The organism is Sphingobacterium sp. N143 (assembly GCF_030325625.1).
In the GTDB taxonomy this organism is placed as follows: Bacteria; Bacteroidota; Bacteroidia; order Sphingobacteriales; family Sphingobacteriaceae; genus Sphingobacterium.
Genome location: NZ_JACAIS010000006.1, coordinates 173,015 through 230,685, shown reverse-complemented (window position 1 = coordinate 230,685; position 57,671 = coordinate 173,015). Strand labels below are relative to the sequence as shown.

Genomic DNA, 57,671 nt, shown 5'->3' with positions numbered 1-57,671 from the left:
CGCAGGGAAGGATGATCTTCCAGGATCTTTTGGAGGGCCTGTGCATCGGCTTCGCTCAGTGTCCCGCTAAAGTGCTTGACTAAGAAGTCTACGAGTATAGATTGCTGATCCATCATGTTTTTCGATTGGCTGTATAATGGGAAGAGCCAAAAGAAATGTAAAAGGATGGAATGAAAAATTAAAAAATTTTTAAAATGCTGTTAGTCAGTAAGTAAAAATAATAAAAGTGCGAGTGCGCTAGCATCCAGACGTGCTCTGAGGAGCTGGATGGCTCTTTTTTTCTGGCTTTTGACGGTATTGATGGAAATGGTCAGGTTGTGGGCGATTTCATCGTTGGAGAGCTTATCGAAAATGGCCATATGTAAGACCTGTCTACAGCCCTGTGGTAGTTGGTGGATGGCTTTCATCAGCTGGTCGATGACTTCGGCTTGGATCATGGCATCCATGACGGTCTGTTCTTCGATCATGTCGGCATCGAGCTGATCGATGTACTTGTTCTTTATTTTTTCGTTCCGAATGTGTTTCAGGCAGTTGTTGCGGATGGCAATAAACAGGTAGCCTTTGCGTGCATGATCATCTTCCGGCAGGATATTGCGGCCCTCGCAAAGTCCAGCAAAAAAGCTCTGCACAACATCCTCGGCCAAAGCCTGGTCATGGAGGATATTGTTCGCAAAGAGGCAAAGCTGCTTGTAATATTGCTGAAAAAGCGATTCAATATTGTATGGTAAAGCGATCTGCAAGTTTTCCAACGGATTTATGATGTTTTAAGAAATCGACATAACAGGAGCTCGAGGAGCACGGTATAAATATAGGGAAATATGCTCGCCTTTTTTTTGCGAAGGGGTTGTGGCGGCCTTATTTTTTCGAAAACGTTTGCGCTTAAACTGCCGCACTGTACCATATCAATCCATCCCCATTCTGAGGTCTCATAAAATTTAGGTAAAAAAAATGGCAAAAAGCACCCTTTGTCCCCCAGACTAGGGTGCTTCTTTTTTTTTGCTGTCGGGCTTTAGCTGCGTATTTCGCGGCGCATAAAAATGGAATAGGCCCAGGCAAAGCAGACCATCATGGCTGCCGTGAGCCCACTGATCTGTGGCCACACCATCAAAAAGCTCTCCCGGAAGGAAAGTGGGGCCGGGATGGCTCCGACCATCTGCTCCATGGCGATCGGACCGAGGCTGCGGACCGAAGGCATCAGCAGCGTGGTGGTCGCATCGGTATAGAGCTGGCTCGGCGATAGGCGCATCAGATTTAAGATAAGCTCGTTATAGCTCAGGTATTCCTGCTCCGAAATATAATTGGGGTTGGGCAGGAAGGGCCTGATCAGCAGGTTGACCAGGATGGGGAAAAACACGGTGAAAAAAAGCCAGATCCCGATGGCGGTCAGCGCCGAGGTGGCGGGCTGCCGGAACCGGATGGACAGGAGCATCGACAGGCTCAGCCAAAAGGCCACATAGAGCACACTGATCAGGGTGAACCCCATGATCCGCAGGACCTCCTGGACTTCAATGCGTACGCCTGTGCCGAGCAGGCCACCTCCGATCATCAGCAGCACCAGGGCGACAAACAGTGTTGACACCACGATCAGTGGGGCCAGGAACTTGGCAAATAGCAGGTTGTCGCGGTACAAGGGTTGTGCCACCAGCCGCGTCAGCGTGCCCCCATTGTATTCGGCATTGATGGCGTCAAAGCCCAGGGCGATCCCCAGCAATGGTGCCAGAAAATTGAGGAAAACATGGAACGGGGGGATGCTGTTGTCTGTCGTCGTCAGCAGCTTGAGGTACAGAAAGGACTTGTCCGGATCCTTGATGTTGCTGACGGCATCTTTCAGTCCCGTGGACGATATGTAAAGTGATGCGCCATAGGTCAGTACGATCAGCAGGATCAGCACGATAAAGCGCCAGCTGCGGATATGAGTGGCGATTTCCTTGTTGATCAATACCTGGATCGGTACCGACGGACGGTTATTTGGTAATGATACCAGTGGATTTCTCATGGTCATTGATGGTGTTACGGTGCTCGAAATAGGTGTTATAGATGTAGTCCAGTGCATAGTCATTGCGCTGCACGGCGATGATATTGGCGCCCTGCTGGACCAGGAGGCGTACGGCCTCGGCCGTGGCATCCTGCTCGGTCTTGAGCTCGATGTGCTCTTCATGCACCGAAAGTTGACGGAGGCCCGGCAGTGCCTGTAGGGCTGCTTCAAACTGGCTGCTGCGGCCCTGGCTGTTCTCCAGGCTGATCTGGGTGGTGACGCCTTCTTTCTGCTGGAGGCCCTGGGCAAGGCTGTCAATGGAGCCTTGGGTGAGCAGCTTGCCGCCCACGAAAATCCCCACGCGGTCGCAGACGCGCTGCACCTGATGGAGGTGGTGCGAGGAGAGCAGTACGGTCAGGTTCTGCTCTTTGCTGAGCCGCTTGATGAGCTCCAGGAACTCGTCCACACCCTTGGGGTCTATGCCCAGGGTAGGTTCGTCCAGGATGGCGACTTCGGGTGTTTTGATCAGCACCTCGGCGAGGCCCAGGCGCTGTTTCATGCCCCGCGAAAAAGCACCGGTCTTTTTGCGCATGTCCTGCTCCAGTCCCACGGTATGCAGCATATCTTGGGCATGGCTGCGGGCCTGGGGTCTTGCCAGGCCATTTAATTCGGCGATGAATGTCAGGTTTTCCAGGGCCGTCATCTCGGGGTAGAAACCGACATTGTCGGGGAGGTAGCCTACCTTGCGCTTGACGGCGATGGGGTTGCGGGTGGCATCATGTCCGCAGACATACGCTGTGCCGGAGCTGGGTTCGGTGAGGCCCAGCATCATCAGGATGCTGGTGGTCTTGCCCGCACCATTGGGACCGAGCAGGCCGAAGATCTCACCCCGATAGATGGTCAGGTCCAGGGCGTCCACGGCTTTGGTGGGACCATAGCTTTTGCTGAGGCCGGTCAGTTGAATAATAGGATCCTTCATGTTGACTGTCTTTTTTGTGGGTTCAACTCGCTTACCTTCTTCCATATTTGCGGATGAGATAATACACCAGCCCGATGGCCAATAGGATGATCAGCATGCCGATCCAGCCCGAAAGCAGGGAGGTCTTCACGATCATACGGAACGAGACATCCGCTGTGCTGTTGGATGATTTTACATCAAATTTGGCGGCGTAGTCGCCAGCGATGGTCTTGTCGGGCACGCGCAGGTTGACTTTAACATCCATCGATTTGCCGGCTTCGAGCTGCTGTATATTGGCGGGGGTGAAGGTCGCTTCCCATCGGCTGGGGAGCTGTGAGCTAAACTCCAGGCTGTTGAGCGGGAGTGTTCCTGTGTTTTTGACTTTTAGGAGGATCTCTTTGCTGCTGCCGGATACCACCTCGTCGCTGAGCCGCCCGCTGGGGGTGCTGAACTCGAGGGCATAGGAGCCTTTCACCACGGCTTCCAGGTTGAGCGCCAGGTTGTCTGTGGGGGAGCTGGCTTTCAGCGGAATCTTATAGGTATCGGGTTTGGCGCTGATGGGACAGCTGATCTCGATGCCGATCTCCTGCACCTTGCCCGGCTGCATCTGAATGGAGGTCACCAGCGACCCGTCCACACGGTAGCTGATCTGCCAACCCGTGGGCAGCTGTGCGCTGAGGTTGTAGATCTGCGTCTGCGAAGTACCATTGGTCAGCGTGGTACTGTAACGGAAGGGTTCATTGCTCGGCGCTTCGATGTTGAGCAGCCGGGCTTCAAAGTTGGACTTGCTGGGGTTGAGGGCTTGCCCGGACAGGTAAAAACTGTTGGCCAGCACAAATACGGCAGTAATAAATGCCTTGAAAGATAACGGTCGTTGTGTGTTTGTAATTAGTACTGTTGTGAACATGATCCAATAACTAAAATTTATATTTAAATGAATATTTAGCTTTTAAAAAATGTTGGTTTCTGGCACGATTAGCCTTTTTTGAAGAAACCAGGTCCAAATTAAAAATCACTCCGATAAAAATCAAGCCTGTGGCAAAAAAACAATTGTAAAAAATGTGTTTAAATTACGGGGGGCGGGGAAACTATTTAATCAACATATGCGGCATTCCAGTAGATAGAATGCCCATATGTTGATAATGTGTATTTATTTGAATTGCTAAGTTGCCAGGATGCCCGCACTTCTTAGCTTTGTTTTTAAGTCCCGAAGCTCTACAAGTATTTCCTGTACTTCTGCTTGGCTGTATGTAGCGCTCGGTGGCACGGATGTGTCAGAAGAAGCTGCTGCTTGATTAAACGATCTGATAGCAGGATTAACAGTTAAAAAATCTGTCCCTGTAGGCAGACTCTCTATACCAGCTGCAGATTTAATAAATTTTACATCTTCGTCTGCAAGAGATCCGCTAATAAACAGATCGCTAAATGTTGCAGCTATATTACTGTCTTTCACAACCCCCTTTATAAATAACATATAAGTATATAGACCATTGCTGTCTAAAGGGGTTCTTACCCAATATATATTAGAGGTTATTAAAGTTTTATTAGTGGTGGGAGTGGAGCTTTCGAGTGTAGATATAACGTTAGCACTTTTAATCATAAAATGAAGTCTACATGTGTCGACATTCATCCTGTTATCAAACATTTTTACTTCTCCGGCTATCCGTTGGCCATCTCTTATTTTAAATTCTGCAATTTTATAGTATTGAGCCGGCACCATATTTTGGGTCCAGACTATGGTATCCTTATTAACAGAATAATAATCTTCTATTTTTAAATTAAAGGAGCCGTTGACCTCAGTTTTAGTAGGGGTAGCTGTCGTTATCAATCCGGTACTTTTATTTTGACCCTCTCCGAACAAAACATTTATCTTATTAGTCGTAGTATTGGATCCAAAGTTAAAGTCCTGTTTGAAAGCATTAACAGGTGCCCCTACAATTTTATTAGCTAATATGTTTAGATTTAATTTATTATAGAAGTTCAAAATTTGAGATTGGGTGCCTTGAAATATGATTGCATCAGTAATGGCATCTATTTCGTTATCTACGACATTTAAATTTACGACTTGTGGTGTTGTTACTCCACCTACTTGTCCTCCAAAATTAGAAGCTATTCTAATACCTCCAATACATTCTCTTATTGTATTGCTATATACAGATGCCACACCTCTAGGTAATCCATTGGTTAAGAAAATTCCATTTGAACATCTTAAAATCGTATTATTGTATATGATTAAACCTATTGGCCATCCTTGCGAAGTAATCCCTGTTCTAAAACCCTCTGGAGAAATAGAAGAAATATAATTATTGTCAACTCTTGTGTTCTCAGTTTTATCTGCGTAAGAAACATGGTCTACAACAATAGCAGCACGTTCTCCTACCGAGGGATCAAAATTATCGTGCCAGATATATAGATCTTCAAAATTTTGAATACACTTATTATTTGTAATACGGGTCCCTGTGCAGTTGCGATAATTGTGTATCATATGATGTGCAGCATTTAGCACATAATTATTTTCTATCAAAGCATTATCAGCAGAGTGCACACTAATAGAGTCTCTGTAAGTTTGCTCAACTCTACAGTTGACAACTTTTGGATTCTTAATTTTAGTGCTACTTCCCCAGGGACCTATTGAAATACCTGCCCAGCTGGCGCCTAAGATGGTAACACCATCAATCAAGATGTCGTCACCATTTACACCTATAACAGAATGCCCGTAATATTTTGAACTTCCTGAAGGATTTGTAGAAGGGATACAAGCGTGTATCTTATAACCATTTTCTAGGACAAAGTTATTGTCTATATTATCATCTATGGTCATATTATACAGTTTAATACCATGCCCCTTAAGCTGTAAAATTGGAATTCCTCCATTTCCTGTTCCAAGCATGCCAGAATTGTCTTTCTGTTTAAGGATAAAGCCATTACCTTGGATAACACAATTATCAGTATTGATTTCTAAAGTTGTAGAGACTTCCACCGTTACGCCTTTAGGAAGATTGATAGATATCGCCTTGCTGTTAAATAAATGCTGTAATTGTTCTTGATTGTTATTTGTCGCTACAACGCTGGATAACCCATAATATAAAGCATCGATTGCCTTACCTTCGAAACTAGTTTTAAGTATAATGGAGCCAGTTGTTATAGTATCACCTTTGTTGTCCAGTCCTGTATTGGTTAAATAATATTCAATAGATGCTGGGGTATCACCTGCTTCATAATAACCTAATAACTGGACGCCTTCGTAAGTTCCTTGCTTCAATGCTTCGATCTCACTTGCGAGCAGATGCTTCATATCTGCCATTGTTTTCTTGATTAAAAATTGATTTGCCATATTTTATTGATTTAAATTGTACATACTGCAAAAATATGGTCGTTGAAGAGGTTGTTTGCAGGAAAAAAATGGTATGTAAGCGGTATGCGGGAGATACCGAAAAGTATTTAGGATATGATGAAAGTACGCTAATATGCGCTTTGCTGATTGAGTAAATCCGGTAAGTCAACAAGGAGAAGACGGAACTGTAAGGCGTTTTTTTTGGAAACTATTTAGAAGTGAGGATTGTCCTTTTAGTATCCATATGGAAGGATAATTTAGTTAGAAGGTCAGGTCTCGATGGACCTGGCTTTTTTTCAGGTCATGACGACCTGCTGTTGATCCTTTGCATGGTATAGGTTGGATTAAAAATGGATTAATATGAGAAGGGAACAAATTGAAGAATGGATCGCTGAAGGATACAATGTACTGGACCATAAGAAACCCAAGGTGGTGCAGGGCGATGTCTGGGAGTACCTCAATACCTGTGATGGGCATGGTACGGATATTTTTGCGCTTTCTGAACTCGCCAGCTGGTCTGATCGGGAACTGACGGAACTCGACATGAAGGAATACATCGACCGGCATGGACAGCTCGGTGAAAAGATATTCCTCCGCAATGAGGCGATCCGCATCAAGGAGTTTGACAAATATGAAGCCTTCCTGCGGATTTTCTTTCCTGACAGCGTGGAGAAGGAAGTGGAGGAGGCCCGCTTCCTGGCCGACAGGGTGCGGCGCGTCAACAAAGAGGAAATGGAGCAATGGGTGGTGAGCAACCGGGTGAATGTGCTGCTGTCTGACTTGCACTGCTGCGACGAGAGGGCCATACTGACGGGCTTGGTGATCCCCTCCGAGGAGGTCGTCAGCTACACTGAGGATGGGCTCCAGGATGTCATGGACTGCCATGTGACGCCCATGGAATTCTTTAGCCACAGCGATGCGGTGTCCTACTGGATCGATCCCAAAGTGAAGGTCTAATGGATGCTGCCGGCCTGCCAGAAATGGGGATGATATGCCCCCCCCCCCCCCCGGATGCTATTCGGTAAAACGTAGCGCTTGATTTCCTATATTTTCGTTAATTTTAGTACCGCATAGGTAGGATAACATAATGGCTATGATAGGTATAAAGCGGTATATGACGGGCGAGGGGCATGCAGCACCCATGCGCGTGCTCAGGTATAAGACCCTGTACTGCACAGAGGGCAATGCCCGGGTTTTGGTCGATGAAAAGCTGTACCAGCTGTCGGAGCAGGAGCTCCTGACCATTACCTCGGGGCAATACCATCAGGTGCAGGCAGTAGCAGGCGAACTGCTTGCCCTGGATTTTACGCTGGATTATTTTTGTAAAAACGACCATGATATCGAACTTATCTTTCACAATGGCCTGTTCTGCCATTTTGGGATGACCGAGGTGATCACCATGGGCAACGTGGCTTACGTCAATCAGCTCTTCAGCCAGCTGGAACGGGAACTGGAGGAACGGCCATATCAATACTTGTTGTCTGCCCATGCCTTGATCGAGCTGCTGCTGGTCGAAATAAACCGGCATAAAATCGCCAGTGGTGCGGAGATCTGGAAACCCGATGCCCTGTTTCTGCGCTTTCTGGAAGCGGTGCGGGATAATTATCCCAATAGCCTGACAGTGGCTGATTTTGCCTTGCTGCTCGGGACCAGCGAATCCAAACTCAATGAACTGGCACGCCTGCATACCGACAAGACCGCACAGCATGTGATCTATAGCCTCACCATCTCTGAAGCCAAGCGCCTCCTGCACTACGAAAAACTGACCATTAAGGATATTGCCTACAGGCTGGGCTTTAATGACCCCTTTTACTTTTCCAATTTCTTCAAAAAACATACGGCTTTGTCCCCCAAAGCGTATAAAAAGATGATGCTGACCTAAATATTATATGTTTTTTCCCGGATTGTCTATTCTTTGGCCATCGGTTATTGCGGTTATTTGTGTAAACCAACTGAAACAATGATGAATACAAAAGTCGAAAACTATCTGGTGCGGACAGCGCAGGCTGAATGGAAGCCGCTCATCGAAAAGGGGATATCTTATACGGGTATTTTCGTGAAATCCTTGCGCTCTGATCCCGCAAGCGGCAGGTCGTCCAGCATCCTCCTGAAATTTGAGGCTGGCGCAAGTTACCCTTATCACAATCACCCTGCGGGGGAAGAGCTGTTTGTCCTGGAGGGGGCGGTGACGGTGGCCGACACCTTATTAAAGCCGGGTGATTACCTCTACACGCCGCCAGGTTTTAAGCATGCCGTGGCGAGCGATACGGGCTGCGTGATCTTGTTTGTCGTGCCCGAAGAGGTGGTGATCCTGTAAGAATACGGTATTTGCAGCCTGTCTGTCATACAGTAGGCTTACACAATAGACCTATGTGCGACAGCCAGGCTGTGTGCATGCTGCAAATCGACTACCGCGCCGATGACGATAATGGCTGGATGGCCAAGTCCATGCTCCTTACTTGCCCTGACGAGATCTTTGGCTTTGCACAATACCTGTTTTTGCTGGGGCAGACTCGCATGCTGTATAATAGCCGCCGGCGTTTCTCCTCTGCCATAGAGTACATAGGTGCGGGCTATCTCGTCGAGTTTGCGCATCCCCATGTAGATCACCACAGTAGACCGGCTCTGGACAGCCAGAGGTAGATCGGCCGATAGGCTCCCATCTTTTTTCATCCCGGTCAGTGCCCATACGCCTTCACTGATGCCACGATGTGTCAAAGGGATGTCGTTGATGCCCGCGCCTTGCATGCTGCTGATGCCCGGAATGTAAGAAACCGCAATATTTTTCCCCTGTACGGTAAGCCATTCTTCAAATCCGCGCCCAAAAAGATAGGGATCACCGCCTTTTAACCGGACCACCCGGTCGTAGCGGTCACAATAATGCAGGATAAGCTCGTTTATTTCTTCCTGGGGAACGTATTTTCCATAGGGATGTTTGCCGACATAGTGTTTTACACAGTTTTTATTTGCTATTTGGAGGATTTCTTCATTGATTAAGTTGTCATAAAGGATAACTTGTGCACTTTTTACTGCTTTATAAGCTTTCATGGTCAATAATTCTGGGTCGCCAGGGCCAGATCCTACAATAAATAACGATGTTTTGCTTAATTTTTTCATGTTATTATGGTTTTGTGTAAAATTTATATGTAAATCTATTAAAAAATCTGATATAAATCATGAATTATTGGATTTTAGTAGAGATTTTTTTGAAAAAATATTATAAAAATCATATTTATGTTGATTTTTTAATTTTTTATTCCATAAATTAGTGTTGTTAAAACAGTAAATTGATTTTTTATCAAAAAAAACAGCAATTATGGAAAGAAAAAAGGTTGTTATCGTCGGAAATGGTATGGTTGGTAATAAGATTTGCGAAAAATTAAAGCATAAATCTGATAATCTGGATATAATTGTGTTTGCAGAGGAACCAATCCGTGCCTATGACCGGGTGCATCTGACCGATTACTTCAAAGTTTCGTCCATGGCGGAGCTTTTCTTGTCAAAAGAGGAGTGGTATGCGGAAAATAACGTTAAAATTCATCTAAATGATCCGGTTGTTGATGTAAACCGATCAAAAAAAGAAGTGCATTCATTACAGGGGCTTATTGTTCCCTATGACTACCTGGTCTTTGCGACGGGTTCTGCTGCTTTTGTACCGCCCATTCCGGGAGTGGAGAAGGAGGGGGTGTTTCTCTATCGGACCATTGAAGACCTGGAGCTGATCAAAGCTTATGCGGCTAAAGTCAAAAAAGGTACCGTCATGGGGGGCGGACTGCTAGGGCTGGAGGCGGCCAAAGCGCTGGTAGACCTCGGCTTGGAAGAAACGGCAGTGATTGAATTTGCGCCCCGCCTGATGCCGCGTCAGATTGATGACAGCGCCAGCCTGCTCCTGCAAAACAAGCTGGCAGCATTGGGACTGAGCTGCTTATTGCAAAAATCAACAAGTCAATTGCTGGGAGAAGAACGCCTGACGGGAATCGCTTTTCAGGATGGTTCATCCATCGAAACGGATCTGCTGGTGATATCGGCGGGCATACGGCCGCGGGATGAACTGGCCAGGAAAATAGGGCTAGCCATCGGTGAGCGAGGCGGGATTGTGGTCAATCCGCAGATGCAGACCTCAGACCCTGCGGTATATGCCATCGGCGAATGTGCACTGGTCAATGATATGATCTATGGCCTGGTGGCGCCGGGCTATGAGATGGCTGAAATAGCAGCCGAACATATCCTGGGGGAAGAAAAGTCCTTTAAGGGATTTGACATGAGTACCAAATTGAAACTGATGGGGGTGGATGTGGCCAGTTTTGGGGATCCCTTTATCAGTGAACCCTATGCACGGACTATCTTGCTGGAGGACCGTAACAAAGGGATCTATAAAAGGTTGAACGTCAGTACCGACGGTACGCGCCTGCTTGGGGGGATACTGGTGGGGGAGGCCACAAGCTATAATATGCTCTTGCAGATGGTCAACAACAGCATGCCGCTGGCGGAGCATCCTGAGCTGCTCCTGATGAGCGAGCAGGGGGCGAGCAAATCGGCCTCCACAGGTTTGGAAGCCTTGCCTGATGGTGCCTTGATCTGTAGCTGTGAAGGGGTGACCAAAGCGCAGATCTGTGATGCGGTGATCAATGGGAACTGTGAAAATGCAGATGCGGTAAAGAAATGCACCAAAGCGGGATCGGGCTGCGGCGGCTGCGTGCCGATGGTGAAGGACCTGGTCAACTACACGATGAAACAGCAGGGAAAATATATCCGCAGTACCATCTGTGAGCATTTTGACCTGAGCCGGCAGGAACTCTATGACCTGATCAAGATCCATGAACTGAAGAGCTATGACCAGGTGCTGGATGCCCTGGGTCGTGGGCATGGATGTGAGGTCTGTAAGCCGCTGGTATCTTCTTTGCTGGCTAGCCTCTGGAATGAGATGATCCTGGGCAAAGGAAATGATGTGGCGCAGGATAGCAATGACCGTTACCTGGCCAATATACAGAAGGGTGGGACCTACTCGGTTGTTCCACGTATCCCTGGTGGGGAGATTACGCCGGACAAGTTGATTGTTATTGGCCAGGTGGCCAAGAAATATAAGCTGTATACAAAAATTACGGGCGGGCAGCGCATTGATTTGTTTGGTGCACATCTCAATGATCTCCCGCTTATCTGGGAGGAACTCATTGCTGCCGGATTTGAAAGTGGACATGCCTATGGCAAGGCCTTGCGGACGGTCAAAAGCTGTGTGGGCAGTACCTGGTGCCGGTTTGGCCTGCACGACAGTGTGTCCTTCGCCATAAAAATAGAGGAGCGTTATCGTGGGCTCCGGGCGCCACATAAGATAAAATCAGCGGTGAGCGGCTGTATACGTGAGTGTGCCGAGGCGCAGAGCAAGGACTTTGGTATCATCGCCACCGAAAAAGGCTGGAACCTCTATGTCTGTGGTAATGGTGGTAGCAAACCACAGCATGCCCTGCTGCTGGCGGCTGATATCGACAGTGAGACCTGTATCCGTTACATCGACCGTTTCTTGATGTTCTACATCCGTACAGCCGACCCTTTGACGCGTACCGCTACCTGGCTCAATAAGATGGAAGGCGGAATCGACTATTTGCGGAATGTTGTGGTCGAAGATAGCCTCGGTATGGGGGAAACCTGGGAGCAGGACATGCAGCTGCTTGTCGACAGCTATCGCTGTGAATGGAAAGTTGCCGTGGAAGATCCGGAAATCCGCAAACGCTTTGTCCATTTTGTGAATGCTCCAGAGGAGCGGGACGAATCGGTACGTTTTGATACCATGCGCGGCCAGAAGAAAGCCGCTGACTGGAACCTGAAAACGTATTAAAAGCCATGGGCAATAGCATGGACTGATGAAATCATTTACATAGAATCGCTAAACCTTTAAAATAAAAATCACATGAACACGCAAATTGACCTACAAATTGACCTGCAGTGGCTGAAGGCCTGCCAGATCGAGGATGCCATTGAAAATGGTGGTGTCTGTCTGAAGTTGAATAACGAACAGGTGGCCCTATTTTATTTCGCCCGCCGCAATGAGTGGTATGCCACCCAGAATGAATGCCCACATAAACGGCAGATGATTTTGAGCCGTGGGATGCTTGGCTCCTTGGGGGAGACCCCAAAAGTGGCTTGCCCGTTTCATAAAAAGACCTTCGCACTGGATACGGGCGAATGTCTTTCGGGTGATGAATGTGCGATCAAAACGTATCCGGTCAAGGTGGAGAATGGGACGGTGTATATTGGGATGACAGCTTAAGCCCGAGCCCTATAATTGAATAAAAACCTTTTAAAGCAAACAAACGATGGATTATATTAGCCCCAAAGAGGTGGCCGGTGTGATGATGAACACCGCTATCTATAAATCTTCGCTCCCGATCAAAGACCTGCTGATTCGGGGTGCCTTGTCAGGTGCCTTACTGGCGATCTCCGTTACGCTCGCACTATTGGCCACGGCGCAGACCGGGCTGGGGCTTGTCGGCGCATTTGTCTTTCCTGTGGGATTTGTGATCATTGTCATCCTGGGCCTGGAGCTCGTCACAGGAAGTTTCTCCCTGGTGCCCCTGGCTTGGCTGGAAGGAAAGATCAATTTTAAGGCAATGGCCAATAACCTGTTCTGGGTTTTCCTGGGTAACTTATTGGGCAGTGTCCTCTTTGCGCTCTTGTTTTGGGCTGCGAGCACGGAAACTGGACAGGCTAGCCAGCTTGGCAATATCGAGCATAGCCTGATCCTGATCAGTGAAAAGAAAACCCTGGGCTACGGCAATCATGGTGCTGCCGGGTTATTTTCAGCCTTTGTCAAAGCCATTCTCTGCAACTGGATGGTCTGCATGGGTGTGGTGATGTCCATGACATCCAAGTCTACCTTAGGTAAGATCCTGGCCGCGGGCATTCCCATTTTTATCTTCTTCGCCTTGGGCTATGAACATGCGGTGGTCAATATGTTTGTGATCCCTGCCGGGATGATGTTTGGTGCCAAGGTGACGATGTCGGACTGGTGGCTGTACAATCAGCTGATCGTGACAGCCGGTAATATTGTTGGGGGGCTGTTGTTTACGGGAATGGCCATTTATTATACTTATCACCGGAAAGAACAGGTGTCCACCTCTCAAAACTAGCTATTATGCAACGAATAGAAAATAGATGTATCCGGAAAAAGTGGGCCGGGGTAGTGTTGCTCCAGCTGCTTTTTTCGGTCGTTTTTTACCAGGCTTATGCGCAGGAAAAAACAGTGAAAGCAAGTTTGTTCGAAGGTGTCGTGGTGGCGGGCTATACCGACAAAGGTGCCTATGTCAACTGTACGGGGCCAGCGATTAAGTATAGTTTTGCCCCGAAGGGGAATATCCTGTTGGGCTTGCTGCCGAGCCTGAAAATGAAGGAAGATCAAGTGGAAGAGGGGAAGCCCAAGAATGCCTGGGTCACCCCGACACTGGGAGTTGGCCTGACTGCGGTGTTCAGGCACCTCGCCGTTCAGCTGCCTGCCTTCTACAGCCCGAAGACCAGTACCGCAGACGGGAAGTGGAAGCTTGGGGTCGGGCTGGGCTATAAATTTTAAAATGACGTATTTTTAGGGAAATATTTACGCCGGGGAGTACAAGATCATTTCAAATTGTTGGCTCCCCTTTTTTATACTTCTTGTTCAGAAGCTAATCTGTTTAGCTGCTGGAAATTTTTAATGAAAATTTTCTTTCCCTCCACCCTGATTGCTCCCATCTGTATAAGTTCGCCAAGCATGCGATAAAAGGTCTCATAGGTAGTGCCCACGTAGGACGCCAAGTCCTTCTTGCTTAGTGCAAGACCGATGTAACCATCACTAGCCCCTGCGCCAAAAATACGGTGGAGCAGTAGTAGACTCCAGGCTAATCTGTTTTTAACGGATAGTTGGACAAGATTGCACATCTTCTGCTCCGAAAGCTGTAACTCGTCAGCATAAAATAGCATGAGTTGATAGCTTAGCTCAGGGTTGATGCGTAGCGTTGACATAAAAAAGGGTAGATCAACAAAGCATAATTGTGTTGGTTCCAATGCGGTAGCTGAAATTGGATAGACAGCCTGTTCGGAAGAAACACCCCGATGACCGACAGTATCACCTTTTTTTGCGAATCGGACAATAATATCTTTGTCGCCAAGGTTACGATGCACCTTGACAAGTCCAGATTGTATAAAATAAATGCCACGGACAGCTTCTCCTTCAGTGATAAACTGCTGACCTTTTTTTACCTGAACCTGTTTTCGATGCAGATCGATCTGGCCAAGCCAATCCTTTAAAACATAGCGGCACATCAGGCAGGAGTGGTCACAGGTCATTGCTTTTTTTGATTTCATCAATATTTGTTCCAGGTGCAGAAGTGATTTTACCTGTCCAAAGGTATCACCTATTCACTTAAATTCCTATTTTGTCTCCATAAAAGCGGACGATAAGGCAATTTTAAATTTGCAGATTCGTATGGTATGTTGATTTAATATTTTGGAGATAATTTTCTAATGTCGATAATTTGTGCTCATAGCGGTCTATTTTTGATGCAACAATAACGTTAACTATACAAGCCTGGGGGGGACCAACGAATTTTTACTTATATTTGAGTTACGTTTGATCAATTATAATAACCTAGTGAAAGCGAGACAACTTATTCTTCTATGCATTTTTGCAATAGCTTACTGTACACCACTACATGCAAACAAAGTAGATTCTTTATTGCAGGTCTTGGACAAAACGATAGGGAATCGGACAGTTTATTTAGATGCCAAGATCCATCAGATTGATTCAATCAAAGGTCTATTAAAAGGCCTTTCAGGAGACAAAGAGCGCTATGAGATCCAAAACCGTTTAATTTTTGAATACCAGACTTTAAACTGCGATTCTTCCCTTGCTTATATTGGTCGCAATATCGCGATAGCCAATCGACTCAACGATAAGATGCTCATGACTGAAAGCCAGACCAAATTGGCTTTTGTCCTTTCGATCTCTGGATTGTTTACCCAGGCATCTGAGGTACTGGAGAAAATCGATTATGATGGTCTGCCAGATCACCTTAAGGTACTTTACCACTGGAGCAATATCCGTTATTATGAAAACTTAATCAAATACACGGACCACGATACTTACAATAGCACTTACGAAGCCGAAATTACTAAATCTAGAAGTAACCTCATGGAGTTGCTTGACCCGAATTCGGATATGTACCTCAAGGAGAAAGCATTTAAGCTCAAAGCAGATGGTAGGTTCAGCCAGTCCCGCGATATCCAGCTGCGGTTATTTAATAAGGAAAAGAACGATACGCATAGCTATGGGATGTCCGCAATGGGGCTTGCTATGATTACTAAAGAACTGGGCGAAATGCAGCTTGCGGAAGAATATCTTATTAGGGCAGCAATAGCAGATGTCCGTCTAGCGATTAAGGAAAACGAATCATTATTGACCTTGGCGATTTACCTGAATAAAAAAGGCGATGTAAATAGAGCATTTACTTATATTCAGGCTGCCTTGGATGATGCTAATTATTACAATTCCCGCTTCCGTAATACCGTGATCGCACGTACTCAACCTATTATCGAAACTACTTATCTTGCCAAGATCGGCCAACAACGTAAAAATCTACGTGTGTACGCAATCGTAGTCAGCATATTCGCCGTTATTTTAATCCTCACGCTCTATTTCTTATTCAAGCAGATGAAGATTGTATCCCGTGCCCGTAGGAAACTCAATATGACTAATGAGCAGCTGAAGCTCGTTAACCATAAATTGGACGAGGCCAATCTCGTCCGTGAACGGTATATCGGTTATTACCTCAACCAGTGTGCGGTGTATCTGGAGAAACTGGATGATTTTAGGAAAAATGTGTACCGTAAAGTCAAAAGTCGACAGTTGGATGACTTACAACAGCTGACTTCCTCTAATGAATCCCTGGAAAAATATGCGCAGGATCTTTATGGTGATTTTGACCGGACTTTTTTGGAGGTATATCCCAATTTTGTTGATGAATTTAATAACTTGCTCCGGCCGGATGAACGGTACCAGCTGAAAAAGGACAAACTCAATACCGAACTCCGTATTTTTGCCCTGATTCGCCTTGGGATTGCTGATGTCAATCAGATTGCTATCTTTCTGCGCTATTCGATGCAAACCATCTATAATTATAAGAGCAAGGTAAAGAGTAAGGCCATCGATGATGCCCAGCATTTTGAAGAAAAAGTACGAAAACTGGGTGGAGTATCCACAAATCAATTCTAAATCATTTACCAAAACAGCTTACTTGATGTTTTGTAACTTGTTGTCTGTTAGTTGATTGTTGTATTTTATTCGTTGTAATCGTTTACTAAGAGCCCTACTTGCACATGCAAGTAGGGCTCTTGCGTTATACTTTTGTTTTTAAGGAAATGCCGATAGAACCAATACCAATTTAATATATCTATTTTTAAGTTTTACCTATCGTCATCCTTGTACAACTTCAATCTTATGGGAAATTATTCTAGAAAAATCTTTTTTGCAGGATTTGTCGTTCTCCTGTCTTTGGGAACAGCTGTTCGGACTGTTGCACAACAAATTTCGCCTTTTAAGGATGGCGATCGCGTGGTCTTTTTGGGAAATAGTATTACAGATGGTGGGCATTACCACGCCTATATCTGGCTGTATTACCTCACACGTTTTCCCGAAATGAAATTGAAGGTATTCAACGCCGGAATCGGGGGTGATCGCGTGGTGGATATGCTCAGAAGATTAGATGGCGATGTGTTCAGCAAGCAACCTACGGTATTGATCACGACTTTTGGTATGAACGATTCAGGCTATTTTGAATATAACGGTGATCAGCCGGAGATTTTCGCTGATACTAAGGTAAAAGAGTCATACGATGGCTATAAAGAAATGGAAAAACGATACAAAGGGTTGGTCGATACCCGCCTGGTATTGCTGGGAAGTACTCCTTATGATGAAAATGTGGTGATCAAGGATAATAAGCCCTTTAAAAATAAAAATAAGGCTATGAAACGCATTGTTGATTTTCAGCGTGAATCGGCCAAAAGCAATGGCTGGGAATTCTATGATTTCAATCAGCCGATCAGCGCAATCAATGCGAATTTTCAACAAAAGGATCCGTCCTTCACCATATCGGGAAGCGACCGTGTACACCCGGATAATAATGGGCATATGGTCATGGCTTACTTATTCTTGAAAGCACAGGGATTTGCCGGTCAAGGGGTAGCTACAGTGGGCATTGACGCCTCGAATCAACGTGTGACAGAAGCAAAGAACTGTACGGTTGAAAATGTCAAAAAAGCTGGAAATAACCTCAGCTTTGATTATCTCGCGGCGGCATTGCCTTATCCTATGGATACAGTCGCTAGAGGCTGGGGGGCTAAATATAGTCAGCACGATGCCGTTAATATCGTCCCTTTTATGGATGAAATGAATCAGGAAATATTGCAGGTAAAGGGACTTAAAGGAACGTACACCTTATGGATTGACGATCAGGAAATCGGTGTATGGTCTGCTGCGGATCTCGACAAAGGAATCAATCTGGCGAATCAGACACGGACACCACAATATCAGCAGGCATTGAAAGTGATGTTCCTCAATGAAGAACGCTGGGAGATTGAACGTCGCTTCCGTGATCTGGCCTGGGTGCAGTATAATTTTTTTCTCCCAAAAGGATTGTTGAATGCCGACAATCGAAAGGCAATCGAGGTCATGGACCAACATGTGGCCACAGATGGTTGGTTGCGCGCAAAAAGAGATCTCTATGCCAAAGCGATGTATCCTGAAGTACGTGCGGCCTGGCAAAGCCAAATTGATGATCTACAGCAGCGGATGAATGAAGTAAATCAACCTGTTAAACGGTCTGTTCGTCTTGTGCAGCTGAAAAAATAATGGCATGACCGGGTTGAAAAAAATAGCAGTTATTTTGTTCCTTGCGTTGGTGTCAGCAGCTGGACTAAAGGGGCAGCAGCAAGCTTATTTTGTCGATGGTTACCATGGTGGGGTTTACGGTCATTATCCGCTCTGGGTAACAACATTTATGCTCGACCATCTGGAAGCATCGCCAAGCTGGCGAATTGGACTTGAGATCGAACCGGAGACCTGGGATACGGTCATGGTCAAGGATCCTGCTGGCTATGCACGCATGAAGGAATGGGCGAAGGATCCGCGTCTGGATTTTACAAATCCAACTTATGCGCAACCTTATCTGTATAATATCTCTGGTGAAAGTATCATTCGCCAATTTACTTATGGCATGGCTAAATATCATTCGCATTTTCCGGGTATTAATTTTACAACCTATGCTGCGGAAGAGCCTTGTTTTACAAGCAGTCTACCTCAGATCCTCAGGCAATTCGGATTTCAGTATGCGGTACTTAAAACTCCAAATACCTGCTGGGGAGGCTACATCAGGGCACATGGTGGTCAATTTCTGAACTGGGAAGGACCTGATGGTACGGCAATCCTTACGGTACCCCGTTATGCAAATGAGGCTTTTGAAAAAAACTCCACCTGGCAGACTACGGCCTGGATCAATACTGCGGACTATTGGAAGAGCTGTTATGATGCTGGAATTACGAATCCAGTCGGTATGTGCTACCAGGATGCTGGATGGAAAAATGGTCCGTGGATGGGAACCGGCGAACAAGTAAAAAATAATGTGCGTTACACTACCTGGACGGAATATTTTCGGTCGGTCCCAGCTGGACTAACCGTGCCTAGTTGGAAAATGGGGCAAGAGGATATTTTGGTCAACTTAATGTGGGGTAGCCAGGTGTTGCAGCGCATCGCACAACAGGTGCGCCAGGCTGAAAATCACATACTGCAAGCTGAAAAGATCGGAGCCATGGCTTTTATGGATCATGCTTTTGTACCAGATGGTAAGCGCCTTGACGAAGCCTGGCGAACGTTGATGATGGCTCAGCACCATGATTCCTGGATTGTGCCTTACAATAAGTTGCATCAGGAGCAGACTTGGGCGCAGGCGATCGAGGACTGGACCAACAATACCTTGAACATTGCGGATCAATTGATCCAGCAGGCAAATGCTTCTTATGCCACTTCCACGCGGAGTACTAATTCGCAATTGGGCTATATCCGGGTTTATAATACGCTAGCCCGGCACCGAAAGGAATGGGTACAGGTGCGCTTACCTGCAGATGTGGATGATGTCACCGTGTGGACTGGAAAGCAGCAGGTACTGCCCGCTCATTGCTACCAAACGGATCTCGGTAAGGTCCTGGAATTTGAAGCAGAGGTGAATGGCTTTGGCTATGCTACGTATCAGCTTAAGCCGGCTCAACCTTTTAAGCCGGGGCAATCTAAATCGGGTGAACGACGAAAAATCGTCCGCTTTGATACCGAAGGCAACTGTATTCTCGAAAATGAATTGTACAAGATTGTGCTGGACAAAAAGCAGGGTGGAACAATCAGGAGTCTGATTGCCAAATATGCAAAGCATAAGGAATTCGCTGCACAAGATGGGGGGTATCGGATGGGAGAAATCACAGGGCATTTTTATGAAGAGGGGAAATTTTATTCTTCAAAGGATAGCCCCGTAACGTTCACTGTCGTACAGGATGATGGGTTGAAAACAACGGTTAAAATAACCGGGAATATCAATGGGCATCCTTTTGTTCAGTTACTGTCGCTAGTAGCAGGACAGCAACGCATCGATATAGATCTGTCCATCGACTGGAAAGGTAATGTTGGGATCGGTGAATATAAGCAACAACAGAAATGGACAGACAATAGACGTGCTTTTACGGACGATCGCTATAAGTTGAAAGTCATGTTTCCCTCAACTATAAAGCATGGGGGAATAGCCAAAAATGCTCCTTTTGACGTCACTGAAAGCGGCTTAGAGGATACCTTTTTTGGCCAGTGGGACCAGATTAAGAACAACATTGTGTTGAACTGGGTAGACCTCTTTGACGAAAATAGCCAATATGGTCTCGCGGTAATGACCGACCATACAGGGTCATACGTCCATGGTAAGGAATTCCCTTTGAGTCTGACGGCACAATACTCGGGTTTGGGATTGTGGGGGATGGATTATAAGATCACTGGACCTTTACACATGCGCTATGCATTGATACCACATGAAAAGAATTGGAATATAGCGCGTATCGCAGACCGAAGCAATGCCTGGAACGAACCATTGCTGGCGTACTATTATCCCAATGTGGAATTCAGAGATCGTCAGCTGATCACACTCTCGGATGATCAGCTGGAGATATCGGCCTTGCAGCTGGACCATGGACAACTTAGCTTACGCCTCTTTAATACGAGCAATAAACAGGCCGCATCAACTGTCGCCATAAACTTTCCTGCGACTTCGCTACAGGAAGTCCTGCTGAATGGTGAGCAAAAGGGGAGTATTCCCTTTAGAAAGATGGCAGAGAATAGGAAAGCTTTCGTGGCACAACTGCCAAAGTTCGGAATCAGGACCATTCAGATCAATAAATAGAACCTAAAAAACGATAAATTAATATGAATAAATTATATGGACTGCTATCTTGTTTTGTTATCGCACTAACACTGTCGTCGACATCTTGTGCTAGTCGCCGGTATCATTCTGTTTCTAGTCCAGCAGACTATGTCAATCCATTTATTGGTGCCAGTACAAGTGTGGGCGCGGCAGGAACGTATCATGGTCTGGGAAAAACTTTTCCGGGGGCAACGACACCTTATGGCATGGTGCAGGTGAGTCCAAATACGATTACAGGTGGTGATAACAGCCCGGGGTATAGTTACGAGCATCGCAGTATTGAAGGTTTTGCTTTCACGCAGATGAGCGGAGTAGGTTGGTACGGCGATCTCGGAAATTTCCTGGTGATGCCTACCATCGGTAAGTTGCATACCATTGCGGGTAAGGAGGATGGTACCTTGACCGGTTATCGATCTCCCTACAACAAGTCCAGTGAGATCGCCCAGGCTGGATATTATGCGGTTGATCTTGAACGGTATCATATTCGCGTGGAGGCTACCGCTGCCCCACATAGCGGTATGCTGCGTTTTACCTTTCCGCAAAGTAAGGAATCCCGTATCCAGATTGACTTGGCGCGTCGTGTCGGTGGCACAGCAATACAGCAATATGTCCGAAAAGTAGATGACTATAGTATACAGGGATGGATGCGCTGTACGCCGGAGGGCGGTGGCTGGGGCGATGGCGATGGTAAGGCGGATTACACGGTTTACTTTTATGCACGCTTCGATAAACCCCTAAAAAAACACGGCATCTGGTCAGCAGAAATCCCTGACGACTGGAAGCGTAAGCGTGATGATGTACAGTCCATCCCTTACCAAAGTCGGGTGGCAGGAGCGAAAGTATGGCCCGGAAAAAACGAAATGGAAGGCAAACACCTTGGGGTATTCTCCGAATTTGAAACCAGTCAGGACGAGCAGGTTAATCTACAGGTCGGCATTTCTTTCGTCGATATGCAGGGCGCCGAAAATAATTTTAAAAAGGAAATCGCAGGCAAAAATTTCGATCGTGTCCGTCAGGAGGCTAAAGAAATGTGGAATACTCAGCTATCGAAAATTGCGCTTAAAGGCGGTACCGAAGACCAGAAAACGATCTTTTATACGTCATTGTACCATACCATGATTGATCCGCGCGTCTTTACGGATGTCGATAGGCGCTATACGGGCGGAGACAACAGAATCCATCGTAGTGAGGGCTTTACCAAACGCACCATTTTTAGTGGCTGGGATGTCTTCCGGTCACAATTTCCGTTGCAGACTTTGATCAACCCCAGCTTGGTAAATGATGAGCTCAATTCATTGATCAGTCTGGCTGACGAATCTGGAAAGGGATATTTTGAACGTTGGGAATTGTTAAATGCGTATTCGGGCTGCATGATCGGCAATCCTGCGCTATCGGTATTGGCGGATGCCTATGTGAAAGGAATACGCAATTACGATTTATCCAAAGCATTAACCTACGCGATCAATACCTCCAAAAGGTTTGGCAATGATTCGTTAGGCTACACTCCGGGGGCATTGAGCATTTCGAATACGCTGGAATATGCGTACACCGACTGGTGCATTGCGCAGCTGGCAAAAGGATTGAACAAGAGGGATACGGAACAAGTGTATTTGGCCAAAAGCCAAGCTTACCGAAAGATATTTGATCTGGAAAAAGGCTGGTTCAGACCACGGAAAAGTGACGGATCATGGGAGGAATGGCCCGAGAATGCACGTACTAAAGAGTGGTATGGTACGATTGAAAGTAACCCATACCAGCAGGGCTGGTTTGTGCCACATGATATTCCGGGCATGATCGAGTTGATGGGTGGGAAAGAAAAGACCTTAGCGGACCTAACGGATTTTTTCGAGAAGACGCCTGAGAATATGCTCTGGAACGATTATTATAATCATGCCAATGAGCCTGTGCATTTAGTCCCGTTTTTATTCAACCACTTGGAGGCGCCTTACCTTACCCAAAAATGGACCCGTTACATCTGCGACAACGCGTATAGTAATACCGTAGAGGGAATTGTGGGAAATGAGGATGTAGGACAGATGTCGGCCTGGTATGTGCTGGCCGCCTCGGGGATACATCCCTCTTGTCCGGGCTCAACACGCTTTGAAATAACAAGTCCCATATTCCAGGAATTGTCTTTTCAGCTGGATCCTAATTATTTCTCTGGTAAAAGGTTTCGCATTGTCGCTCACGATAATTCGGCGGATAATATATATATCCAGCGGGCAGTCCTAAACGGAAAGCCTTATGCTAAAAATTATATTGACTTTAAAGATATGGTGGCTGGGGCAACTTTGGAGCTGTATATGGGGCCTAATCCAAACAAAGACTGGGGGATCAAATGAAAAAAAGACTAGTATATATACTGCTATTCCTACAGCTTGCTCTTGTTGGCTATGGTCAAGTACGCGAGATTTCGCTCAATAGTGATAATCCTTCGATTCGCTGGGAAATAAAGCCGCAATCGGATCTGCCTTATTCAGGGCAGGAAATAGCACAACCCAATTTTCGGATGAAAGACCCTGTGCGCGGTATTGTCCCGGGCGTGGTCTTCGCAGCTTATGTGGAGCAGGGATTAGTACCGGATCCCAATTTTGCGGACAACATCTACCGTGTGGATGAACGGCTATTCAACCGTCCGTTCTGGTACCGTACCTCTTTTCACCTGCCTGTAGACTATAAAAAAGGGCAGCGTGTATGGATTCATTTTGACAATACCAACCGCTATGCCGATTTCTTCTGCAATGGGGTGAAGCTATCGGGTGTAGCAGGCGCTACAAGAGATGTCAGTGGCCATATGTTGCGCAGCAAATTTGATATCACAGATCTCGTGCGTGTGGGGCAGGAAAATGCAATCGCGGTGTTGATTACCGATGCCGACCAGAAGAAAACACGTACGGCAAAAGAACCTTTTGGCATAACGGCAAGCCCCACGTACTTGGCTGCGGCTGGCTGGGACTGGATGCCTTATGTACCGGGACGCTTGGCTGGGATTACTGGCAATGTATCGCTGCGCTTTGCTGGCGACGTCAGTATGGAAGATCCTTGGATGCGGTCCGACCTGGAAAGCAACGAGTTTGCCTACCTGGACTTTTCGACCGATCTAAAAAATGCAGGTGATCAGGCCAAAGAAATAACCCTGGAAGGAGTCATCAAACCCGGGGATATCCGATTTTCTAAAAAGGTAGAAGTTCCGGCACATAGCACCCAAAGGGTATATATCACCCGCAAGGAGGTGAAGGAATTTTTGATCAAACAGCCGCTGCTATGGTGGCCAAATGGTTATGGGGAACCGAATCTGTACAGCTGTTCGCTTACCGCAAAAATTGGTGATGAGATCTCGGATCAGAAGGAGTTCCAGTTTGGGATCCGTAAATACGAATACCATTATGTGCGCAATAAAGCGGGATGGCCAGTGCTGAATTTCTATATCAACGGAAAAAAGATCTATCTCAAAGGTGGGAATTGGGGAATGAGTGAATACTTGCTCCGCTGCCAAGGGGAAGAGTACGGTCTCAAGATCAAGTTGCATAAGGATATGAACTATAACATGATCCGCTTGTGGACGGGCTCGATCACAGACGATGCTTTCTATGATTATTGCGATCGTAATGGGATGATGGTGTGGGACGATTTTTGGCTCTATGTGGCGTATAACGATGTGGCCAATGATGATGATTTTAAAGCAAATGCGCTCGATAAAGTAAAACGACTGCGAAATCATGCCAGCATCGCGATCTGGTGCGGCGCCAATGAAACGCGTCCAAAACCTGAACTCGATAATTATCTGCGTGCTATTGTGGCGTCGGAGGACCACAATGATCGGCTGTATAAGTCCAGTTCCAATCAGGATGGTCTTTCGGGAAGCGGATGGTGGGGCAACCAGCCGCCGCGGCACCATTTTGAAACTTCGGGAAGCAACCTGGCCTGGAACGATCCGCCTTACCCTTATGGTAGCGACTACGGCTATGGCCTACGTACGGAAATCGGAACGGCTACTTTTCCCAATTATGAAAGTATCGTGAAGTTTATCCCAAAGGACAAGCTCTGGCCGTTGCCTACGGACGAACAGCTCAAATCGGAGGACGACAATGTGTGGAACAGGCATTTTTTTGGTAAGGAGGCTTCAAATGCCAGTCCTATCCAGTATAAAAATGCGGTCAATAAACAGTATGGTGAATCGATGAATTTAGCTGCATTTGCTGAAAAGGCGCAATACCTTAACCTCGAAGTCATGAAGGGTATGTATGAAGCCTGGAACGACAAGCTCTGGGACGATGCAGCAGGTATGCTGATCTGGATGAGCCAATCGGCCTACCCTTCATTTGTATGGCAGACCTATGATTACTATTACGATGCAACGGGCGCCTATTGGGGAGCGAAAAAAGCCTGCGAACCGGTACATGTACAATGGAACGCATCCAACAACAGTGTCAAGGTCATCAATACTAGCTTAAAGAGCCTGGATTCAGTATGGGTTTCGGCGCAGATCTTTGACATGGATGGCCAGGAGATCAAAAAATATGGCCTGCAAACCAGCGCTACCGTACGGTCAAATGTGGCGAAGGAAGTCTTTCGGCTAAATTTTGATGGCGAACAAGGAACTACAGCCTTGTCCGATCTACACTTCATCAAGCTTACCCTGAAGGATAGAAAGGGAGCTTTGCTGTCTGAAAACTTTTATTGGCGAAATGGCCGTAAAGAACTGGATTATACCAGCTTAACTAGTTTGCCGAAAGCCAAGCTTGAATTTGACTATAAAAAAGAAGCGGGGACCGAAGATATTATACTTCGGATCGTTAACCGTGGAAAGTCAGTATCATTTGGTAATCGCTTGCGCCTGGTCGATGCAGCAACTAATGAACGCATTTTGCCGCTCATGATTTCGGATAATTATTTTACCCTGATGCCGGGCGAGGAAAAGCATGTTCGGCTTACGGAATCTCATGCACAGCAATTAAAAAATGCGAAGCTGCTATGGAAGCAATATGGTCATGCCGAAAAGGAAACATTGAAACTAAAGAACATTTTTTAAAGATGATACAAATTTAAATAACTGATTATGAAACGAAGATTATGTATTTATCTGACAGTGATTTTTGCGATGCTAAGTCAGGCGCGAGCGCAGCAGGTGGACCTGGTAAAGTACGTGAATACACTCCAGGGAACGGATTCTGAATGGAGTTTGTCCTTTGGAAACACCTACCCAACAGTGGGACTGCCTTTTGCGGTGCATTTCTTTTCAGCACAAACAGGGAAAAATGGAGATGGTTGGAAATATCAATACAAAGCAAATCGCATACGTGGATTTCAACAGGTTCACCAATGTAGTCCCTGGATGGGGGATTATATGGTCTTTTCGTTGATGCCGGGCATTGGAAAGCTAGAGGTCAATGAGGAGCGCCGGGGGCTATCCTTTAAGCATGAAAATGAGATCGCTAAGCCGCATTATTATGCCGTGAATTTTGATAACGGTATCAAGGCGGAATTGAGTCCAGTGGAAAGAGGGGCGCATATGCGCTTTAGCTTCCCGAAAAAGGAAAAAGCGTTCTTGCTATTGGATGGCTTTTTGGGCGATAGCGAGATTAAGATAATTCCTGAAGAACGCAAGATTGTCGGGTATGTGCATAATGGGCGTTTTGTGCCTGAGCATATGAAAAATTATTTTGTACTTACCTTCGATCAGGATTTTAAAGCTTACGGCACCTGGGAAAATGTCAAGGGCACAATCCAAGCCGGGCAGCGCTATGATGCCGGGAAAGGCAAAGGTGGGTATCTGGAATTCCGCCCGGGGGTCAAAGTGGAGGTAAAGATGGCTTCATCCTATATCAGTCCGCAGCAGGCAAATCTTAATTTTAAACGCGAACTGGAAGGACACAATACTTTTGAGGTAAGTAAAAGGAAAGCTTTTGATACCTGGAATGCATTGCTGAATCGCGTACGCGTAGAAGGGGGGACGGAAGCGGAGATGGCAACATTTTATTCCTGCATGTTCAGGGCCAATTTATTTTCACGTAAGTTCTATGAAATGGATCCGGAGGGCAATCCCTATTATTTCAGCCCTTATGATGGTAAGATTCATAAAGGGTACATGTTTACGGATAATGGTTTTTGGGATACTTTTCGTGGGCAATTCCCCTTGAGTAATCTTTTGCATCCGGTCATGCAGGGGCGTTATATGCAGTCCTTGCTGGATGCGCAAAAGCAGGCCGGATTTTTTCCGACCTGGTCCAATCCTGGGATGTCGGGCGTGATGATCGGCAACCATGCTATCTCGCTATTGGCAGATGCCTGGGTGAAAGGGATCCGATCCTTCGATGCGGACAGTGCTTTGGCGGCCTATTACCATGAAGCAACCAATAAAGGATTGTGGGGTGGATCAAATGGGCGTGAAGGGTGGAAAGCGTATTTTACCAAAGGGTATGTTCCTTATGGCGATATTCACGAAAGTACGGCAAAGACGTTGGAATATGCCTACGATGACTTTTGTGCTTATCAGCTGGCAAAGGCTACGGGCAACAAATTCTATGAAAATATCTTTGCCCGGCAGATGTATAACTACAAAAACGTATTTGATCCTCAGGTAAACTTTATGCGCGGCAGGCTAGATAATGGGCAATGGCGTGAACCCTTTGATCCTGTAGAATGGGGTGGTCCCTTTACCGAAGCGAATGCCTGGCAATATACCTGGTCGGTGATGCATGACGTGAACGGCTTGATCAACCTGATCGGTGGGGTGGATAAGTTTAATGCAAAGTTGGATACGTTCTTTACCATGGAACAGCGCGTCAACTATGGTAGCTATAAACAGGAAATCCATGAAATGCGCGAAATGTTGTTGTCAAAAATGGGACAATATGCGCATGGCAATCAGCCGACACAGCATGTTCCGTATTTGTATAATTTCAGTGGCCAACCTTGGAAAGCGCAAAAATATGCCCGTATGGTGACATCGCGCCTTTATAACGCGACCGAAAAGGGGTATCCGGGTGATGAGGACCAGGGCCAGATGTCTTCCTGGTATGTCTTGAGCGCGATGGGGATCTATAGTGTCTGTCCCGGAACGGATGAATACGTATTTGGAAGTCCGGTATTCAAAAAGGTGACCATCAGTCTAGATAATGGGAAAACATTTACTATCAAGGCAGACAATAATAGTCCGCAGCATGTCTACATCCAATCAGCAGCACTCAATGGAGCAGCCTACGACAAAAATTTTATTCGATATGAAGATCTACTGAAAGGAGGCGAGCTTCATTTTGTCATGGGCGATAAGCCTAATTATGAAAGAGGAGTTTCGACGGATGCAAGGCCATTTTCCCTAAGTTCGATCGATTAGATCTTTTGAAAAATTTGATACCAGCGGGCTAGGCTCGCTGGTATAATGATAGCATAACCAATTATTTTACTGTTTTACAAAAAATTATGAACAAAAGCCAATTGACATTTTGCGCACTGGCCTTCCTGGCCTGTACGGCTTGTAGTAAACAGGGATTTTTAGATCAGACGCAATCATCAGACCTGAATGAAGAGGTCGTCTTTTCGGATAGTACCTATACCATTAACTTCCTGTCAGGAATATATGGTGATATCGGGTTTGCGACTTGGCCCAAGCGCTTTGGCGGGGGTGGCCTTGATGCCAGCACAGACGAAGCGGAGGGAGCTGGACTGGGGAGCATCAATACCTTTATCCAGTTTGCTACAGGTACCGTCAACTCCAATATTATCACCAATGATGCTTGGGCAAAACCTTATACCAATATTCGTAGGGCAAATATTATGCTTAAAAACCTGCATAGGGCACGCTTTGGTACGAATATTAAGGTGCGGGTGAAGGCAGAAACCCGGTTTTTAAGGGCCTATTATTACTTTATATTACTAGAACATTATGGTGGCGTGCCACTGATGGGGGACAGTGTTTACACGGCCAGTGATGTGATCCCTGCCAAGCGTAATACCTTCGAAGAGTGTGTGCGCTACATTGTGGCTGAATGCGATGCCGCAGCGCAGGATCTCCCCTGGGAACATGCAGGCGAAGACTATGGACGGATCAATAAAGCGGCCTGTTACGGATTGAAATCCCGGTTGCTACTGTATGCTGCGAGCCCGCTGTTCAATGGTAGCCCTGTGACAACAGAAGGAGCGTTAAAGGATGTCGTCGCCTATCCCAATGCAGATGAAACGCGCTGGCAGCTGGCCGAAGCGGCAGCAGCACAGGTCATTGAATCGGGACATTACAGTTTGCATGTCAACAATGATCCTGAACCGGGATTTGGTTTCTATCAGCTGTTTCAACTGCGCAAAAACTCAGAATATATCCTCGCCAAAATGCAAGATTCCAACCGGGATCTTGAAGGTATCTGGAATCCGCCGACTTTTGGCGTAAGCAACCCCGGCGCTTATCCGTATCTGGAAACGGTGGATGCTTTTGGGATGCGTAATGGTTTGCCTATTAGCGATCCGAATGCTGGATACGACCCGAAAAACCCCTATAAAAACCGGGATCCCCGCTTAGCGAATACCATAACCCGGGATCAGTCTTTGGTCTTCCACCGGGATGGATTAGCCCGGAGGCCAGTCAATATCTATATCGATAAGACCAATCCAAACAACGTGACTTCGGGACAGGATGCCATCTACCGGGGCACGCCTACAGGATATTATACCTATAAAATGGTCAATCGGGATGTAGCCGCGGATTGGTTCAATACCTATACGCCACGCTGCCTGCCAATCATCCGATATGCCGAAATTTTGTTGAACTATGCTGAAGCACGCAACGAATCGCTCGGGATCCCGGATCAGAAGGTCTATGCGGCGGTGGAGGCCATCCGAGAAAGGGCAGGATTGGATCCTTTTGTATTGCCGACTGGACTAAACAAGGACGCTATGCGTGAGATTATCCGGAATGAGCGACAAAAAGAACTAGCCTTTGAAGGACATCGTTTTTTTGACGTACGCCGTTGGAAGTTGGCCGAATCATTGGAAAATAAACAGCTGCATGGAACCGAACCCGTCCGTACAGCATCGGGGACAAGTTATAATACCATCAACGTACGAAAACGTGTCTTTGACAAACGCATGTACCTCTGGCCCATCCCCCAATCTGAAGTAGCGAAGTCCTTAGACTTGATTCAAAATCCAGGTTATTAATAAAAGATTAAACGGATGAAAATATATAAGATACTCTCATGGTCCTTGATGCTGGTCCTATGTATGGGAATAAGCTCCTGTAAAGATGAGCTAGGCAATATCCGCACGGAGGAGGCGGAAAAAGATATTACTGGAAACTGGAAAGTAATACAGCTGACCCGAAATGGTGAAAACCTGAGTAAGCGTTTGAAATTGGAAGATTTTAAGATCGATTTCAATGCCGACGGCACCTATTCCATTGCTGATGATCTACCTTTTGTAGTCAGCGGCTCGGGAAAGTACCGCCTGGATGATCCACAGTATCCCTTTAGTGTTGTGCTTAGTCCAACGGAGGGTAAAGAGGAGGTGGTCCTCAAATTCCAATTCCCTGTAGTCAATGGCAAACGCCAGCTCAGCTTAGTGATGAGCCTGGGTTGCAGCAGCAACACCTATCAATATGATTGTGAACGTTTAAACGGAGGAATATGAAAAAGAAGATACATTATTCGACATATATCTACTGGGCAATGGGGTTATTTTTGGCCATATTCTTAGCCCAATGCGGCCTTAAAGCCATCTCAGTAGTTGTACCGACATCTGCAAAGGCAAATCAGCGGGTGACTTTTACGATGCATTGCGGAGCTGAGCCCCGTATCCAGGGTGGAGGTAATTATAGCACCCAGCTGGTCGCGGGTATCATGGTACCCAAGGGATGGAATGCGCGCAAAAACCTGACTATGTCCTTTACCAGTCCAAAAGGGAATGGCACCATGCGTATCATTCCGGACAGTGAACTGGAACCTGTATCTGGGCTGAGCTGGCATCAGGCCGCCAAGAAGATGTTCGGGATCGGCCCCAATTTGGTGGACGATATGGAATGGATTGTTTTCAGAAGCACGCAGGCTTATTCCTTTGTCAATAACGAAGACATCGATTTTACGGTGAAGGCGGAATGTAACGTTGGTGCCGAAAATATGTTGCTGTCTTTGGGATTCTATATCGGTTCTTCCATCGAAAATCTGCGTCCGGAAGATACAGATTACAAAAAGTTTACGTTCTCAAATGCTTTCGAGGTAACCGATGGTGAGGGCGATCTGATCGATTTTATCAACCCACAGTTGGGTACGGTACAACCGGTCAAAAGTCTGGACAACGATATCATTACATTGACTTTTGATGGTGGGGTTACCAATACGGTGCTGGATCATGAGCCTGCCATCTATCTCCATGTCAAGGCAATGGATGAGTCAGGAAAGCTAATTGCTGAAATCAAGAAACAGACAGCAGATACCAAACTGACGGACATTGGTGGTAAAAAATACCTTATTGATATCTGGCCACGTGGATTTTTTAAGGTTGATAAGGATGTACACATCGCCCGGCTGGAATATTTTTATACAGACATCACAGGCACCAAAAGTGTCGGTTATGGCAATACGGATGAGCCTTTTAAATATACCTTCCGCTGTGAGTGATTGCTAACCTAATAAACGAATGACAAATGTTTAACCATTATATAAAATTAAGTGTTGTCGGTGTACTGTTGGTGATTGCCGATAAACAGACCGCACAGGCCAGCTGGTATCCACGGCTCCGTGAAACAGCCTCAGGGAATGAGGAGCGGACGATAGGGAAATTTCCGAAAATTGTGGATGAATATGGTAAGCCAATTTCAGGAGCCAAAATATATGATGTCAAGCTGCAGCTTGTCGGTGTGACTGATGAAAATGGGGGGGGCTCTTTGAGAGACAATGCGATACATGAAGCCCTGTGGGTGGAATATCCGGGATATTATAGAAAGAAGATAAAAGGAGGTTCTGAAAAATCGGTGTCGCTGGTGCCGGCCGTACTCCAGCGCGCAGACTCCTTGCATATTGGCTATGACAAAAAGAAAAGTTCGGAGCTCCTGGGAGCCGTTTCGGTAGTCTACAACAGTCAGATCAAAGATGTGCCTACACCCTTGTATTTGAATGCGCTCACAGGCCGGATGCCGGGGCTGTTTACGCAGGAAGTCAGCGGGTTTCGATCACCGAGCATGACCGCTATCACCTCAAATGATCTGGCGGGATCTCTTCCCTCGGATGCCGTGAAATATCGTTCCAGCATCGGTGACAATACCGAAATTGGCTTTAACCTAAGGGGACAAAGTCCGGTGACTATGATCGACGGTGTACAGCGGGATATCTATTCCATAGATCCCGAAAACATCGAATCGGTGACCGTAGTCAAAGATGCACTGTCCAGCATTTTATTGGGACAACGGAGTTCCAGAGGGATATTGCAGGTAACGACGAAAAAAGGACAGGCAGGACCACCAAGGATCAGCTTTACAGCACAAACAGGAATCCAGCAATCGTTGAAAATGCCGCAGCCCTTGAACGCTTATCAGTATGCCTATCTCTACAACGAAGCACTGCTCAATGCAGGGCGGCAACCTGTGTATAGTTCGGACGATTTTAAGGCCTTTAGGGATGGAACCAATTCCTTGTTCTTCCCGGATGTCAACTGGTACGATGCCGTCGTAAGGGACAATAACCCGACCACCAAATATAACCTTGGTGTGAAGGGTGGAATCAAAAATGCACGTTATGCCCTTTCGCTAAGTTACCTGAACCAATATGGTTTATTTAAATCGGATGATAAGTTTGACTATGAGACCAACGTACAGAATAAACGTTATCTCATCAATAGTGCCATTGATGTGGATGTAACTGATGACTTAACGATTGGACTGCAGTTTTTTGGAAAGATACAGGATGGCAGACAGCCGGGGGCAAAAACAGGAACGATCTTATCGACCTTGTATAATACACCGAACAACGCGTATCCAATTTTTAATCCAGACCAATCTTATGGTGGCTCCTCGGTCTATCGGAGCAACTTGTACCAGCTTGCGACGGGATCGGGTTATCTTTTGGATAATACGAGGGACCTGCTGGCTAATCTGGATTTTAATTACAAGCTTGACAAATTTGTTCCCGGACTGTATGCAAAGGGTAAGTTAAATGTTTCATCAACTTCGTCGAGTCTTATCGACCGGAATCGCCAACAGCCGGTGTATGACTTAAGCTATAACGAGCAGAAAGATCTTGTGTATGTTCGTTATGGAACGATAGCGGATCAGCCTAATTCATTTGCGACCACGTCTACAGCAAATTTTTTCTATTTCCAGGGAGCGCTGGGGTATGATAAGCAGGTGAGTGAGAAACACCGTGTCGGAGCCAAACTGTTTATGGACAGGCAAACGGCCAATTATCAGTTTGACTTACCTGCCATTTATACCAACTTTGCGGCGACAGCGAACTATGCCTATCAGGATAAATATTTTGCTGAAGTAGCCTTAAACTACTCAGGATTCAATCGTTTTATGCCCGGAAACCAATATGGCCTGTTTTATGCTTTTGGCTTGGGCTGGGATATGCTGCAGGAAGACTTCCTGAGGGAACAAAGGGATTGGCTTTCTCAGCTGAAATGGCGCGCTACATTTGGGCGGACGGGAAATACCAACGAAGCCGCCCTAGGTTATTACAGCTGGCGAGCTTCTTATGGACAGGACGGAGCGAACGGCTATGACTTCGGCTCAGAATATGCTTACACCAATAGCTTGATCGAAAAAGGGCTTGCCAACATTGAAGGAACCTGGGAAAAGGGAAATAAATTTAACATCGGTTTGGATGCCGCATTCTGGCATTCAACACTGAAACTGACAGCCGATTATTTTAGAGATACTTATTTTGACCTACTACAGCAGCGCGGGTCGACCATTGATCTGATCGGTATTGGATATCCGAATGAAAATATTGGTAAAAACCGTTATGAAGGACAGGAAATCAGTTTAACATACCAAAATAATTTTGGTGAGTTTAACTATTTCATTACCGCTAATGCCTCGCGTATGAAGACCCAAGTGCTATATATGAACGAGGTCTTTCAGCAATACGATTGGAACCGGCGTACGGGAATGCCCGTGGGCCAGACATTTGGTTACCGGGCCGATGGCCTTATCCAGACGCAGGAAGAAGCCGATCATGCACCATTACTATCGGGAAATAAGGTGTATCCCGGTGATGTCAAACTGGTGGATTTGAACGGAGATGGTATCATTAATCAATACGATCAAACGGCCATTGGCAATACAAAACCTCTCGTATATTTTGGCACTACCCTGGGATTCAATATTGCAGGGTTTGATTTCAGTGTATTGCTTCAGGGGGTATTGAACCGTAGTTACCAACAGACCGATTATTCCTTTGGAGATACAGGCGATGGACAAGGTTTTGATTATATGCTGGGACGCTGGACACCGGAGACCGGTACTGCGGCAACTTATCCACGGTTGACGCTGGGACCCGATCCGACCAATACACAAAATATTTCGAGCTACTGGACCCGTTCGGGGGAATATCTTCGGGTAAGGAACCTGGATGTCGGCTATACATTGCCCTCCAATTGGACAAAGCGGGCGAAGCTTTCCGCGGTACGCATTTTTGCAAACGCGCAAAACCTGTTCACTTTTACCCCCTATGGCCGTTTGGATCCTGAAATATCATCAGGTACAGCTTATCCAGCACAGCGGATCATAAGCTTTGGTGTAAACGTGAAATTATAAACCTTAGAAATCGACAATGATGAAATATTCCTATTCAAACCACATACATGCTGAGGAGCGTGAGGTATCTTGCAGAGCGTCTGAAATTAAATCCGCGTCTGACATGGGCCGAGGCTTGCAGATGCCTTTTAAAGCACAGCTCATTCGTATAAAATATAATCGGCTTAAATGGATGTTCCTGGTTGGAGTCACACTTGGGATCTTCTCCTGTAAAAGCGACCTGGAGGAAGAGCCTATCGAGTTGCAGACACTGGACCAAGTGTTTGACCGACGGGATTCGGCCGGCGTGAATGCCAACCGTTTTCTGACCGATTGCTACCGTTATCTGCCCGGCCTAGGGAATCGGGTCGGTGGAGATTTTCTCGACGCAGCTACGGATGATGCGGTTTCCTCCAATCCGATCAACACATCGGTACAGCAGTTGGCAACAGGTTCTTATACTTCGGATAATTATCAGGACAACCTGTGGGCATCTTGGTATCAGGGGATTCGAAAGACCAGCATTTTTATTCAAAATATTGATCGGGTACCGGTTAAAGGGAAACTGGAGAATGGTACGCCTATGCCGCGTGTATGGAAAGCCGAAGCAAAATTTATGCGTGCCTTATTTTATTTTGAATTGGTCAAGCGGTATGGCGGGGTACCCCTGATGGGCGATAAGGTATACCAGCTGAACGATGATATTGAGCTACCACGTGCGAGCTTCGAAGAATGCGTCAACTATATTGTGAAGGAATGTGATGCAATAAAAGATAGCTTACGTACTGATCCATTTAATCTGGCTTTTTATGGAAGGCCTACGAAGGCGGCAGCCATGGCGCTAAAATCCCGTGTGCTCCTGTATGCTGCCAGCCCATTGTTCAACGGTGGAAATATAGATGGGCAGAATGATCACACAGGGTATACGGCATTTTCCGCTGCACGATGGCAGTTGGCCGAGAACGCGGCCAAAGACTTGATGGATCTAAACCTGTTTAAGCTTGAACCGCAGTTTAAAGATGTCTTTATCACACGCAACAATGAACGGATCTTTGCGAAACAAGGTGGCAATAATACCAGTTTTGAAAATAACAATGGTCCCGTGGGTTATGCCAATGGAGTGAACAATGGTCGAACTAGTCCTACCCAGGAACTTGTAGACGCCTTTGGGATGAGCAACGGTCTGAAAATTACGGACGAAAATTCAGGTTATGATCCAAACGATCCTTATGTAGGGCGCGACAGCCGCTTTTACGCAACTGTTTTTTATAATGGTGCCCCTTGGTTAAATCGGCCTGTACAAACCTTTGAGGGGGGATCCGATAAACCAGGTGGATCCAAGCAACAGACAAAAACGGGCTATTACCTCCGCAAGTTTATGGGGAATTTTGAATCGCTGGCAAACTATAGTAATGTAAACCATGACTTTATCCTGTTCCGTTATGCTGAAATATTGCTGAATTATGCGGAAGCACGAAATGAACGTCTGGACAGACCTGATGTCAATGTCTATCGTGCTGTTGAACAAATACGACAACGGGCAGGACTGAGTCCCTATCAACTTCCCGAGGCATTAACCAAAGCAGAAATGCGGGAGCTGATCTACCTCGAACGGAGAAAGGAACTGGCCTTTGAGGAGCATCGCTTTTACGATGTGCGAAGGTGGAAAATAGCCGAAGAGGAGTTTAATAAGGAGCTACACGCCACAGTCATTTATCAAACGGGAACCGGGGCGATCAGGCAGTCACTTCCTATTCTGAAAATGACATTTGATACGAAGATGTATTTGGCTCCCATTCCATTTTCGGAAGTGATCAAAAATCCAAAAATGGTACAGAACCCCGGCTGGTAATTGGCTTATTTACGTAAGCCAAAGAAGGCTGCGCGAATAGCTTTAATCATGAAAAAATAAAATATAAACGGATGAAAAAGAGCATATATCTGTTAACAATAATGGTTTTGACGCCATTTATACTATTGGCGCAATCCATGGTGAATGGTATTGTCAAAAATAGTTCGGGTCCCTTGGTGGGTGTATCGGTGCAGGAGAAAGGAGGGGGAGCCACACAAACAGATCAAAATGGACGGTTTAAATTGGCCTTACGAGGTACTAAGGTCTTAGTGTTTACAAGTGTAGGATATAATACCCAGCAACGAGACGTGAAGCAGGGTGAAAATATCGAAGTGATTATGCAATCCAGCAGCCAGGATATTGATGAGGTGGTGGTTGTGGGGTTTGGTACGACGAAAAAGCTGACCAGCACGGGTGCAGTCAGTTCAATAAAGGGAGCAGATATCCGTCAGGTGCCAACATCGAGCGTACAGAATGCATTGGCTGGAAGATTGCCGGGATTTGTGTCGGTACAACGCTCCGGACAACCTGGTAAGGATGCTTCAGATTTTTATATCCGCGGTGTCAGTTCATTGAATCCAGAAGGAAACCAGCCGCTGATCATTGTCGATGATATTGAATATACCTATGAACAGTTGTCGCAGATCAATGTCAACGAAATTGAAAGCATTTCGATCCTAAAGGATGCCTCCACGACAGCAGTCTTTGGTATCAAGGGTGCCAATGGTGTTTTGGTTGTCAAAACGCGGCGGGGTGAATCGGGACGACCAAAGATCAATGCGCGTGTCGAATCAGGTATGCAGAGCCCGGTCACAAAATTGAAGTTTTTGAATGCCTATGAAAGTGCACTCTTATGGAATGAAGCGATAGCAAATACGGTGGGAGACAATTCCAATCAGCCTTTTAGTGAAGCAGACTTGGCACATTTTCGTTCGGGGGATGATCCTTATGGTCACCCTGATATCAATTGGTATGATCGGATCTTTAAGCCATCGAGCCAACAGTACAATACAAATATTGATATCACTGGCGGTGGTGAAAGTATTAAATATTTTGTGTCGGGTGGGGCTTTCTCCCAAAATGGAAACCTTTACAATTTTGAAAATGAGGGCGACAAGGTCAATAATAACTATTATTACCGTCGTTTCAACTTGCGGTCAAATCTGGATGTACAGGCGACAAAGACACTCAAATTGCGTTTGGATTTCCGGGCAAACTTCAATCGCATTAATTCGCCCAGAGCGGGAAATATCGTTGGTGAGGTGTTCAATTTTAATAAGATAAGACCTTGGTCAGCACCTTTTATCAATCCAAATGGTTCATTTACCTATGCCAGCGATACGCAGGAGTTGCTTCCGACCATCAATGCACGCCTGGCAGCAGCTGGTTATAGCTTGGATCGACGCAACGATATCAATATTTTATTTGGCGGGACGCAGGAACTCAACGCTTGGTTAAAAGGACTTTCTTTTTCGACTCGTGTAGCCTATGCCAGCGTCGAGTCAAACGGCCGTGAGCAGGCTCGTGATGAAATTCCTGTCTATCGCTATGACCCAAGCTCGGGCAGCTATCAGCTGAAAGGTGGGGCACCTTATGTACTAGGTAATTATACCCTGCGGGCGTATCAGGGGGATTACAACAGTCGGGTGAATGTGCAGGCCAACTTCAACTATGCGCGAACTTTTGGGGATCATGCGGTGACAGCGCTCTTACTGTATAATAGGGAATCCTATAAAACAAAGGGGGATAAGAAAATCAACTGGATTCCACAGAATTTTGAGGGCTATACCTTTCGGGCAGGATACAACTTTAAAGAGAGGTTCTTGTTGGATGCGACGGTGGCATACAATGGGTCGGACCGTTTTCAAGCGGCACAGCGTTATGGCCTTTTTCCGGCGGTGTCAGCCGGTTATAATCTAGCTAAGGAATCGTTTTTCAAAGACGCGTTTAGCTTTGTGGAGCTCTTTAAATTGCGGGCTTCCTATGGAATCGTTGGCTCTGACAAGGTGACCGGTGATCGTTATTTGTACCAACAAGTATACAATGAAGGCGGCAATTATTCGTTTGGTGAAACCCATCAGCCTTCACTGATTATCACGGAAGGAAATCTAGGAAATAACAATGTCACTTGGGAAAAACAGAAGTCATTTGATGTGGGGCTTGATGTCAATCTTTGGAAAAACAAGTTTTCCATGACCTTTGACTATTTCAATAATCTGCGGTACGATCAGCTCGTTACTTCACAGTCGCTTTTCCAGCATATCGGTGTGGGGGTCTCACCGTCAAATATTGCGAAGGTACGGAATAGGGGAGTGGAATTGGAACTGAACGTAAACAACAATATCGGCGCGTTTAATTACAATATCAAAGGGGTATTGACGTATTTCAAAAATAAGATCTTGTTTCAGGATGAACCAGCACCAGCTTACCCTTGGTTGCGGCTGACAGGACAGCAGATCAATCAACCATTGGGCTATCTGTACGATGGTTTTTATACCGAAGCAAATATCGGTACAAGTCCAAAACCATCAGGAGGATATGAGGCGCAGCCTGGTGATCTGCGGTACAAGGATCTCAATAACGATGGTATAATTGATGACTATGATCGGACGGTGATCGGTAAACCCAATATTCCGAATACCAGTTTTGGACTTACCTTGGGCGGAAGTTACAAAGGTTTTAGCTTCAATGTGCTGCTACAGGGAACTACCGGATATAGTTTCAGTGTTCAGGGAAGTGGTATTGAGCCTTTTCAGAGTCAGTTTCAACCGATCCATCAAGAACGCTGGACCGTGGAAACAGCCGCTACAGCTAAATTTCCACGCTTAACGACTAATCCGACAACGATTAATAGCCCATCAACCTATATGTCTGATTTCTGGCTTATTGATGCCACCTATTTACGTTTGAAGACTGTTGAACTGGGCTATCAGTTGCCCAATAAATGGCTGCCATTTAAGATGAACAATGCGCGCTTATACCTGAGCGGATATAATCTACTGACTTGGACGAATTATTCCTTATATCAGCAGGATCCTGAGGTGACCTCTAACAGTGCGGGAGATGCCTATCAGAATCAACGTGTCGTCAATTTGGGCATACAGATCGGGCTTTAACAGTAAGTGATCAGGTTTAAATAATACGCTTGCAGGTTTAAAAAATAATAAGCGGGGCCAAAACTATTTCGCCCCGCTTATTATTTTGAGGCGATTTGGCGGATCCGGATTACCCGCTTATAACCTTTCGATAGTTGGATTAGTGGTGGTAATTGATTGTAACATCCTTCATCTCGAATCCTGCCGGCGCTTTTACCGTAGCAGTACTTCCGATTGGAAGGGTAATATCGAGCTTTAATTTATACTTTTTGATGGACCAATCTACTTTAACCTCACCATAAGGAGTCTCAATTGCTGTTTTTGCCCAGGTAAGACCTTTGGGAATCTGTGGAGTGATGAGGATATGTTTATAGCCCGGCTGGTTTTCATCAACACGGATTCCACCGATCGCCTGGTAAAACCATGTTCCGATACCATTATAACAATTATGGATACGGCTACGCTCTCCGCTCCAATATTCCCAGGTGGTGGAAGCACCATGATCAAGCATAAAGAGGTAGCCCGGATAATCCCGCTGCTTGAGCATAGTATACATAAAGTCAACAGCATTGTTGTCTGTAGCCCATTGCGTTAGAACTGGAACGCCAACGAGCCCCACGGCAATATGGTTGTTGTATTTTTCGGCACTTTCTCTTAAGAGCTGTTGTTTTACCGTTGCATAGGAAGCTTTAGGTGTGATTCCGAGCAGCATAGGATAGCTCATATCGAGTTGAGAACCTGTGGCATATTGGTTTGTATCTTCATTAAAAAATATCCGATGTATCAAGGCGTCCAATTTTTCTTTTCGTTTGGCAAAGTCTTGTGCTTCTTGTGGGAGCTGAAGGACCGTGGCTATTTTCTCCATGGTAGCCAAGCATTCGCTCACGACACAATTGTTGACTAGGTCGACCGAGCGGGTAGCTCCTGCATCTACACCAGCAGGGGCAAGCCAGTCTCCTAAAAACCAATCGCGGTACTTAGTGTCCGGCCAGCGTGTAAGGAGCCCATCCTTACTATAACGCTCTACATAGGAAAGCCATTGTTTCATGGCGGAATAGTGGCGTTGGATCAGCCGCGGATCTTGGTAGTTGATATAAGTACGCCAGGATGCCATAATGAAAAAACTACACCAATAAGGCCCGCCGCCACCAGCACCAGGATTGGGCGCGACATGTGGGAGGCTGCCTCCTTCGCGCATGCTATCCGACCAGGCCTGTAGCCAGTTGATAAATAGCGGCGAACTTGCAAACATAGTTTGTAAGGTATTGGTGGATGAATTTCCATCACCACCATATCCGGCCCGTTCCAAATGAGGACAGTCGACCATATATCCACTGAAAGAAAGACAACGCATGGTGTATTGGACCATCGCATGAATGGCATTGAGATCCGGATCCGAACAGATAAAAGAAGAGGTCTGCTGAAAATCCGTGTGGATTAAATGGGCCTTAACGTCCTTCTTTTTGGGACGATGTCCGAGGTTGGAAATTTTGATGTACTGGAAAGCATGATGATTGAACCTATTGCGAAAAGTTTCGCGTTGAACTCCCCGTGCAATGTAGCTATCGCATTGGCCCTGCGGCATAAAATTGCCGACAGTATCCAAGGCATCGCTATAATCGAACACAACCACCTGGTCTTTCTTTAGACCTCTCATCTCCAGTTCGAACCACCCGTTGAGTGTTTTTCCCATATCAATCAGCCAGGTGCTGTCACTGAGCTGGTTGATTGATGTGGGCCGGTAGGTCGCCTGAATGCGATTGGGTTCGGTCATTTGTGGGCTGGCCTGTATATCGGGAAGTGCTAGCGTGGATACTGTCGACCAAGAGCGATGGTCTAAGGCAACAGTAGCCATATCAGTGGGATTTAGGCTTGCCTGGACACGCTCGCCTCCAAATTGCAGTGCCTGCCAGAGCCCTGTATCGGCATACCCGGTTACTGAACCCTCCCAGGAGGAGTCGGAGACAAGCTTTGTTTGCCAGTGATCGGTATTGCGAATGTCAAGCTGAGCCCGGACCAACGCGCCGTCGAAAGCAATGCTGAAACCTGTGGTTTTCTTGTACCAGCCTGTGCCTAGCCAAAGTACTATACTGTTTTCACCCTCACGAAGATAGCTACTGATGTCATAGGTATTGATCAATGAACGATTGTTCAAATGGGATACGGCAGGAGAAAGTACATCTGAGCCCACCTTTTTCCCATTGATATATACTTCATAGTATCCGAGTGAATTGATATGTAAAAACGAAAGTGCCACGGCATCCAGATGAAATTTTTTCCGGAGCAAAGGACTGTGCACACCTTTCAACCCAATATATTCACCTTGCATAGGCTGATCTTTCAGAAGACCGACGCCAAACCTTTGGATATCACTCCAGTCGGATTGCTCGCCTTGGTTGCTCCATACCCTTACTCGCCAGTAGCAAAGGGATCGAGATGAAAGGGGCTTGCCCGCATAGGGCACCATGATTGATGCGTCGGAGGCTATCTTATTTGATTGCCAGAAATCTGCTTGATGATTTTCAAGTAAAGTTATGCTATCGGATGCAACTTGAATTTCGTAAAACTGCTGTCTCATTTCTCTACCGGGAGACCTTATTTTCCAACTGAAGTGGGGACTGGTATTATCCAATGCAGTTGGATTGATCAGGTTCTCACATCGTAGATCGTATAACTTGATATGTTTGGATTTGCCGTAACCAACAGCAGTCAATACACTAAGTAGGCATAACGATAACAGGGCAAACGAATTGGTCATTTGAGGTCTAGTATTTGGTTTTCATAAAGGTAGTTAGTAAAACGGGTGTTTTTCAGTAGTGTAAATGTGTTGGTAAACTTTTTAACACTTATTGTTAGTTTATGTTATTGTTAATTAGTGTTTTATATGTGTTTTTGATTTTTGGTTTGGTAGATGTATGTATTCATTATTATGCTGAAATAAAACAAAGTGCTGGATCGGTAAGGTTAATTTTTGCTGAAAAGTTTGATTTTAAATTGTTGTCCATCAAGTTTTAGCTAGTCTTTATAAGGGGACTAAGTTATTGGGTATTATTAAAAAAAGATATGTTTTGAACGCTCAACTAGGTAAACAATGGAAAAATCAAATTGATTCCACTTGTCGGAATTCATATGAAGGCTTGGGGAAAGTAAAGTTTTTTTAGACTATCGGACTCAACAATCCAGGGATTGGAGAAATTTGCACGACATTGACTTTTCAAGATCATGCGGGCAAACTGGTGGATATGGATGAACTGGACGTTTGGTAGGCGTTACTTACTGAAAGGCCTGCCTAAATTCTACCGGGCTCTGTTGCGTGTTTTTCTTAAAGACCTTACTGAATGACTGCGGGTGTTCAAATCCCAACTCGTATGCTATTTCGCTGATCGATAGAGAACTCGTGCTCAATCTTAATTTGGCATATTCAATCATTTTGTGTTGTATATGCTGCTGGGTATTTTGCTGCGTATAGATTCGCAGTAGGCTACCGAGATAGTTGGGGGAAAGATTGAGCTGCTGGGCAAGCATGCTTACGGTTGGAACCCCTTTTGTGATCAGGCTGTCGTAGCTAAAATGTGCCGATAGTATATTTTCGAAACGGGTCACCAGCTCTTGGGTAGACTTTTTTCGTGTGATAAATTGACGTTCGTAATATCGTTCTGCATAGATGAGCAGCCGTTCGATCTGTTTGAGAATCAGTTCGCGGCTAAACTTGTCGATGTTGGATTGATATTCCTTTTCGATATTCTGGAGAATATCAACAATTACGGCCTCTTCTTTTTCGGAAAGAAAAAGTGCTTCGTTGACTTCATATTGGAAAAAATCGTATGTATGGATATGCTTCGCCAGTTCGCTGTTCCACAAAAAATCGGGATGGATCAAGAGGATCCAGCCACTGGGATGGGCACGAGCCTCTTGATTAATCTCTACTTTCAGGAATTGTAATGGTGATATAAAAGTTAGTACACCCGAATCAAAGTCATATTGTTGCTGTCCATAATTGAACCTGGCATTTACATTTCGCTTTAAACCGATCGAATAAAAATGCTGTATCCAACTTAATTTGCTGTCATTAATGGGATAGTGCACTTGACTATAATCAACCAAACTGATCAAGGGATGCGCTGGTTGGGGCAGCCCGCAAAAACTGTGGAACTCCGAAAGGGAATGAAAGCGAAATGTATTCTCCATAATTGTAAATTTAGTTATTTTCCTTTTTTAATGGTGCTGATTTTTCCTTGCTGTGAGCGTTAACTTTAAGCTATTCTGCAGTTTGTTCAAAACCTGTGGATACGGTATAGCTTTTCCATTTTTCGATCTCGGCAGTCAACATGTTGATCTTGTTTTTGGCCAGCTCAAAGGCATCTTCACCCATTAGGAAATGTACTGGCGGATGCGTCAACGTGCTGAGCTCGATCAATAAAGTAGCTGCTTTTTGCGGATCATTGGTCTGATTTCCATGGATCTGATGTAAGTGTGCTGCTTCATTTTCCCTTGCAGTGACATAAGCTTTGATGGGATTGGCTGCGGTTTGGATTGATCCATCGGATAAAAAATCCGTTCTAAAATAACCAGGATAAACCAGGGTCGTGTGAATACCAAAAGGCTGCATTTCAACAGCGAGCGCTTCTGTAAATCCGGCTACAGCAAATTTTGTGGAACAGTAGATTCCAAAACCCGGATAATTTCCTGCAAGGCCACCAATGGATGCAATGTTAAAAATATGTCCCGATTGCTGGCGTCGCATATGCGGTGCGATATGCCGGATAGCATTGAGTGATCCAAAGACATTTACATCAAAATTGCGTCGGGCTTCGGAGTCACTGAGTTCTTCCACACTGCCTGTCTGACCATATCCCGCATTGTTGACCAGGACGTCGATCCGCCCGAAATAATCAATTGCTGACAGTACTGCCCGGGCGATATCCGTATCATTGGTGATGTCGACTTCAAGGGGAAGAAAATTTTCATTTTCGCCGATTTCTTGTTCTAAGGCCCGTTTAGTACGCGAGGTCGCTACGACAAGATAATCTTGTGCTAAAAGTTCCTTGACCAAACTTAACCCCAGTCCTTTGGAAGCACCGGTAACAAACCATACTTTTTGTGATTTCATGTGTTTTAGTTTAAAAATAAATTGATGCTACAAAGTTGATGATTTGGTGTTTTAGGGATGTAGTCAGATTGACGGATATCGTAGCCAAATCGTGTGTTTGATGTTTTTTACGACAATTGTATTTACGATAGGTAAATACAGCTCAATTGGGGTATAAATTTGAGCCTAACCTGCAATATTTATTGGTCGGAAAGAAAATAAAACGATTTTTTCCATTACAACGCGGCCTCAATGTGATAAATAGCCAACCGAATTGAGGATATCGGTAATGGTTAAATTTTAAATATCATAATATGTTTAAAATTACCAGACCTTGGCTTCGGGAAGGGCATAAAACGCGGTGTCCTGCTGGTTTTGCCAGGGGGCCTGATGAAAGTGCCAGCACTTCTCAACTTTGTCAAAGTATTTCTCCAGACTGATCTGGCCCCACTGATAACCGATCTTATATACTTTTCCGCCGCTGGAAATGGAACCAAAAAGGCTGGGGTGGGAGGTGCCTGAAACTCCATTGGTATATTGGATGGCCTTTTCGATATGTAATGTCGTACCAGCCGGAAATTTTGTGATCGCAAGTAGATCCGGTTGGGGCTGTGCCTGACAATCCTGGGCATACTGCCAAAGGGGATGTAGGTTGTCCAGCAGGATATAGGGATAATCTGCATTGGTCTGTTGGCCGATGTGGTCTTCATAGAGTACAGTCTCCCGCTGTAGTGTTACTGTCTGGCCGATCAATGCCCGAAAGGGGGGCTTGTTGTCGAGGCTGGTCGATTTTGTCTTTATGGTCGCATAGAGGATAAAGGCAAAGGCAAGGATTCCAGCCCCGACGAAGATGAAGATGATGCTCATGATCTTTTTTGAACGCATAGTATTGTCAGCTCTTGTTTATCCTGGTTATTTCTTGTCCGTGACGCTGATGTCCATTGTGCCGTCCACCGCTTTAAAGGTGATCATATAGTCTTGCTGTTCGCTGATGGTCACCGGAATGCCTTCGGTCTCAAAATCGCTGCTATTGAGCTGTTCCTTGGGTTTGTGGCTCTTGCTCATGGTGGTTGACATGGCAATGTAATAGGTGTTTCCTTCCACTTTTACGACCTTGAACCAGCCAAAGCCAATGTCTGAGGCAATACGGTCCCCGGCCTTACTGTACGCTTCATAATGCCCAAAATAGATGTCGCCGGCTATGGGAGGCTTCTCCATGGCCAGGGTGGACTCCGATTTGGGCCGCGCTGGTTTGACCGAGTCATAAGCCAGGTAGGCAAAAAATCCGATCACCAGCAGCACAAAGAGCCAGCCCACCACCGTGAGCTTAAAGATAAAGGGGGCTTTGGGGGCTTGTGCGACTTGCCGTTCGGCCATGCTTTTCATCTCCGGGGTCCACCGCCTTTTGACGATCTTTTTGCCAGTCACATGATCCCAGTATTCGGCATAAGCCTTTTTGGAATAGACAGTATAGAATGCCATACGTGATTTGGTACGGAAGATCCCCAAGGTCATCGCGTTGCCCGGAGTTTGGGGATTATGGAGTTCTGCTGCCGGAAGGGCAGCCAGTTCAATTTTTTCAATGGTAAAAAACATATGATGGGAGATTAGTTCTTTATTGATGGATTAGTCTGTATACTTTTTGTTGAATAGGTCGAGGGCATCCTGAAGCGCCGTGTCTGCTTCCTGGATGACTTCAGGTGCGATCACTGTGGTCTGCATGCAATCCGTGAGCAGGGCTTTCTGGTCTGCAAAACGCAGATAGGCCATCACCTCGGCGCTACCCCAGTAGTAGTCGTAAACCAGGGCGTTGCCTGTCGCTCCGGTATCCAGGTAGGGGGCTAAGCTCTTCAGCAGGGCAAGGAGGGGCAGCAGCTCGGTGTAATTTTCGCTAAAAAATAGGGCTAGAAAAGTCCAGCGTCCATTGGCTGCATCATATTGCTCCATGCTCCCGCTGTTGCGCTGGCCCAGGAGGTTGTCCAGTACTGCCCGGTTACTGCTGAAAGGGTACCTGGGTACTTGTTCCAGAGCCGGCTTGCTGTACATGGCCCGGCTGTCCCACCAGGTTTGCCAATCGGCCGTAAGCTCCACAACTGCGGGGGTGCTTGAAAAAACTGCTGTAGCCGATCTTGCGGGATCTGGATGCTGATATAGAGTGAATCGTATTCTGCCATATGCCTGATGTTTTGTTTTTGGAAACACTAGATGATTCCGTATTTGAATAGAAAATAGCCGAGCCCAATCAAAAACATAGGCAGCCCAAATGCAAATAGTATATTACTCCCCAGGTAAATACCCCAGTAACCGACGATGCGGACATCGTGATGGTTGTCGGGTCGGTATACAATTGGGACTTTCTCGCCTATGTCGTAGGCCGGTGGATTGGACCGGCTATTGGGTGTATACGTGAAGGTCTTCCCGCCAATGCTGTACTCCAGCAGGGGTGTGTATAGCTGTGAAGTACCATGGTCATCAGTAGACCGCGACGGGATATTGTCGATGACCGTAGCTTGTGTCTTGACGCCCTTGTCGCGGAACTTCCGTGCGGAGAAAAAGAGCACCAGGCCCAGTAGCAGCAGCACTGCGCCAATGAGCAGAAGAATCCCGTGAAGTATTGTTGCCATTTTCATGTCCTCCAGATGTATTGGTTTGCAGGTGGGTTAAGACCTGTCAATGAAATTAAAGCGGCGTTCAAAGATCTTGCCAATGATCGGGAGCGGTTTCTTGACCTCATTGGCTGCGGCGATAATGCCGAGTATCATGAAAATAAAAAAAATAAGGCCCAACAGACCCAGGAGACTGCCCAGGGTCGGGATGCTCAGGATCAATAGGTAGAGGACCAGGTTGAACAGGACGGTAAGGATCCACAGGCCGAGCCCTTGTTTCAGGTGGTACCTGCTCAGTTCGTTCCGCTCTTCCCGGCCACCAAAATAAGCCAGTAGCCAGAGGATGCCAATATAACTTAAGATCGATTGCACTTTCGGTTTCATAAGCTGTGTTTTTTTGTTTAGACAAAGCTGCATAGAAACAAATGAATATTAAATTTTTTGGTTTCACAAAGCATCTACAGCAATCGATAGGCTATCTACAAAGTATCTACATGTAGGGTAAGGGATTGACAGTGAACTGGTTTTGAAGGTTGTTTTGCGCTGCTTTTTAGGCCTATGGATTCGCCTAAGCTTTATTTTTTTATTATTTTGGAATAATCTGCAAACTGCCTGCATCATGAGTTCGTGGTTTATTGTGCATGAACTTGCTGCAGGAAGAGCATATGGAAAGAATTATCGAAGGATGAAATTAATCATTATAATCATTTTTGTGCTGTCCGTCGTATCGGTGCGGGGTCAGCAGCTGACTGCTGAAACCAGAGCAGTGCTGGAGCAGATGGAGCAGCTGCAGCTGCGTGGCCAGCGGGCTGAAGCGCTGGCCTTGTTAAAGCAGGCGGGGGCCAAGGCGCATGCAGCGGCAGACCTGGCTTATCTCTATGCTGCCCAGAGCAATGGCTATGCGGCGATGGATAGCTTGCTGCAGGCCAAAAGAATGGCCGATCTGAGTATGGAATACGCTGAGAAATCGAAGCAGAATGCATCGCTGGCCGTGGCTTACCGGGCTCAGGCGTATCTGAGCAACAGCATGAATATGCCTGATGCAGTGGTCAAAGATGCGCTCAGCGGACTGAAATACAGTGAAAAGAGCAGCGACCTGACCACGCGGTACCAGCTCTACTACCTGCTCTACGGGGCTTACAGCAAATGGGAGGATGGGGAAAAGATGGAAAAGTATATCCGCAACTGTAAGCAGATAGCCCTGGAAGCGGCCAACATCAATCTGCAGGTCAACAGCAACAATGGGATCTCAAGCATGTTCCTGGCACGCTATGCAAAAACTAAGGCGAAGCCTTTATTGGACAGCAGCCTCCATTATCTGAACGCTTCCTTCGCGCTGCTGAAGCAGTATCCGGACCAGTTGAGCGATAACACTTTTGTCATCACCTGCATCAACCTGGCCAATTACTACCTGGAGTATGCCCCTGGGGATCTTGCCGCACGCCAACGTCAGGCCTATGCCTATTTGGGTATGGCTGAGGGGAAGCTGAACAGCAAAGGGGCCTCCTCGGAGAAGTGGATGAACGTGTACGGGATCAAAAGCGGTTTTGCCCGGAAGCGGGGCGACCTGCGCCTTGCTGAACAGTACCTATTGCAGGGGCTTGGCCAGTTGATGCAGGCGCCAGGGGATTATTTTAAACTGGAATATACCGTCAACAAAGAACTGGCGGTCTTATCCTTGCAAAAGAAGGATCCGCAATTGGCCTATACCTATCAGCAACGTGCCGAAGAACTGTTGAAAAAATCTTTCAACGAGCAGCAGCTCTTCAACGCCCAAAAGCTGGAAGTACATTATGAGACGGCTAAAAAAGATGCGGAACTCCAACAGCTCAAAGAGCGTGAAAGCTTCCGTCGTAGGCAGAACTACCTGTACGGCGGGATGGCGATCGCCTTGCTGTTTGGCCTCGTGTTTATGTTTGTTTCTTATCATTTTCGCTTGCGTTATTCAATGGAACGCGAACAGAAGCTGACCCGCGAAAAAGAAGATGCCGCACAGCAGGCCCGCATGCAGCTCCAGCTGGAGAAAGAAGAGCAGGCCCGGCTGCTGGCCGAACAGGAACTGCTGCAACTCAGAAGGCAGCAGCTGGAAAAGGAGGCCCTGGCCAATTCGCTGATCATCGAACGCAGGAATGATACCCTCAAACAGATCCAAGATACCCTCAAAAGTGGTGAGACCGCCGATGTCCAAAAGCTGATCAAAGAGGAGCTGCTGATGCAGGCCGGCTTTGAAGATATCAAACTGCAGCTCCAGGAGCTGCACCCCGATTTTTTTAACCGGCTCCATGAACGGGCAGTGCAGAAGCTGACAGCCCTGGACATGAAGTATTGTACCTATATTCACCTGAAAATGGGTGTCAAGGAAATGGCACAGGTCCTCCATGTGGAACCGCAAAGTGTACGGATGTTCAAATACCGGCTCAAGCAGAAATTTGGCCTCGGGAAGGAGGTGGACCTGGAGGATTTTTTGACGGCGATCACCAAAAAATAGGATGGTCAAACAACGGGTAGGTTGGAGCTGCATCCTGCCGAAAAATTCGTTGCGGCTGACGATATTTCTGTCATAAATACAGTTTGGGGTTAAGTTTTTATGAAATTAATATATACAAAACCTGTTTAGTAGGAAGGGATGTGTTTATTAATTAAAAATTTCTTAACATTACGGTAAATTATAAACCAAGTGAAAGCATCAATTTTGATGCAAATTTCTAAACCAGACTAAAAATGCAGAAAACATTACTAATCAGTATGGCATTGGGTCTCTCATACCCTACTTGGGCTAATGTGGAGCATAATTATGCCAAATTGACCAAAGAGACGCAATCTGTTGCAGTCCAGTCGACCGTAAAAGGGGTGGTCAGGGACAAGCATGGAGCCGCGATGCCTGGGGTGACGGTCACCAACCTTGCTAACCAAAAAACGACTTCAACAAACGCTTCGGGTCAGTTCAGCATCGATGCCAGTGCCGGCCAAAAACTCAAGCTGACACTCGTGGGATATCAGGAACAGACCCTTACGGTTACAGGATCGGATATCCAAGTCGTGATGGAATCCAAAGACACCGAACTGGAAGAAGTGGTGGTGGTGGGCTATGGTACGCAGAAAAAAGCCAACCTCACCGGGGCGGTGGATCAGGTTGGCTCGGAGGTGTTCGAAGGCCGTGTGCTCGGAAATGCAAGCCAGATGCTGCAAGGGGTAATTCCCAATTTGAATGTAACACCTGCGGACGGTAAACCTAACCGTGCCCCAGGTTTCAATATACGGGGTACCACCTCCATTGGACAGGGGGGAAGTGCCCTGATTCTGATTGACGGGGTAGAAGGGGATCCGGCTTCACTCAATCCCAATGACATCGAAAATGTTTCGGTACTGAAAGATGCTTCTTCTTCGGCCATCTACGGTTCAAGGGGGACCTTTGGGGTGGTACTGATCACGACCAAGAGAGCCAAATCGGGCCGCTCCTCGATCAACTATTCGGGAAGTGGATCTTTTCAGAAACCGATCGCAAGACCTAATTTCGTCACCGACGGTTATGAATATGCCTCTCATTTCTTTACCGCCTATAATGCCTGGAACAATTATTCTTCCATCCCGAGCAAGTTGAACAAAACGCAGATTTTTACAACCGACTGGCTCGAAGAATTCAAACGTCGCAAAGAGCAGGGCATCACGGAGGAAATCACGGTTGACGATAAGGGCAATTATGTGTACTACGGCAATGAAGACTATTATGGCACTTTGATCAAAGACAATACCTTTGTGCAGGACCATAACCTGTCGGTCAGCGGCAATTCGGAAAAGCTGGACTACTACATTTCTGGCCGTGCCTATGACTATAACGGCATGTACCGCTACAACAGCGATAAATATAAGACATACAATACCCGGGCAAAAGCTGGCCTGCAGGTCAACGACTGGTTGCGCGTCAGCAATAATATCGATTACAACTATGCCAAATACCGGGACCCGACGACAGCAGGTGAAGGTGGAAACATCTGGCGTAATATCGCCGATGAAGGACACCCTTCTTCGCCAATATTCAATCCCGATGGCTCACTCAGCTTCTCGGCAGCCTATTCGGTGGGGGATTTTATCTATGGTAAAAACCGCACGGATAGCGAAAATAGGGACCTCCGCAATACCACTTCCTTTGAAACGAAATTCCTGAACAATACCCTGCGGATCAAGGGGGACCTGACGTTTAGAAACCGCGATTTCAACTCGGTGCGTGTCCGTGTTCCGGTACCTTACAGCACCCAGGAAGGTAAGATCCTGAAGCTGGAAACAGCCATGAACAACAATATCTATCAGGTGGACCAAAAATGGAAGTACCTCTTTGGTAACCTCTACGGTGAGTACGAGAAAACCATAGGTGACCATTATTTCAAGGGCTTGCTGGGCTACAACTATGAGCAGCGGGTCTATCATTCGAACTACATTAACAAAACGGGGCTCCTGACGGAAAATGTGGACAACATCAACCTGGCCCTGGGCCAGAATACCACGGCCACGGCAGGATATAACAAGTACCGGAATGTGGGCGTGTTCATGCGGGCCAACTATATTTTCAAAGATCGCTACTTATTTGAATTTAATGGCCGCTATGACGGTTCCTCCAAATTCCCGGTCAACCAGCAATGGGCATTTTTCCCTTCCGCATCTGCGGGATGGCGCATCTCGGAAGAACCCTTCTTCACCGTGGACAAACGGATTGTGTCGGACTTAAAACTCCGCGCTTCTTATGGTTCGCTCGGAAATGGAAATGTGGACCCGTATTCGTATATGGACCTCTACGAGATCAAGATCATGGACCGTCTGCTGAACGGACAGAAACCTTCGTATACCGAGGTGCCCAAGGTGATTCCTGACAACCTGACCTGGGAAACAGCCCGTACGGCCAATTTTGGTATTGACTTTTCATCGCTCGATGGCCGCTTGACTTTCACCGGGGATATGTACCAACGTAAGACTCTCAACATGTACACCTTCAGTGCGGTACTGCCGGATATTTTTGGAGCCCAGTCTCCCAAAGGTAACTATGCGGATATGACCACCAAGGGTTTTGAGCTGAGCGTAGCCTACAAGGACCGATTTGAATGGAACAACAGTCCCTTCAATTGGTCGGTGAAAGCAACCTTGGCCGATTACAGGTCCACCATTGACCGCTACGAGAATAAAGAAGGATTACTGCAGACCGACCGTAACCAAACGGACCGCTATTATGAAGGTCAGCAACTGGGTGAAATCTGGGGCTATGTGACACAGGGTCTATTCCAGAATCAGGCGGAAATCGACGCAGCACCAACCCAAAAGGTGATCAAATCCTCCAATTCGGGGATCATCTACCCGGGTGACGTGCGCTTTGCCGACCTCAATGGCGATGGTGTGATCGACTATGGCAACAATACCATCTATAGCCACGGCGATAAGACCATCATCGGTAATTTCGAACCGCGCTATATCTATAGCTTCAACATCAATATGGACTGGAAGAATGTTTATTTCTCGACTTTCTTCCAAGGGGTGGGAAAACAAAACTGGTACCCGAGCAACGAGTCTATTTTCTGGGGGCAGTACAACAGGCCATACAACAACCTGCCTGAATGGCACCTCAATAATTATTGGACCGAAGACAATCCGAACGGTTATTTCCCACGCTATGCGGGTTACAACGAGTCAATCAAGGCAACGCCACAGACCCGCTACCTGCAGAACATCGCTTATATCCGTATGAAAAATATCCAGATCGGGTATAGCTTCCCGAAATCGGTGACTTCCAAACTGAAGATCAGCAGCCTGCGTGCCGGACTGTCAGGCGAAAACCTCTGGACCTGGTCTCCGCTCTATAAGAAGACCAAAGATCTGGATGTGGGCAACTTGCTGAAATCGGATCCGGATGTGAGTAGTTCCAATAGTGGCGACGGATTCAACTATCCGGTCATGAAGAGTATCAGTTTTAACTTATCCATTGGATTGTAATGTATTTTGAAATGAAAAGAATCTTATTTATACCTATGATAGCGGTTTTATTGAGTTCCTGTGAACTGAATGAGCTGCCCAAGGCATCGGCTACCGAAGAGGATATCTTTGGAACGGAAAACGGACTGCAGAATTACAGCAACTCCTTTTACCGCAATATCACTTCCCGGAGTGATGCCTTTAAGGGGGATGCCATGGCTGATTATGCGGCAGTAAATAGTCTCAATGATTTTATGGTAAACGGAGCTTATAGCGCCGAGATCAGTACCGATTGGACCTGGACCTCGCTGCGGAACATCAACCAGATGATCGTGAAATGTACAAGTCCCAACCTCAGTGATGCGGTTAAAAATAATTATATCGGCATTGCCCGCTTCTTTAGGGCCTGGTTTTACTTTGAAAAAGTGGTCCGTTTTGGAGATGTGCCATGGGTGGATCACCCTCTGAGTGTGGATGAAACGGATATCCTCAAAGCACCCCGGGATTCCAGGGAGCTGGTGATGAAACATATCATGGAAGATCTGGACTTTGCCTTTGCCAATATCACTGGTGATGGTGGTGATGGTACCTTGATCAATAAATGGACTGCATTGGGGCTGAAGACCCGTGTGGCACTTTTTGAGGGCACGTTTAGAAAATACCATCAGCTGAACCTGGCCACCAAACCGGAAGACTTCTTCAAGATGGCCGTCGATGCGGGAAAAATTTTGATGGAGACAGGCCCATATAGTCTGTATGTGGGCAGTGACCCGAAAATGTCACAACGCCAGCTTTTTATCAGCAACCAGCCGGTCAAACAGGAGGTCATGTTGGGCCTTGCATTCAGTAAGGACCAGGCGCTGCTCAATGATGCCAACTGGTGGTGGACTTCGGCAACCTATGGCCCACGTCTGAGCTTGGTACGCCCGTTTATCAATAGTTTCCTCAATGTGGATGGAACTCCTTATACGGACCGCCCCAATTATAAAACGGAAGAGTTCTTTGAAGAATGCCAAGACCGGGATTACCGCCTGGCACAATTGATCCGTACGCCTGGCTATACACGGGGTGGGGCAGCAGCGCCGCCAAACTTTGCCAGCTATACCTACACGGGATACCAGCCGATCAAGTATACCCTGGATGACCCGTATTACGACAATGGGGCCTACAATACCAATGCGGTACCTTTGATGCGCTATGCTGAAATCCTGCTGAACTATGCCGAGGCAAAACAGGAGCTTGGAACCTTAACAGATGCTGATTGGTCCAAAACCATTGGCGCTTTGCGTGCACGTGCTGGGATCACGAGTGGAAACAATACACTGCCGACAAAAGTGGATGCTTACCTGAAAAACACCTTCTTCCCGGATGTGAACAATCCAGTGCTGCTGGAAATCCGTCGCGAAAGACAAGTGGAGCTGGCCCTGGAAGGATTTCGTTTCAATGACCTGAAAAGATGGAAATTGGGACCATTGATGGCCAACCTGCCCTGGACGGGAATCTATGTGCCTGCCTTGGAGCAACTGATGGACCTGGATCACGATGGTACACCGGATGTGATCTTCTACGATGGAAGCAAAGAGGCATCATCCATCACCGCACCGAAAGGGGTGGCTAAAGTCGCTATCGGTGGAAAGGACAAAAACTTCCAGACGATGACGGCTGATAAGCACCTCGAATGGTATAAGGCGGTGCCAAGGACCTGGGATGCCAACAATAAGCAATACCTGTATCCGATCCCTGCGGCAGCAATTGTGAAAAACAACAACCTGACGCAGAATCCGGGCTGGACAAAATAAGGGCAGTCCCGGTTCTGATACTTGACATCCCCCTTCACGACAAAATGAAGGGGGATGTTTTTTACCTATCCCCAAACGATAAACCAATGAATCCGGCCGTTAATCCTGAAAGTTCTTTATGGACAACAGCGACCTTACGTTTCAATTTCTTCAGGTTTATTTCTCGGTGCATATCCAAATTTTGTGCCTCCGCGTAGCAGTATTTTACTGGAAATTAGTCAAAAAAAATTACCTTTAAGGGCGAAACATCGATTTTGCCCTTAAACCATCGATCACTTAATTGTCTAAAATGCAAACAAAAAATATCAAACGTAAAACAAAGACATGGTTACGCACCCTAGGCTGCTGTTCTTTTCTTTCACTCGTTGTGCTAAAAGGTTTTTCTCAGGCTAAGAGCGAGAAAGAGTATGTCGATTATGTCAACCCTTATATGGGCAATATCAGCCATTTGCTGGTGCCGACTTACCCGACGGTGCATCTGCCCAATAGCTTATTGCGGGTTTATCCCGAGCGCGGGGATTATACTTCGGACCGCCTGTTTGGCCTTCCGCTCATCGTGACCAGCCACCGGGGAAAATCGGCCTTTAACCTGAGCCCCATGGTGAAACTGCCCGAAAATCTAAAGCCAGTGCAGCTGTACAGTTACGATCAGGAGGAAATTCATCCGTATGCTTATGCTGTCCTGTTGGATCAGGAGGATATCCAGGTGGATTATGCGGTATCGCATCAGTCGGGGATGTATACCTTTACCTTTCCGGGGGCATCGGCAAAATACCTGCAGTTCAACTCACAGGATGGTAAGCTCCAATGGGATGGTGTGGGCCTTGCTGGTCAGCAGGATATTGGTAATGGTACCCGGGTGTATATCTATGCGGTACCGGAATCCAAACCTGTTGCGGTCAGTAAATTGCAGGGCGGGCAGTTGGAAAAAGCGACTGAAGCTTCAGGCAAAAACTCCTGCATCGTACTGCAGTTTGATCCTTCGGGAACAAGTTTAAAGATGAAATATGGTATTTCCTTTATCGATGTGGCACAGGCAAAGGCCAACCTGGAACGGGAAATTAAGGATTTTGATCAGCAGAAACTGAGCGAAACAGGCCGTAAGATCTGGAACCAGGCCCTTGGGAAAATTGCGGTCGAAGGTGAAAGTGAGTCCGATAAACATGTCTTCTATACTTCTTTGTACCGCACCTATGAGCGCCCGGTCAATATCTCCGAAGATGGCCGCTATTACAGTGCCTTTGACGGCAAGGTTCATCAGGACCAGGGAAAGCCGTTTTTTACGGACGATTGGATCTGGGATTCTTACCGTGCGCATCATCCCCTGCGTGTGCTCCTGGATCCGGAAAATGAAGCCTTGATCCTCCATTCATTTGTCCGGATGTCTGAACAGATGGCGCAGCCATGGCTGCCGACTTTTCCGGAAATTACGGGCGACAGCAGGCGCATGAATTCCAACCACGGCGTGGCCACTTTACTGGATGCGTACCGCAAAGGTATCCGCAATTTTGATATACAGAAAGCATATTTAGCGGCAAAAGGGGCGATTACCGAAAAGACCTTGGCCCCTTGGTCGGGTAAGCCTGCCGGAAAAATGGATGCCTTCTTTAAAGAAAAAGGCTATATCCCGGCCCTGCACCCGGGTGAGAAAGAAACCATTCCTGAAGTGCACGACTTTGAAAGACGGCAGCCGGTGGCGGTAACCCTGGGAACCTCTTACGACTTGTGGTGCCTGGCACAGCTGGCCAAAGAACTGGGGAAAACAGCCGATTACGACCTGTTTATGAAACAGTCGTTCAACTATAGAAACTTGTTCAATGAACAGACCAAATTTTTCCATCCCAAAGATGAGCAAGGTAATTTTATCATGCCTTTTGACTACGTCTTCTCGGGAGGACAGGGCGCCCGTGAATATTATGGTGAAAATAATGCCTGGATCTACCGCTGGGATGTACAGCACAACATCCCGGATCTGATCAAACTGATGGGGGGCAATGACTTGTTTATCCAGTACCTGGATGAGCTATTCCAGCAGCCACTGGGCAGGTCTAAATTTGATTTTTATGCGCAGCTTCCGGACCATACAGGCAATGTCGGCCAATTTTCCATGGCCAACGAACCGGCCCTGCATATCCCTTATCTGTATAACTATGCCGGTCAGCCCTGGATGACACAAAAACGTATTCATAAATTGCTGGGTGAATGGTTTAGAAATGACCTGATGGGCGTGCCCGGTGATGAAGATGGGGGCGGAATGTCAGCCTTTGTGGTCTTTTCACAGATGGGTTTCTATCCGGTCACACCCGGACTTACATCCTATAGCATCGGGTCGCCCTTCTTCCGGCAAGTGCGCATTGCTCTGCCCAACGGAAAATCTTTTGTGATTATCGGAAAGAATGCCTCAGCAAAAAATAAATACATCCAGTCAGCGACCTTAAATGGACAGCCTCTTGACAGCCCACAGTTGAATCATGAGGACATCCTGAAGGGCGGAACCCTGGAATTTGTCATGGGAGACAAGGCCAATAAAAGCTGGGGGCATTAACCCCATTTCAGCGGAGAGAACAATCCATGGCAGGGCATGGAGCAGGATCGCCGTTTTAGAGCATCAGTGGCGGCCTTGCCCGTCTAAAAAAGTCCATTGGTCTTCGGACCAATGGACTTTTTTTATGCAGCTCCCCAGTGGCAGTAAAGCTTTTGGCGGCAGGTATCCGTTATGCTGTGCAGCTGGGGCGGTACTGCGTTTCGCATGTGTGCTTGAAAGGAGCTCCATGGAAAAGAACGGGGGCCAACAGGCGTTTTATGCTATCGGTTGCACGA

41 protein-coding genes (2 of these 41 running past the window's edge) are annotated in these 57,671 nt (G+C 46.5%); 24 read left to right on the top strand and 17 right to left on the bottom strand.

From position 1 onward, the window contains the following. From HX021_RS13355 to HX021_RS13330, 6 genes are all read right to left on the bottom strand, one after another. A protein-coding gene (locus HX021_RS13355) for a FecR family protein (protein ID WP_286590899.1) crosses the window boundary here: on the bottom strand, positions 1–116 show its start. The gene continues 1,078 nt to the left of window position 1, outside the view; the window shows 116 of its 1,194 coding nt (coding positions 1–116); it begins with the start codon at positions 114–116; its stop codon lies beyond the left edge, outside the window. 84 nt (positions 117–200) lie between these two features. Beyond that, positions 201–749, bottom strand: a complete 549-nt coding sequence (locus HX021_RS13350) for an RNA polymerase sigma-70 factor (RefSeq protein WP_286590898.1) — start codon at positions 747–749, stop codon at positions 201–203. Between the two features lie 260 nt (positions 750–1,009). Next, positions 1,010–1,996, bottom strand: a complete 987-nt coding sequence (locus HX021_RS13345) for an ABC transporter permease (RefSeq protein ID WP_286590897.1) — start codon at positions 1,994–1,996, stop codon at positions 1,010–1,012. Beyond that, positions 1,965–2,954, bottom strand: coding sequence for an ABC transporter ATP-binding protein (locus tag HX021_RS13340; protein ID WP_286590896.1), 990 nt, complete (start codon positions 2,952–2,954; stop codon positions 1,965–1,967). The genes HX021_RS13345 and HX021_RS13340 overlap by 32 nt, the downstream gene beginning before the upstream one ends. Positions 2,955–2,985: 31 nt before the next feature. Further along, positions 2,986–3,840 (bottom strand): COG1470 family protein, encoded by an 855-nt coding sequence (locus tag HX021_RS13335; RefSeq protein WP_286590895.1) that lies wholly within the window; start codon positions 3,838–3,840, stop codon positions 2,986–2,988. A 255-nt stretch (positions 3,841–4,095) separates the two neighbouring features. Continuing rightward, positions 4,096–6,267 carry a right-handed parallel beta-helix repeat-containing protein gene (locus HX021_RS13330; protein WP_286590893.1) on the bottom strand — a complete coding sequence of 724 codons (2,172 nt, stop codon included), beginning with the start codon at positions 6,265–6,267 and terminating at the stop codon, positions 4,096–4,098. Positions 6,268–6,627: 360 nt separating this feature from the next. Between HX021_RS13330 and HX021_RS13325 the strand changes: the two genes are divergently transcribed. From HX021_RS13325 to HX021_RS13315, 3 genes are all read left to right on the top strand, one after another. Beyond that, a complete protein-coding gene (locus HX021_RS13325; protein WP_286590892.1) occupies positions 6,628–7,224 on the top strand; it encodes a hypothetical protein in 597 nt (198 codons plus the stop codon). A gap of 136 nt (positions 7,225–7,360) precedes the next feature. Next, entirely contained in the window at positions 7,361–8,149 is a 789-nt protein-coding gene (locus HX021_RS13320; protein ID WP_286590891.1) for a helix-turn-helix domain-containing protein, read from the top strand. A gap of 78 nt (positions 8,150–8,227) precedes the next feature. After that, a complete protein-coding gene (locus HX021_RS13315) occupies positions 8,228–8,584 on the top strand; it encodes a cupin domain-containing protein (protein WP_286590890.1) in 357 nt (118 codons plus the stop codon). Positions 8,585–8,622: 38 nt separating this feature from the next. On the opposite strand, the gene cobA is transcribed toward HX021_RS13315, so the two are convergent. Next, the gene (gene cobA / locus HX021_RS13310; RefSeq protein ID WP_286590889.1) at positions 8,623–9,384 is read right to left on the bottom strand and encodes a uroporphyrinogen-III C-methyltransferase; all 762 of its coding nucleotides are present in this window, start codon (positions 9,382–9,384) and stop codon (positions 8,623–8,625) included. 199 nt (positions 9,385–9,583) lie between these two features. Between cobA and nirB the strand changes: the two genes are divergently transcribed. The 4 genes from nirB to HX021_RS13290 all read left to right on the top strand — a co-directional run bounded on the left by nirB (position 9,584) and on the right by HX021_RS13290 (position 13,828). Further along, a complete protein-coding gene (gene nirB, locus HX021_RS13305; protein WP_286590888.1) occupies positions 9,584–12,100 on the top strand; it encodes a nitrite reductase large subunit NirB in 2,517 nt (838 codons plus the stop codon). Between the two features lie 72 nt (positions 12,101–12,172). Continuing rightward, positions 12,173–12,532 carry a nitrite reductase small subunit NirD gene (nirD, locus tag HX021_RS13300; protein ID WP_286590887.1) on the top strand — a complete coding sequence of 120 codons (360 nt, stop codon included), beginning with the start codon at positions 12,173–12,175 and terminating at the stop codon, positions 12,530–12,532. Between the two features lie 46 nt (positions 12,533–12,578). Then, on the top strand, positions 12,579–13,391 hold the full coding sequence (locus HX021_RS13295) for a formate/nitrite transporter family protein (protein ID WP_286590886.1): 813 nt from the start codon (positions 12,579–12,581) through the stop codon (positions 13,389–13,391). 5 nt (positions 13,392–13,396) lie between these two features. Continuing rightward, positions 13,397–13,828 carry a hypothetical protein gene (locus tag HX021_RS13290; RefSeq protein ID WP_286590885.1) on the top strand — a complete coding sequence of 144 codons (432 nt, stop codon included), beginning with the start codon at positions 13,397–13,399 and terminating at the stop codon, positions 13,826–13,828. A gap of 71 nt (positions 13,829–13,899) precedes the next feature. On the opposite strand, the gene HX021_RS13285 is transcribed toward HX021_RS13290, so the two are convergent. Next, a complete protein-coding gene (locus tag HX021_RS13285) occupies positions 13,900–14,598 on the bottom strand; it encodes a Crp/Fnr family transcriptional regulator (RefSeq protein ID WP_286590884.1) in 699 nt (232 codons plus the stop codon). A gap of 286 nt (positions 14,599–14,884) precedes the next feature. Between HX021_RS13285 and susR the strand changes: the two genes are divergently transcribed. From susR to HX021_RS13225, 12 genes are all read left to right on the top strand, one after another. After that, positions 14,885–16,504 (top strand): SusR family glycan utilization regulator, encoded by a 1,620-nt coding sequence (gene susR / locus HX021_RS13280; protein ID WP_286590883.1) that lies wholly within the window; start codon positions 14,885–14,887, stop codon positions 16,502–16,504. A gap of 225 nt (positions 16,505–16,729) precedes the next feature. Next, on the top strand, positions 16,730–18,139 hold the full coding sequence (locus tag HX021_RS13275) for an SGNH/GDSL hydrolase family protein (RefSeq protein WP_286590882.1): 1,410 nt from the start codon (positions 16,730–16,732) through the stop codon (positions 18,137–18,139). A gap of 4 nt (positions 18,140–18,143) precedes the next feature. Then, positions 18,144–20,717 carry a glycoside hydrolase family 38 N-terminal domain-containing protein gene (locus tag HX021_RS13270; protein WP_286590881.1) on the top strand — a complete coding sequence of 858 codons (2,574 nt, stop codon included), beginning with the start codon at positions 18,144–18,146 and terminating at the stop codon, positions 20,715–20,717. A 23-nt stretch (positions 20,718–20,740) separates the two neighbouring features. Next, positions 20,741–23,080, top strand: coding sequence for a GH92 family glycosyl hydrolase (locus tag HX021_RS13265; RefSeq protein ID WP_286590880.1), 2,340 nt, complete (start codon positions 20,741–20,743; stop codon positions 23,078–23,080). Continuing rightward, a complete protein-coding gene (locus HX021_RS13260) occupies positions 23,077–25,770 on the top strand; it encodes a glycoside hydrolase family 2 protein (protein ID WP_286590878.1) in 2,694 nt (897 codons plus the stop codon). The genes HX021_RS13265 and HX021_RS13260 overlap by 4 nt, the downstream gene beginning before the upstream one ends. Before the next feature lie 27 nt (positions 25,771–25,797). Beyond that, on the top strand, positions 25,798–28,074 hold the full coding sequence (locus HX021_RS13255) for a GH92 family glycosyl hydrolase (RefSeq protein ID WP_286590877.1): 2,277 nt from the start codon (positions 25,798–25,800) through the stop codon (positions 28,072–28,074). Between the two features lie 86 nt (positions 28,075–28,160). After that, the gene (locus tag HX021_RS13250) at positions 28,161–29,888 is read left to right on the top strand and encodes a RagB/SusD family nutrient uptake outer membrane protein (RefSeq protein ID WP_286590876.1); all 1,728 of its coding nucleotides are present in this window, start codon (positions 28,161–28,163) and stop codon (positions 29,886–29,888) included. Positions 29,889–29,903: 15 nt separating this feature from the next. Beyond that, positions 29,904–30,356 (top strand): DUF5004 domain-containing protein, encoded by a 453-nt coding sequence (locus HX021_RS13245; RefSeq protein ID WP_286590873.1) that lies wholly within the window; start codon positions 29,904–29,906, stop codon positions 30,354–30,356. Further along, the gene (locus HX021_RS13240) at positions 30,353–31,342 is read left to right on the top strand and encodes a DUF4961 domain-containing protein (RefSeq protein WP_286590872.1); all 990 of its coding nucleotides are present in this window, start codon (positions 30,353–30,355) and stop codon (positions 31,340–31,342) included. The genes HX021_RS13245 and HX021_RS13240 overlap by 4 nt, the downstream gene beginning before the upstream one ends. Before the next feature lie 26 nt (positions 31,343–31,368). Continuing rightward, the gene (locus tag HX021_RS13235; RefSeq protein WP_286590871.1) at positions 31,369–34,476 is read left to right on the top strand and encodes a SusC/RagA family TonB-linked outer membrane protein; all 3,108 of its coding nucleotides are present in this window, start codon (positions 31,369–31,371) and stop codon (positions 34,474–34,476) included. 16 nt (positions 34,477–34,492) lie between these two features. Further along, a complete protein-coding gene (locus HX021_RS13230; protein ID WP_286590870.1) occupies positions 34,493–36,307 on the top strand; it encodes a RagB/SusD family nutrient uptake outer membrane protein in 1,815 nt (604 codons plus the stop codon). 71 nt (positions 36,308–36,378) lie between these two features. Beyond that, positions 36,379–39,423, top strand: coding sequence for a SusC/RagA family TonB-linked outer membrane protein (locus tag HX021_RS13225; RefSeq protein WP_286590868.1), 3,045 nt, complete (start codon positions 36,379–36,381; stop codon positions 39,421–39,423). A gap of 139 nt (positions 39,424–39,562) precedes the next feature. On the opposite strand, the gene HX021_RS13220 is transcribed toward HX021_RS13225, so the two are convergent. The 9 genes from HX021_RS13220 to HX021_RS13180 form a co-directional block, all read right to left on the bottom strand. Beyond that, positions 39,563–42,160, bottom strand: a complete 2,598-nt coding sequence (locus tag HX021_RS13220; protein WP_286590867.1) for a family 78 glycoside hydrolase catalytic domain — start codon at positions 42,158–42,160, stop codon at positions 39,563–39,565. Positions 42,161–42,675: 515 nt separating this feature from the next. Beyond that, positions 42,676–43,590: a helix-turn-helix domain-containing protein gene (locus tag HX021_RS13215; RefSeq protein ID WP_286590865.1), complete on the bottom strand. Its 915-nt coding sequence runs from the start codon at positions 43,588–43,590 to the stop codon at positions 42,676–42,678. A gap of 70 nt (positions 43,591–43,660) precedes the next feature. Then, positions 43,661–44,512 (bottom strand): SDR family NAD(P)-dependent oxidoreductase, encoded by an 852-nt coding sequence (locus HX021_RS13210; protein WP_286590864.1) that lies wholly within the window; start codon positions 44,510–44,512, stop codon positions 43,661–43,663. Between the two features lie 303 nt (positions 44,513–44,815). Next, positions 44,816–45,358, bottom strand: a complete 543-nt coding sequence (locus HX021_RS13205) for a hypothetical protein (protein WP_286590863.1) — start codon at positions 45,356–45,358, stop codon at positions 44,816–44,818. Between the two features lie 45 nt (positions 45,359–45,403). Continuing rightward, entirely contained in the window at positions 45,404–46,087 is a 684-nt protein-coding gene (locus HX021_RS13200; protein WP_286590862.1) for a hypothetical protein, read from the bottom strand. A 30-nt stretch (positions 46,088–46,117) separates the two neighbouring features. Then, positions 46,118–46,438 (bottom strand): hypothetical protein, encoded by a 321-nt coding sequence (locus HX021_RS13195; RefSeq protein WP_286590861.1) that lies wholly within the window; start codon positions 46,436–46,438, stop codon positions 46,118–46,120. After that, positions 46,396–46,665, bottom strand: a complete 270-nt coding sequence (locus HX021_RS13190; protein ID WP_286590860.1) for a hypothetical protein — start codon at positions 46,663–46,665, stop codon at positions 46,396–46,398. The genes HX021_RS13195 and HX021_RS13190 overlap by 43 nt, the downstream gene beginning before the upstream one ends. A gap of 27 nt (positions 46,666–46,692) precedes the next feature. Next, positions 46,693–47,115 (bottom strand): DUF3592 domain-containing protein, encoded by a 423-nt coding sequence (locus tag HX021_RS13185; RefSeq protein WP_286590859.1) that lies wholly within the window; start codon positions 47,113–47,115, stop codon positions 46,693–46,695. Positions 47,116–47,151: 36 nt separating this feature from the next. Further along, on the bottom strand, positions 47,152–47,481 hold the full coding sequence (locus tag HX021_RS13180; protein WP_286590858.1) for a magnetosome magnetite crystal formation protein family: 330 nt from the start codon (positions 47,479–47,481) through the stop codon (positions 47,152–47,154). A gap of 235 nt (positions 47,482–47,716) precedes the next feature. Between HX021_RS13180 and HX021_RS13175 the strand changes: the two genes are divergently transcribed. The 5 genes from HX021_RS13175 to HX021_RS13155 all read left to right on the top strand — a co-directional run. Next, positions 47,717–49,585 carry a hypothetical protein gene (locus HX021_RS13175; RefSeq protein WP_286590856.1) on the top strand — a complete coding sequence of 623 codons (1,869 nt, stop codon included), beginning with the start codon at positions 47,717–47,719 and terminating at the stop codon, positions 49,583–49,585. A gap of 233 nt (positions 49,586–49,818) precedes the next feature. Further along, positions 49,819–53,073 (top strand): SusC/RagA family TonB-linked outer membrane protein, encoded by a 3,255-nt coding sequence (locus HX021_RS13170; protein ID WP_286590855.1) that lies wholly within the window; start codon positions 49,819–49,821, stop codon positions 53,071–53,073. A gap of 11 nt (positions 53,074–53,084) precedes the next feature. Then, the gene (locus HX021_RS13165) at positions 53,085–54,851 is read left to right on the top strand and encodes a RagB/SusD family nutrient uptake outer membrane protein (protein ID WP_286590854.1); all 1,767 of its coding nucleotides are present in this window, start codon (positions 53,085–53,087) and stop codon (positions 54,849–54,851) included. Positions 54,852–55,140: 289 nt separating this feature from the next. After that, positions 55,141–57,396, top strand: coding sequence for a GH92 family glycosyl hydrolase (locus HX021_RS13160; RefSeq protein WP_286590853.1), 2,256 nt, complete (start codon positions 55,141–55,143; stop codon positions 57,394–57,396). Beyond that, positions 57,356–57,671 carry the 5' portion of a hypothetical protein gene (locus HX021_RS13155; protein ID WP_286590852.1) on the top strand. 131 nt of this gene lie beyond the right edge of the window, so only the first 316 of its 447 coding nucleotides appear in the window; it begins with the start codon at positions 57,356–57,358; its stop codon lies off the right edge, out of view. The genes HX021_RS13160 and HX021_RS13155 overlap by 41 nt, the downstream gene beginning before the upstream one ends.

Bases quoted from the DNA above. Each gene is read 5' to 3' on its own strand.
- HX021_RS13345 (WP_286590897.1), bottom strand. From the start codon at position 1,996: ATGAGAAATCCACTGGTATCATTACCAAATAACCGTCCGTCGGTACCG.
- HX021_RS13340 (WP_286590896.1), bottom strand. From the start codon at position 2,954: ATGAAGGATCCTATTATTCAACTGACCGGCCTCAGCAAAAGCTATGGT.
- HX021_RS13335 (WP_286590895.1), bottom strand. From the start codon at position 3,840: ATGTTCACAACAGTACTAATTACAAACACACAACGACCGTTATCTTTC.
- HX021_RS13330 (WP_286590893.1), bottom strand. From the start codon at position 6,267: ATGGCAAATCAATTTTTAATCAAGAAAACAATGGCAGATATGAAGCAT.
- HX021_RS13325 (WP_286590892.1), top strand. From the start codon at position 6,628: ATGAGAAGGGAACAAATTGAAGAATGGATCGCTGAAGGATACAATGTA.
- HX021_RS13320 (WP_286590891.1), top strand. From the start codon at position 7,361: ATGATAGGTATAAAGCGGTATATGACGGGCGAGGGGCATGCAGCACCC.
- HX021_RS13315 (WP_286590890.1), top strand. From the start codon at position 8,228: ATGATGAATACAAAAGTCGAAAACTATCTGGTGCGGACAGCGCAGGCT.
- cobA (WP_286590889.1), bottom strand. From the start codon at position 9,384: ATGAAAAAATTAAGCAAAACATCGTTATTTATTGTAGGATCTGGCCCT.
- nirB (WP_286590888.1), top strand. From the start codon at position 9,584: ATGGAAAGAAAAAAGGTTGTTATCGTCGGAAATGGTATGGTTGGTAAT.
- nirD (WP_286590887.1), top strand. From the start codon at position 12,173: ATGAACACGCAAATTGACCTACAAATTGACCTGCAGTGGCTGAAGGCC.
- HX021_RS13295 (WP_286590886.1), top strand. From the start codon at position 12,579: ATGGATTATATTAGCCCCAAAGAGGTGGCCGGTGTGATGATGAACACC.
- HX021_RS13290 (WP_286590885.1), top strand. From the start codon at position 13,397: ATGCAACGAATAGAAAATAGATGTATCCGGAAAAAGTGGGCCGGGGTA.
- HX021_RS13285 (WP_286590884.1), bottom strand. From the start codon at position 14,598: ATGAAATCAAAAAAAGCAATGACCTGTGACCACTCCTGCCTGATGTGC.
- HX021_RS13275 (WP_286590882.1), top strand. From the start codon at position 16,730: ATGGGAAATTATTCTAGAAAAATCTTTTTTGCAGGATTTGTCGTTCTC.
- HX021_RS13270 (WP_286590881.1), top strand. From the start codon at position 18,144: ATGACCGGGTTGAAAAAAATAGCAGTTATTTTGTTCCTTGCGTTGGTG.
- HX021_RS13265 (WP_286590880.1), top strand. From the start codon at position 20,741: ATGAATAAATTATATGGACTGCTATCTTGTTTTGTTATCGCACTAACA.
- HX021_RS13260 (WP_286590878.1), top strand. From the start codon at position 23,077: ATGAAAAAAAGACTAGTATATATACTGCTATTCCTACAGCTTGCTCTT.
- HX021_RS13255 (WP_286590877.1), top strand. From the start codon at position 25,798: ATGAAACGAAGATTATGTATTTATCTGACAGTGATTTTTGCGATGCTA.
- HX021_RS13250 (WP_286590876.1), top strand. From the start codon at position 28,161: ATGAACAAAAGCCAATTGACATTTTGCGCACTGGCCTTCCTGGCCTGT.
- HX021_RS13245 (WP_286590873.1), top strand. From the start codon at position 29,904: ATGAAAATATATAAGATACTCTCATGGTCCTTGATGCTGGTCCTATGT.
- HX021_RS13240 (WP_286590872.1), top strand. From the start codon at position 30,353: ATGAAAAAGAAGATACATTATTCGACATATATCTACTGGGCAATGGGG.
- HX021_RS13235 (WP_286590871.1), top strand. From the start codon at position 31,369: ATGTTTAACCATTATATAAAATTAAGTGTTGTCGGTGTACTGTTGGTG.
- HX021_RS13230 (WP_286590870.1), top strand. From the start codon at position 34,493: ATGATGAAATATTCCTATTCAAACCACATACATGCTGAGGAGCGTGAG.
- HX021_RS13225 (WP_286590868.1), top strand. From the start codon at position 36,379: ATGAAAAAGAGCATATATCTGTTAACAATAATGGTTTTGACGCCATTT.
- HX021_RS13220 (WP_286590867.1), bottom strand. From the start codon at position 42,160: ATGACCAATTCGTTTGCCCTGTTATCGTTATGCCTACTTAGTGTATTG.
- HX021_RS13215 (WP_286590865.1), bottom strand. From the start codon at position 43,590: ATGGAGAATACATTTCGCTTTCATTCCCTTTCGGAGTTCCACAGTTTT.
- HX021_RS13210 (WP_286590864.1), bottom strand. From the start codon at position 44,512: ATGAAATCACAAAAAGTATGGTTTGTTACCGGTGCTTCCAAAGGACTG.
- HX021_RS13205 (WP_286590863.1), bottom strand. From the start codon at position 45,358: ATGAGCATCATCTTCATCTTCGTCGGGGCTGGAATCCTTGCCTTTGCC.
- HX021_RS13200 (WP_286590862.1), bottom strand. From the start codon at position 46,087: ATGTTTTTTACCATTGAAAAAATTGAACTGGCTGCCCTTCCGGCAGCA.
- HX021_RS13195 (WP_286590861.1), bottom strand. From the start codon at position 46,438: ATGGAGCAATATGATGCAGCCAATGGACGCTGGACTTTTCTAGCCCTA.
- HX021_RS13190 (WP_286590860.1), bottom strand. From the start codon at position 46,665: ATGGCAGAATACGATTCACTCTATATCAGCATCCAGATCCCGCAAGAT.
- HX021_RS13185 (WP_286590859.1), bottom strand. From the start codon at position 47,115: ATGGCAACAATACTTCACGGGATTCTTCTGCTCATTGGCGCAGTGCTG.
- HX021_RS13180 (WP_286590858.1), bottom strand. From the start codon at position 47,481: ATGAAACCGAAAGTGCAATCGATCTTAAGTTATATTGGCATCCTCTGG.
- HX021_RS13175 (WP_286590856.1), top strand. From the start codon at position 47,717: ATGAGTTCGTGGTTTATTGTGCATGAACTTGCTGCAGGAAGAGCATAT.
- HX021_RS13170 (WP_286590855.1), top strand. From the start codon at position 49,819: ATGCAGAAAACATTACTAATCAGTATGGCATTGGGTCTCTCATACCCT.
- HX021_RS13165 (WP_286590854.1), top strand. From the start codon at position 53,085: ATGAAAAGAATCTTATTTATACCTATGATAGCGGTTTTATTGAGTTCC.
- HX021_RS13160 (WP_286590853.1), top strand. From the start codon at position 55,141: ATGCAAACAAAAAATATCAAACGTAAAACAAAGACATGGTTACGCACC.